We start from the raw sequence: 57,671 nt of genomic DNA on the forward strand, positions 1-57,671 counted from the left end.
GATCTCACGGCCACCAGAGGTGGCCGGGTTTCCAGCTCCTGGACTGTTTCCAACTCCTAGACTGAAAGGACACCACATGCTCAAGAATATATCTGCTCCGGTTCTTGTTGCATCGCTCCTCGCTGGATCTGCAGCAATTGCTGCCGGTAGCGCCGTAGCTCACGATATCAAGTCTTCTGTGGACGCAAAGGCGCAGGCGACAGTAGACCAGCCGGTCGCGCTGAGTAACTCCGAGATGTCGGCCGCCAAGAAGGCCGCGAAGACGAAGAAGACCAAGAAGACAAAGAAAGAGATGTAGGTCCTCGCTTTGCGGGAGGTGCGCGATGACGCGGCTGAAGCGGCATCGCGCCACCGCGGCGGCGGAATTTGGCTGCGTGCCTAGCCCGGCATGAAGGCGTCGAATGCGGCCCAGAGCTGCGCGCGATAGCGGTCGTCTTCCTGCAGGATTTCGTGCCTCGCACCCGGAATCACGCGATGCGATGCCGCCGGAAGATGTTGGGCAAACTCCGCATTGGCTGGGGCCGATACGATGCGGTCGTTGCCTGCCGCGAGCATCAGCACCGGCTGGCGAATCCGGCCGGCAAACTCTGGCGGACGAAACTCGCCCATCGCCGCAAAGGCCGCGTCGAACCACGCCACGGTCGGCGACGCAATCCCGAGCGTTGGATCGGCCTCCAGGATAGCCGCGCCGCACCGTTTCGAAATATTTTTCGATGCATTCGCCGCGCCCGGCGAAGACGAACAGGGCGCCGGGTCACCAAGCGCCATGTCATCGGCCGCCGCATCTAGATGATCCCGCCTCCGCGCAGCGCGGCGATCGCATCCGAATCATAGCCGATATCGGCGAGCACGTGATCGGTGTGCTCGCCGAGCGTCGGCGGCCGCGACACGATTTCGCCCGGGGTCTCCGACAGCCGCACCGCGGCGCGCGCCGTCGGTGCAGGGTTCGGCAAGCCCGGATAGTCGACATCCTGCATGAAGCCGGTGGCGCGGATGTGCGGATGTTCCAGCGCCTGTTGCGGGCTCAGGACAGGCCCTGCCGGAATCATCGCTTGGCCCAGCGTATCGACCGCTTCCTGTGTGGTGCGCTCGGCGCACCAGCGCGCCATTCGCTGGCTGATGATCGGGCCGTTGTCGCCGCGCTTGAGATCGTCGGCGAAACGCGGGTCGTTCAGCCAGTGGTCCGCCTCGCCCATCAATCTGGCCCAGCGGATGAACAGCGGCTGGCCGGTGACCTGGCACAGCACCCAGCCGTCCTTGGTGCGATAGATATCGGCGGGTGCCGCGGTCTGGCCGAGATTGCCGGTCGGGACACGGTTGGCTGATATCACCGCCTGCTCGATCAGCGTTGCGTTGGTGAAGGAGAGCGCGGTCGCCAGCAGCGCGCCCTCGACGATCTGCCCGCGCCCGGATTTGCCGCGCTCGATCAGGGCGGCGAGCGTGCCGAACGCGCAATGCAGCGCGGTGCCGAAATCGACCCAGTTCACCGCGGCCCGGTACGGCGGATCGCCCTTGCCCGTCATATACACCGCACCCGACATCACTTGGCCAACGCCATCGAAGCCGACGCGGTCCGACCACGGTCCCGGCCCGCCGAAAGCGGTTGCCGTGGTCAGGATGATGTCCGGCTTGATCGCTTTCAACGATTCATAGTCGAGCTTCATCGCCCGCAGCGTCTGCGGCGGCAGATTGGCGACGACGACATCGGCGGTCGCGACCAGCCGGCGCATCACCTCCTGCCCTTCCGGCTTCATCGGATCGAGCGTGATGCATTTCTTGTTGCGGTTGACCTGCAGGAACAGCGCGCCCTCGCCGCCTTCGCCCACGGGTGCGACAAAGCGATCCTCGCTGCCGTCGCGTTTCTCGACGCGAATGACTTCCGCACCGAATTCGGCCAGCAAGGTCGCGCAATATGGCCCCGCGATATAACGCCCGAAATCGAGGACGCGGACGCCCTCCAGAACTCCCCCCATCGATCTTTCCCTTGTTCTTGCCGCTCGATTGTGCCGAGTTGATGAATGAATTGGACGGCCATACAATCACTGATCCCCTTCGAATGGAACATCCAGAATGACCCCGACTGCACAACGGCCCTATCGCGGTGTTTTCCCCGTCGCTCCGACCATTTTCGACGACCGCGGCGAGCTCGATCTCGCCGGGCAACGCCGCTGTATCGACTTCATGATCGACGCCGGCTCCAATGGCCTCTGCATCCTGGCCAATTTCTCCGAGCAGTTCGTGCTGACCGATGCCGAGCGTGAACAGGTGATGCACGCAGTGCTGGAGCATGTCGCCGGCCGGGTGCCCGTGATCGTGACGACGACGCATTTCGGCTCGCGCATCTGCGCCGAGCGCAGCCGCCAGGCCCAGGACGCGGGGGCGGCCATGGTGATGATCATGCCACCGTATCACGGCGCCACGTTCCGCGTGCCGGAAAAGGCCATTTTCGACTTCTATCGCACCGTGTCTGACGCCATCGATATCCCGGTCATGATCCAGGATGCGCCGGTTGCCGGGACGCCGCTTTCGGTCGACTTGCTGGCGCGCATGGCGCGGGAAATTCCGAACATCCGCTATTTCAAGATCGAGGTGCCGATGGCGGCAGCGAAGCTGCGCGACCTCATCGCCGCCGGCGGCGACAACATCGAAGGGCCCTGGGACGGCGAGGAAGCCATTACGCTGATGGCCGATCTCGATGCCGGCGCGACCGGCGCGATGACGGGCGGCGGCTATCCCGATGGCATAAGGCAAATCGTCGATCCGTATCTGGCGGGGCGCCGGGAAGAAGCGATGGCGTCCTATGCGCGCTGGCTGCCGCTGATCAATTACGAAAACCGCCAGTGCGGCTTGCAGGCTGCGAAGATCCTGATGAAGGAAGGCGGCGTGATCGGCTCGGACGCGGTTCGTCACCCCCTGCAAAGGGTTCACCCGGCGGCGCGCGCGGGCCTCATTGAAATCGCCCGCCAGTTCGATCCCGTGGTGTTGCGCTGGGGACGGTGATATCGCCATGACGGCTAGACGCAAAAGCTCTCGGTAACGGAACCTTCGTTTCGGTCAAACGTAAAAGTCAGGGAGGACTGACATGACCGAACAACAGACCTTTGCCTTGCTGCTCGGCGAGGCGGCGATGGCCGTTTGGGGCGATATGCCGCGCGACATTCAAGAAGCGCTATTCGAGACCGCGATGCGCGAGCGGGAAGACCTGCGCCACGGCCTCGCCTGTCTGCTGCATGAGCGGCACCCCAGAACGCAGCATCCGGCCAGGCCTTAACTGGCCAAGCCCGCCTGATGCCGGCGCTCTATTCCGGAAACCCGACATCCGCGATTACAGGGAGGTGGTCCGAATAGGCACGGGCCTTGCGATCGGTCCAGGCGGCACGGATCGTCAGATCGCGCGAGGCATAGATGCGATCGAGCCGCATCATCGGCAACCGGGCGGGGAACGTCCGCAACCGGGTTCGGACCGGGCAAATCCGCGCCAGCACGCCCCTCACCGACTTCACCCAGAACCAGTCATTGAAATCGCCGAGCACGAGCGTCCGCGTTGGCTGCACCAGGTCCGCCAGGGCATGCGCCTGGGCGTGCCTTTCATGGATGCTCAGGCCGAGGTGGGTGGCAATGACCGTTACCTCGCCGTGATCAGACAAGATGCGTGCGGTAATGGCCCTGCGCGGCTCGCGCTCCTGATACGAGACGTCGGAAATTTTCGGCGCCTCGGCGAACGGCCAGCGGCTCAACAGCACCTGTCCGTAATCGCCGTCCTCGGTGACGATCGATCTTGCATCGACGCTGTGGTCGCCGACGGCTTTCGCCAGCAGGGCAAAGGGATCATCGGTTCTTCCGCGCGAATCGACCTCCTGCAGCGCCACGACGTCGGGCGACCAGTGGCGGATCACGGAGCAAACGCCGTCCAGATCGAAACCCGGATTGAGGTGGAAGATGCCATGAACATTCCACGTCATGATGCGAAGCGCAGCCGTCACGTTCTTCGTCCCGCCATCCACGTCACCAAAAACTGCACGCCGAGGCAGAGCGCGATCCAGGCCAGGATCGCCAGCGCCAGCAGCACCGCATTCGTCCACGAGGCGTTTCTGGCGAGATCGGCGATCTGCGCGCCGAGCGCGGCCATGACCGCGATGCCCGGCGCCATGCCCAGCACGGTGCCGAGCAGAAAGTCGCGCAGGCTCAGCTTGCTGGCGCCCGCCACCACGTTCACGATCGAGAACGGCGCGATCGGCACCATCCGGATCATCGCGACTGCAACAATCCCCTGGCCGATGATGCGGCCCTGAACCCGCGCGGCCCGCCGCCCGAGCAGCCGCTGCAGCCGAGCCTGGCCCAGCACGCGGCCGATCGAAAACAGCGTGAGTGCGCTGAGCAGCACGCCGGCACCGGCGCTGAAGAAACCTATCCACGGCCCCAGTGCCGCCGACGTCGCCGCGATCAATACCAGCACCGGAAACACCACCAGCCCGCCGACGACGAAGGCGGCAATCGCGAATAGCGGCGCGAATTGCGAGCGCGCGGGTTGCGAAATGACCGAGGAGACGAAGCCGACATCAGCGAAATCGCGCAGCGACGTGTACTGCCAGGCCAGCGCGAGGCCGGCGAGCGCCGCGGCGAGGCCGGATACCGCCAGAATGGTTCTTGCCGTCCACATGCGATTGGCGGCGCGGTCGAGGTGAAGCGGCTCTCGGGGATCGGCGACCGGTTGCACCATGGTTGCCATGCTGCCGGCCGTCGCGGCCGGGTCGATCGGCTGCAACGATTTCGCGCCGCCGGCGTCCGGCAGGCGGTCGAGAAATCCAAACAGATCGGCTTCGTTGCTTTCGATCTCCCGCTCATCGATGCCGCAGAAATGCCCGATCAGGCTGCGGCGAAGCCGGGCGATATAGTCCCGATGCGTACCGCACGTCGCCTCGAAAGCGAGATCGCATTCAGCGTCGGCGCCCATCGAGCGATTGTTGAGGTTGGCCGAACCCACGCGCAGGATGCGATCGTCGACGATCATCACTTTGCTATGCACCATGACCGCGGCGGCCTGGTGCGCATCCCGCGTCGATGGATAGAGAAAGCGAATCCGGTCCATGACGCCTGCCGCCACGAATTGGGCGATGAATCCGCCGCGGCCGCTCTGCATGGCCTGCGATTCGAACCAGGACGAATGCATCTTCGGCGTGACGATCAGCACGCGAAGCTGTGGCACGTCCAGCATCCGCTGCGCCAACAGGCGCGCGATGTCGGTGGCGCTGGTGAACTGGTTCTCGATATAGATGAGGCGATCGGCCGCATTGATGGAGGCCTCGAACAGACGCGCGACCTCGTTCACGCCGGCTTCGCTCGCGGTGGCGATCTCGGTCCGCGCGATGCCCACCGTCATTCCCCGGCATTGCACCGGCACCGAGGCCGGCCAGCGCTCGTCCCCGACGGACACGGCTGTTTCCACCGTGCAGCCGGCGGCGCGCCACCTGTTCTCGGCCAATTCCGTCAGGCTGACCGCGGCTTCACCATCCACCATGCATTGCACGTCGTGAAACGGCAGATAGGGCTTGCCGTCGGGATCGGTGCGGAGCGGATGATGGGCTTCGTGGGCGCTGGTGTCCCAGCGCCGTATCGTGAGGTCGAGGCCGCCGACGAACGCAAGCGCGCCGTCAATGACGACGATCTTCTGGTGCTGCGCCGACCCCAGAGGAAGGCTGGAGTCGAAACAGAAACGAAGCCGGTCCGGCGCTTCCGACCTGAATTTGGCGACCGAATTCCACTCCCGCTCCGCCGCGTAGAGCGCCGGAAAATTCCAGCTCAGGATGTTGATCCGCAGCTCGGACTTCTCCTTCAGCAGGGCTTTCAGAAACGCGCCGAGCTCTGGCGGATAACCATCGTCGGCCTGCCCCGAGGGCCCGACGAACCGGGTCTGGCTGTGGATGTCCCAGCCGATGATGTACACCTGGCCCGTCGCGAGCAGCAGCGCTTCCCGCAAAGCGGCGAAATACGCGGCTGCGTCATTGAGGATTGCCAGCCGCCCTGCCTTGCACCTTCTCCAGACGGTTTTGCCCGGGATGAGGATGGATGAGCTTTGCAGCAGGCGGCACCTCGGCAAGACATGAAAGATCAAGACTTGAAAGATCAAGGCTTGGATACGCGATCGCGAAACGCACGTTCGCCCGACGAGAGATCAACGTCTTGCGGCCAAGACGGTTCCGGCGAGCCCGGGTGGGAGAATTCCTATTCCTCGCCCACGGGCTCGATGTAGGTGCTGTGCAGCGATGTCGGCGACTTGAAGCCGTCGAACATGACGCGGACGGTGCTGCGATAGCGGCCTGAACCGATGATGACCCCCTCCCGGCCGGCGAGATTCGGGCATCGCGTCGCCCCGAGCGCGCTCATCCTGACGCGCGTCCGTTCAGGCAGCGGAGGCTGTTGATCAGGCGGCTCTTTATGAGATCGCCTCCTCGGACCAAGCGCCTTTGCGGGGTTCATCTAGGCGCCCGGCAAGGACGTGAGCATGGCGCCCTCCTTCCCACCGCGTGCCTGCCAACGGGACAATTCCGGCACATCAGCCCTACGCCGAGGCCGAGTGTAGGCTGGCGGTCGGCCGGTCCGGCGTGGGCCGCCAATCGCGCCACTTCCGGACCGACGGGGCGCTCGCCGGCTCGATCGCGGCCAACAGCGCGGCGTTGACTTCCGCCATCCGCCCGAGCTTGGCCATGCACCTGGCAGCCGCGACGAATCCGTCCGCCTGATCCGGTTGCAGCCGCATGTATTCGAGGTGCTGGCGCAATGCTTCCTCGTGTTGACCGAGGCTCTCGCAAACCTGGCCCAGACACTGCCACGCCTTGGCGGCGTCGGGCCGAACCGTCGTCAGGATCCGGAACAGCCGCTTGGCCGCGGCGAAGTCACTCTTCGCCGCCAGCAACTGGCCGAGCCGGTGCAACGTGTCGGCGTGCTTCGGATCGACCTCCAAAATGCGGCGGTAGCCGATCTCCGCATCGGCGGTCCGTCCCTTGCGGTGAAGTTCGGTCGCCTGTTGCAGCAGATCAGGGATGCACCTGGCATCGATCCGGCCGCCCAGATTCCTGCCGTTCCTGGTTTCCAGAACGATGGAGTGGATCCTGCGCTCCTTGCAACCGAACGAATATTTGTACGGCTCGTTGCCGCGCAGGAAATCGTACTCGACAAAACCGCGCTCGATGGCGTCGCGAATGCTGTAGGCATGCAGGATCATGCCCGCGGGCGGTCCCTCGAACGTCTCGTCGCGTCCGGTCATGTAAAACGAGAAAGTCCGCTTGCGCGGCTCCACCAGCGTCGCCAGCGCCGCAACCGGCCGGTCGCCATGCCAGAAAGTCGGCAGGTACAGCAGACCGGACTGGAAACTGCGCGTCAGCATGGTGCCGTTGGAGCGGATCAGGCTGTCCATCCGGTCAGCTTTACGGGCACGCCATTTCGTATCCCAGAATCCCAGCAGGGTCTTGAGGTCCCGGTCGAACGTCTCTGATGTGGCGACGGTTATGCGATATTCACTGGGCGCTTCGACCTGCTTCAGCAGCCGCCGGATCTTCTGCCGCGTATTGGTGCTGAGCGCGTCGAGATAGCTGTTCCAGTCGTTCGGCAGCGCGGCGTAGGGGCAGAGGCTGTTGTCGATCCCGTCGACCTTGATAACCTTGTCGACTGTGGTCGAGGTGAAACTTGCCTTCGGGAAGCAGGCGGTCAGCAGCCGCCAGCGCCGCTCGGATATTCTGACATTGTCGAGATGGAGACGCGCCCAGTTCATCTGCCTGACGGTGCGGGCAAAGGCGGGAATGACCTTGTGCTCCGCCTCTGGCCTGCAGACGATGCCGGTGTAGTCGGCGCCGAAATTGCCCGCCATCCTGACGTCGCCGTAAACCTCGGATTTCTCGATCGTGGTCTGCAGCCGCAACGGAAGGAATGCGACGTACGGCAGGTCGGCGGCGTCCCGCTCTTTCGCCGCCAGGATGAACCAGGGTCCGGGGATGCAGGACAGCCAGCCGTTGAGCCATTTCCATGACAGGAAAATCTGCGCCTCGTCGTCCGCATCGTAGACGGCGTTCCAATTGTCCTCGAGCTTGGCCAGCGACGGCAAGGTTTCGATGATGTCGATATGCACGGCGGACACCTTTCCTCGTGTTGACTGCTGCTAGCGTTCGCGGAATGCGCGCATCATGCTGTCGTGGATCGGCCTGACGATGTACTGGAAGAACGTCCGTTCCGCCGTCTTGATATAGACCTCGGCCGGCATGCCGGGGGTGGGACTGAAGCCCGGAATATTCCTGCTCTCCTCGCTGTTGAGCTTGACGCGCACGATATAGATGTCGGTCGGCCCGACCTGCTGGGACTTCTTCTCGTCCGCTAGCGTGTCGGCCGACAGGTAAATGACGTCGCCGGTGACCATCGGCGTGATGCGCTGGTTCAGCGCCGTCAGCCGCACCATTGCCGTCTGTCCCTGTTTGACGCTGTCAATGTCCTGCGGCCGCAATCGCGCCTCGATGATCAGCTCGTCCTTTAGCGGCAGAAGCTCCATGATGTTCTTGCCGGCCTCGACCACGCCGCCGCGCGTATGATAGCGGAGCTTCACCACCACGCCGCTCACCGGCGCGGTGATGCGGACGCGATCGAGGATGCCCTTGGCGCTCAGCATCCGCTCGCGGACGTCAGCCAGTTCGCCGCGGATTTCGTGCATCTGCTCGACCGCGGTCTTGATCGCGGTCTTGCGCACGCCATTGATCTGCTCGAGCGCGCGGGCGATACGTTCCTTGGCATCGCCGATGTCGCCCATGATACGGCCGACCTCGCCTTCCAGATTGGCCTTCGACCGCTGCAGCACCATCAGTTCCGGCTTGCGCACCAGCCCTTGCTGCACCAGCTTGTCCTTGGTCACGATTTCCTCGTCGAGCAGGACGATCTGACGGTGGGCGGCGTCGAGTTGCACCCGGGATCCCCGGATTCGCTCCTCCAGCGCGTTGATGCTCTCCTGGATGCTCTTGACGTCGCTGTTGAGGTTGTTGCGGCGCGCCGTGAACGTCATCTGCTGGCTGTCCACGATTTCCTTCACCTCGGGCGAGCTGGCCAGCCATTGGAGGATCTCGGGCGGCAGGGTGATCTCTTTGTCCTCCCTCATCTCGGCCTGCAGCCTCGCGTCGATGGCCGTCAGGCGGATGCGCCGCAGGAACAGCCGCTGCAGCTCCGCGCGCGCTGCGGTGTCGTCAAGCTCGAGCAGCGCTTGCCCGGCTTCCACCGTGTCGCCTTCGCGGACGTAGATTTCGCGGATCATTCCGCCTTCGAGATGCTGGATGATCTTGTTCTGTCCGGTAACCACGAACACACCGGAGGCGACCACGGCGCCGGCGATCGGCGCCATGTTGCCCCAGACACCGAACCCCATCGTTACCACCGCCATGATCAGCGCACCGGCAACGGTTGGCAGTTTGGTCGATCGCGGCAGCGTGTCGTACCAGGTACCTTCTGATTCCGCGGAGCGGTCCGCAATCTTCCTGTTGGCCATCGCGTAACCTCGTTGCTGTCAAACCCCGGCCGACGCCCTCGATCAATTCAACGAAGGCGGATCGCCCGGCCCGGTCGGGATGTTGTTCGGCTTGCGTCCCGTGATCATCGGAATGATCTCGTCGCGGCTGCCGAAAGCCTGCACCGCGCCCTGATGCAGGATCATGATCTTGTCGACGCTCATCAGCAGCGCCGCGCGCTGGGTGATCGTCACCACCGTGATCTGCTTTTCCTTGGCGCGAACCAGCGCCTTGGCCAGCGCCCGCTCGCCATTGGCGTCCAGATTCGAATTCGGCTCGTCGAGCACGATCAGGCGCGGGTTGCCGTAGAACGCGCGCGCCAGCCCGATGCGCTGCCGCTGGCCGCCCGACAGCGGACTGCCGTCCATGCCGACGATGGTCTCGTAGCCCTGGGCGAAGCTCGAGATCATCTCATGCACATCGGCGGTCTCGGCGGCGTCGAACACATCCTCGTCGCGCGCATCGTCACGCATCCGGCCGATGTTGGCCTTGATCGATGCCGGGAACAATTGCACGTCCTGCGGCAGGTAGCCGACGCTCTCGCCGAACTGGCGTGGATCCCAGTTGCGCAGATCCATCATGTCGAGCCTGACGCTGCCGGCGGTCGGGATGATGGATCCGACCAGCATGCGCGCCAGCATGGTTTTCCCGGTGCCGGAATCTCCCACGATGGCAAGCGATTCCCCGGGTTTCAGTTGAAAACTGATTCCGTTCAGGATCACCTTCTTGTTCGGCGGCGGCACGTAGAGAATGCGCTCGACGTTGAGGTAGCCGGCGGGACGGGGCAGACGGAGCCGCTCCAGGTTGAGCGGTGAATTCAGCAGCAGCGCCCTGATGCGGGCGTAGGCCGAACGCGCCTGCACGAAGCTGCGCCAGCCTTCGATGGTGCCCTCCAGCGGCGCCAATGCGCGGCTCGCCACGATCGAGGCGGCGATGACCATACCGCTGGTGATATGGGCTTCCAGCGCCAGCCATGCGCCCCAGCCCAGGATGGCGATCTGGGTGCACAGCCGCAGGAACTTCGACAACCCCGTCATCAGGATGTTGAGATCCTGTCCGATCACCTGCGCCTTCAGCGACTCCACGGTTTCGCGGCCCCATACCTGGACGCCTTCCGGAATCATGCCCATCGCATTGATGACCTGGGCATTGCGGGCCATCGATTCCGCCTGCAGGTTTGCCCTGGCGCCATAATTGTTGGCCTGGTTGAACGGGACTGCAGTGACCCGCTGGTTCAGCAGTGCCACGATGACCAGCCCGACGCCCGATCCCAGCACGATGAATCCGAGATGCGGATGGATCAAAAACACCACGGCAAAATAGACCGGCGCGACCGGCGTATCGAACATCGTCAGCAATACCGGACCGGTAATGAACGCGCGGAGGTGCTGCAGGTCGGCCAGCGTCTGGAATTCGCGGCTCGATCCGCCCTGCGCGGCCTTGGCGGCAGCGCTGAGGACGGGTCCGCCCAGTCGGGCCTCGGTTTCGACCGCAACCCGCATCAGGATGATGCGGCGCATCATGTCCATCAGCACATGCGCCCCGATCGCGATGATCACGATGATGGTCAGCATCACCAGCGTATCCGTGCTGCGGCTGGTCAGCACGCGATCGGACATGTTGAACAGGTAGATCGGAATGGCGAGTACCAGCAGGTTGACCGCCACCGAGAACATCCCCACGGTCACCAGGTTGCGGCGGGCATTCGCAAGACCGGCACCGAGCACGTCCCTGAATTCATTGTCGCTGGAACGCTTATGCAGCGGCGGCGAGTTACCACCACCGCCACCTCCACCACCGCCGCGGCCGCCTGAAGAGCCGCCACCGTCCTTGCGGCCTCCCGTGCGCAACGGGGGAGCCGGGACCGCCTGCTCGATCACGACGGTGGATCCCGGCGGCGGGGTTTTGGCTTCCGTTCTTGCTTCCGTTTTGGCTTCAGTCTTCGTTTCAGTCTTTGTTTCAGTCTTCGCTTCGGTCTTGGCTTCCGTTTTGACCTCAGTCCTGGCCGCCTCCGGCCGGGATGGCCCGACCGATGGCAACTCCGCGGTCCTGGCTTCCGCCAGACGATCCTTCTCATCGGCAAATTTGACGTGCGGATCTTCGGTGCGCGAATGCGGCGGATCAAACCACGGGCGGAGTGGAATTATCTTGGCTGTGCTCGCCGTTGCTTCGTCATGCTGACTTAGGCGCCCACTCGCGGCGCCGCCTGGACGATCATCCCAGCCCCACATTTGAAAACTCTCCTGCAACTATAATGAACAAAACACCTGCTCTTGCCGCTAATGCAGCACGCTTGCCATCGGGTCTGACTGCACCGAATTGGCAATCACTGCCGGCGGCGGGCTCGCCGTCTCCTGAGGGTGGTCGTCGACGAAAGCAATGAGTTCGGTCACCAGGGTGTTGGTATCGGCGTTGACGGCATTGGACTCCGCCGGCACCAGATCGGCCTGCACCAGAATGGAATCGGTGTAGATCTCGCCCCTGACGTAGGTCGCATCAGGGTTGACGTCGACGATCGCAGCATCGTTGGTAAGTTCGTTGCCCCCGGTGGTGACCGACTGCGTCACCGCGCCGTCGGGATCAAGCGCCATCAGGTCGGCCAGGGGCTGGTTCTGAAGCTGATACATCACGTCGACGTCGGAGGTGATGTTGGTCTGCCAGATCGCATTGATGTCATAATGGTCGCCGGTGATGTAGAGGACCTTCAGGGGACCGCCATGGCCGATGAGGGCGCCGGCCAGTTCGGGATCGAGTGACGTCAAGCCGGCGGCCAGCAGGCTTTCGATCAGCTCGAGGTTTGCGGGCAGTTCGTCAAAGGTATCGCCGCCATAGTTTGCAACCGCGGCTTCGTTCAACAGGCTGTTGTCACCCGAATTCGCGGACTGAGACGGATCGGCGCCGTCGGCCGCCATCTTGATCTTGTCGTTGTCCAGCAAGATGTTGTTTTGAAAGATGACGTTCAGGCCGTGATAGCCGCCCTTGATGATGATCAGGTCGTATTCAATGCTGCCGTCAAGGATCTGAGCCAGATTGCCCTGGGTATTGTAGCCGCCGACGAGGTTGTAGTGGGAACTGCTGCTGACCTGCGTTGCCACGTCGTTGTCGGAAAGATAATTGACCTGAGCCACCGCGTGAACGCTGTAGAAGTCGCCGTCGACCACATCGACGGTCCAGTTCGTGCCAGCAAATTGGGCCTGGAAGCCGGCGTAGATGCTGGGGTTCTGGAGAAAATCCGCGATGTTGGTCGCGACGTTCTGATCGCTGGTTGATGTTGACTCGTGGTCCCCGCCCGATACGCGGACCCGGTCATCGTCCATAATGGTATTGGTCTGGAAGATGGCATTGGTCTTGAAGTAGTCTCCCATCACCACCATGGCGCGGGCGGACTCGCCGAGATCGACGAGCAGCGCTGCGTTGATGCTGAAGTTGCCGCCCAACGAGGCCCACTGGCCGATCCCGTCTCCGGTGTCCGGCAATTCCGGCGGCTCGGCCGGCGGCGTCGTTTCAGACGGCCGCTCCTGCAGCTCGCCGTTGACATAGTAGCCAGGGGTTACCGAGTGCGCATCCGGCTCGCCGCCGCCGTCGGCCCAGGCCGCATCGTGGGCGACCAGGAAATCTGTAGTGCCGGCATCGGTCTGCGGCATCTGCCAGTCGACGGGAATCGCCGCGTTCGCATCTGCCGCCAACTCCTCGATAGTGGCCATCGCATCGCTGTGGAGGCGCTCGATCAGAGGCTCAACCACGGCCAGGGCATTCGCCGGCAGATTGACGTCGTCATCAAGCATGAAGTTGTATTGATGAACCGTCAGTTGGGTCTCAGGGCCACCATCCTCGTATTTCACCTTGACGTGGTGGTCGGCGCTGCCTCCGCCGCCGCCGCCCGGCGGTTTCGGCAGCGGGATGCTCGGCGCCGACGAACGCGGAAAGAAATCGAAATCGTCGTCCTGTGGACCATGGAGCAGCTTCAGCGGGCGTCCGCGAATGAAATGGATCGGATCGTCCGGCAGCAGCTCCGGCACCGGGCCTGCCGCGGTTTCCATATCGTCAGGCACGAAGCGATAATCGTAATTCGGCCGCAGCGTTGTGTAGTCGCCCGACGGACGAGGCGCGAGACTCTCATCGTACTCCATGCGGTCGCGGGCGATGTCATGGAAGATCTGCAAATATCCTGCGAAGTGGGAAATGATTTCGACGAAGCTCGCCGACGCCATGGGAACCTCCCGTCGCCGAAGGCCGTGAAGGCCGCGGTACGGCCCTCAGTCCTTGTCGGCAACTGCAGCGACTGAAATGAAATGACCGGGAAAAAAATCCGCGCGGCTGCCGCCGCGCGGATCGAACGCAAAGCTAGCCTATGTCGTTATCGGTCAGACCGTCACCGGCAGCCTGAATGGTGATGCTGTTGAACTGGATGTTCGCACCCTGCGTGATGTTCTGGTCGAATGCAGACTGGTTGAGGACTGCATCGGCGCTGGAAGACACATCGGCGCGCGTACCAATATCTCCGGCGTCGATCCTGGACGTCCCGCCCTCGATCTTGGCATCCATGTCGAAGCTGGCGCCCGGCTCACACCACGATCCACCGTTGCCGCCATGGTAGGTGGCAGACGAGCTGTTGGTGTCTTGATCGACCAGGTTGTTGACCTGATCAATATTGAACTGGTTGCCGTCGTTCATCTTCTGGTCGACCACGTCGGGCATGACCACAGACCCGGCCGTGGTGAAGTTGTAGAGATCGATGACCGGGCTGCTCAGCCCGCTTGTGTCCACATCGACATCCACGTCGACATCAACGTCTACCTTGCTCTCGACGGTGTTTTCGATCTTGTTTTCGATGTTGTTGTCGATCTTGTTGTCGACCTTGTTATCGACATCGTTGTCGAGATCGTTGTCTACCTTGTTGTCGAGCTTGTTGTCGACGGTATTCTCGTTCTTGTTCTCGTTCTCATTCTTGTTGTCATTGTCGTTGTCGTTGTCATTCTCGTTCTCGCTCTTGGAGTCCAGCGACTGAACGGCGAACTGCAATTGGCCCTGACCCTGGCCCTGGCCCTGACCTTGGCCCTGCAACTGAGCCTGGAGATTGGCTTGCGCCTGCAACTGGTCTTGCTTCTGGTCCTGGTCTTGATCCTGGTCGTTCTTGGGATCCCACTTCGGCTTTGGCTTACTCATGACGTGCTCCTGAGGTTGGAGCATCGCGGGCGGAACGAGATCGCTGATCTTCTAAGTCTGCGGTCTTCGAAGCGCGGCGGTGCTCTTTACGTCGGTTCTTCCGACTGCCGGCACTTCGCCTTATTGCGGATGCCGGCGTGGTCAGAATGCCGCCATACGTTCGCCAACAACATGCACGCATTAGATGCATCGCTGTATCTTGCGATATCAACCATCGAAACGGTTGCTGCTTCGACAGAGTCAGTTTGTGAATGAACAGAAGCGGGACGAGGCAGGATTGCTCGTCATGCGCGGCCTGGTTCAAGCCGCATCAACGGACACGCTTTGTGGCTGCAGATTGCCGCAGACATGCGCTTCAAGGCGCGGCAGCAGATCCCATATCTCCCGATTGATCTTCGTCATTTCATGGGTTGTCCGCACCATCTCCTGCAGACGGCCTTCGTCCAGCGCCTTTATCTCTCCGAACCTCAGGCTCGACCTTGTTTCCATCAATCGCATCGACTGGGTGTGGGTGATGGCGCCTGTGGAATCGAAGATGAACATGCAATGGTTCAGTTCATTGCGAACCTTGGTGGACTCGGAAAACCGTTCGATAAGGGCGGTCAGATTTTTCGACAGAGCCTTGTCGATAACCCTGATCTTCGCCAGTCGCTGTATCAGATCGAGTCTCGCGCGGGTGGTGTTCAGCGTCGCGAACACGACTGCGGCGGAAGCCTCGTCGGTGCGCAGAAGAATCATCAGCACGTAGATGAAAAGGCTTTCGTTGTTCGACCAACTGCAGATCAGGTTCCCCATCAGAGCGAGAACGAATGTGCGGCGATCCGCCGAGGCGGGAGCCGCGGCGGCGAGCATGTCGAAGTCCGGCTTTGGGGGTAACTTGCTGGCAAACATTGCAATGTGTCCGCAGGTACAGGCCGACAATATTTATTTTGATCGTACCGGCTTCGTCGCAAAAGACGTACATATCGAAAGATATACTAGCGAAGGTCGGGGCGCTTTTCTGCAACCACCACAAGAAAATGTCGCTTTCTTGCTGCTATCTTGCTGCGGTTCCCTTGTTCCCGCCGACTTCTTGTCACACTCACGTTTCTTTACATGCCATTTGAAGCTCCTTGGCATTCCGTATGAACAAGAGTAAACTTTTATGCACAATTAAGATGCTAAGTGATCTATTTCACAACGACCCAGAAGAGTCGGAAGCAATCTATCGATAGTCATACGACGTAATGTAAGGGGCGCGTTATGTCAGTCCCATTTAAGAAGACGGTTTTCCTTGTCGACGCGATGGCCTTCAGACGAGCTCGCGCAGAGAGCTTCCTGAATCCGTGGGCCCGGAACGAAAGCGTCGAACTGATTTCGCTCGATCCCGACGAAGCCCATACAAAGCTCGTCGAGCGCGCTGTATGCGACATGCTGATTTACAGTGTCGGCGCTCCATCTCCCCACGAGGTGTTCACCGAGATACAGGTGTTACATACCCTTCGCCGGGACGCGGCGCTCGCCATCGTCTCCGACGATGAAAATCCCGCGACCGTTCTCGCCGCGATCCGTTGCGGGGCCCAAGGCTATTTCAGCAATTCCATGGCACCCGAGCTTGCGTTGCAGGCCCTTTCGTTCGTGCTTCACGGCGGCACTTATTTTCCGCCAACCGCCATCCTGGCCAGCCAGGCCTTCAGCGCGCCGGCGCCCATCGAATTCAGACAACCCGACCTTTCCCCGGAGCTGCCGCTTCCGAGACCTGAACAACAGACGCAAGCGCCGCCCCTCGGACCGGAGGACGGCCCTTACGAGCAGCAAGGCCTCCTTTTCGACGACAAGATGCCTAGCCTGCAGCGCGACCATGGCTTCAACGGCGCGCGGAACGCACCCGAGTTTACCGAGCGGCAGTACGCCGTTCTCGTTTGTCTCTGCCAAGGCGACCCCAACAAGATAATCGGTCGCAAGCTCGGCATGACCGAAACGACCGTGAAAGTCCATGTCCGCGAAATCATGCGCAAGCTGGGCGTAAGCAACCGGACCCAGGTCGCGATCGCCGCGGCGCACGTCTGCCTGGACAATCCCATTGCACTGGTTCCCGCGGATTCACCCATGGCGATCAAGCCGTCGATATCTCATTAGCGATGAATTTTCGGCACTGCGTCCCAAGCGCCATGGCGCCATCCTTGCGGAAATGAATCAGCACCCGGTCGGTTCCACAATGAGCACGTTCGAGTAGGCCCCAGATCATTGGTACTAATCCTTCCGACATAGCTCCACGAAACAACGAGTGCCGAAGCGGCTTTCGAATTCCCTTCGTTCTTGCGTCAGCGCTCCTGCCAGAATTTGCGGTAAGGACGTAGCTCAGAAGGAAAGGGGGCCGGCCTCCCCGACGCGCAGCCGACGGCGCGCCTGCGGCAATCGATCGGCACAAGCAGGCCAGCGCGAAGGGTCTCAGTCGACGTCGCACCCGATCGACTACGCGAAGGCGCCAGCCGGTTCTATTTTTCTCCCTCCGGCGGTTCCGTCAGGCAGCGCCCGTTTGCGGAATGCGGCAGCATCCCATTGCAACCCCAACATATATGATTATCGTCATATAATAAACCCGCGACCGAACAGGAGATCCCGTGATGTCCGCAAACCCCGATCCCGTCGTCATCCTTTCCGCCGTCCGCACGCCGCTTGGCCGGTTCATGGGCGACTTGTCGCCCTTCAGTGCACACAAGCTCGGGGCGCATGTGATCGGCGCCGCGCTGGAGAGCGGGCGAAACTCGCGCCGGAACGCATTGACGAGGTCTTCATGGGCAATGTGCTGCCGGCCAGACAGGGCCAGGCGCCGGCGCGACAGGCCGCGCGCGGCGCCGGGCTGCCGGATGCCACCGGCGCCACCACCGTCAACAAGGTCTGCGGCTCCGGAATGAAAGCCACCATGCTGGCGCACGACACCATCAACGCCGGCTCCGCCGCCATCGTGCTGTCCGGCGGCATGGAGAGCATGAGCAATGCGCCCTATCTGCTGGCCAAGGCCCGGAGTGGCTATCGCGCCGGCCATGACCGGATCATCGATCACATGATGATGGACGGGCTGGAAGACGCCTACGAGACCGGCCGCTCGATGGGCGACTTTGGCGAGGCCACCGCGGAGGCCTATCAGTTCACGCGCAAGGACCAGGATACTTATGCCATGGAGACGCTGACCCGCGCCCGCAAGGCGGTCGGGGATGGCGCGTTCAACGCCGAGATCGCGCCGATCACGCTGGCCGAGAAGGCCGGTCCGCGCGTCGTCGCCAATGATGAGCATCCGCTCAAGGTGGACCCTAGCAAGATTCCCGGATTGAAACCCGCGTTCCGCGCCAACGGCACCATCACGCCGGCCGCCTCCTCCGCGAATGCCGATGGCGCCGCGGCGCTCATTCTGGCCAAGCGCTCGCTCGCCGATCGCGGCGGGCTGCCGGTGCTCGCCGAAATCAAGGGCCACGCTACCCATAGCCAGGAACCGCAATGGTTCACCACCGCGCCAATCCCGGCGATCCGCAAGCTGCTCGACAAGGTCGGCTGGAGTGTCAGCGACGTTGACCTGTTTGAGATCAACGAAGCGTTCGCGGTGGTGGCGATGGCGGCGCAGAAAGATCTTGGCATCGCGCGCGAAAAACTCAACGTCAATGGCGGCGCCTGCGCGCTCGGGCATCCGATCGGCGCCACCGGCGCGCGATTGATCGTGACGCTGCTGCATGCGCTGGAAGCGCGCAACCTGAAACGCGGCGTCGCCGCGCTCTGCATCGGCGGCGGCGAAGCGACCGCCATCGCGGTCGAGCGCGTCACTCGCTGACAACTGGAATGACATGCGGGCGGCATGAACGGTATCGCTCGGCGCGAGCGCCAGAGAAAAGTGGCCGCGGCCTCGCGAGCTAGGCTCGCTTCGGGTGCAACGTCAAAACCGAGCGCATATTGGCCTGTACGCGCATTGCCTCCTCGATGGCGGCCACCAGCGCCGTCTGATCGAGCGGCTTGGAAATGCGCGGCAGATGAGGCTGCGTGGAGCCTGGAAGCTCGGCATATCCTGTGCAGAGCAGCACGGGCGTGCCGGGACGCTCGGCGGCCACTACCTCGGCAAGCTGAAGTCCGTTCATTCCCGGCATGGCGTAATCGGTCACCACGATGTCGATCTTCGGCATTCGGGGCAGCAGCCGGACTGCCTCCTCGCCAGAGCGCGCCTCGATTACGGCGTGGCCGAGATCATCGAGCATCGCAGCGATGCTGTCGAGAACAAGCAGGTCATCATCGACGACCAACACGGAGATCGGTCGACCGCTGCGGGATGCGGAGCGCGACGGCTCAGCAGCCGGATGGGGCACCGGCACCTTTTCGTCCTGACAGGCGGGCAGCCAGATCTCGGCCGTGGTCCCTTCGCCGATGCGGCTCTTCAGCCGCAGCACGCCTCCGGACTGTTCGGCTAGCCCTTTCACCATCGAGAGGCCGAGACCGGTTCCCTTGCCAACCCCCTTGGTCGTAAAGAACGGCTCCTGCGCATGCTTCAGCGTCTCCTCGTCCATGCCGCATCCGGTGTCGCTCACCGAGAGCGCGACGTATCGTCCCTCCGCAAGGCCGTCGATGGCAGGCTCTTCGCGTGCAGCGATGCTGATCACCCCGCCGCCCACCGCTATCGCATCCCGCGCATTGACGGCGAGATTGAGGATCGCGAGCTCCAGCTGGTTGGCATCGACCTTCACATTTGCGAGTTCGATCGGAAAACCGGTTTCGACCCGGATGCCCGGATCAAGCTTCAAGAGAGTTGCCATTCCGCGCACCAGCTCCGGGACATTCACGACGACGGGCTTGAGGTCCTGCTTGCGAGCGAACGCAAGCATGCGCTGGGTCAGCGAAGCACCCCGGAGGGCACCCTGGATCGCGTTGTCGAGGAGCCGGTGAATCCTGGGATCTTCCGGCTGGAGGCGCTTCTTCGCGAGTTCGAGGCTGCCCAGGATCACGGCGAGTATGTTGTTGAAGTCGTGGGCTACCCCGCCGGTAAGCTGTCCGACAGTCTCCATCTTCTGCGATACTGCGAGCGCGTCGCGCGTGCGCTCCAGCGCTTCCTGGGCTCGGCGGCGTTCCGTCACGTCCCGAACGATCTTGGCGAAGCCTATGGTCTCGCCCTGCTCGTTCCGCACCACCCGTATCGTCGTCTCGGCCCAGAAGCGGTTGCCGTCCTTGCGCACGCGCCAGCCTTCGCCTGTCGACTTGCCGTCCCGCTTTGCGTCCAGAAGCACGGCATCGGGAACTCCGGCGTCGCGCTCCTCGTCGGTGTGAAGGATGGCGTAGTGCATTCCAACGATCTCGTCGCCGTAGCCGATCAGCCGGCGCGCGCCGAGATTCCAGTTCGCCACCCGTCCCTCGGGGTCGAGCATGAAGATGGCATGATCGGCCACACCCTCCACCAGCAGCCGGAATCTCTCCTCGCTTCGCCTCAGCGCCTCGGCTTCGCGACCGGCTCGTTCCGCCGAGAACCGGTCGTACACGGCCGCAGCAAGTCCCATGATAAGGACGACAATCGTGGTACCAGCGATCAGAAACGCCAGCGGCGCTTGTCCCACCACGCCGTGTGCCGCGCGGCCAAGGACGGCACCCGCGGGAACGAAGGAGGAGCCCTGCATGGCGGCGTAGTGCATCCCGGAAATCGCCACGCCCATGACGGCTCCCGCCGATATGCGCTCGAGCACGCTCGTCATGTGAAAAGCGAGGCGCAGCGCTATGATGGACGCTCCGATCGCAATGGCGATGGAAAGCACGACCCAGACGGGATCGTAATGGATGGATGCCGCCATCCGCATGGCGCTCATGCCGGTGTAGTGCATGCCGGAAATCGCGAGCCCCATTCCAATGCCGGAAACGACGAGCGCGTTCGACCGCCGACTTACGACGACGAACGCGGCTGCCGCGACCAGGATGGGAATCGCAAGCGAGAGGAGCGTGAGGAGCGGATCGTAGGAGATATCAACGCCGGGCAGGCTAAAGGCCAGCATGGCCACGAAATGCATGGACCAGATGCCGCCGCCCATGGCGACTGCCGCAGCCCCGAGCCAGCCCAGGCTGGCGGAACCCGAAGCGGCCCGCATGCGAGTCGCGAGATCCAGCGCCGTATAGGAGGAAAGCGCGGCGATCAGGACCGACAGCGCGACAAGAACGGGGTCATGGGAGCCTGGGTGGTGATGCATTCCATTCGACGACGCGCTGAAAACATCTGAATAGCACCGTTTTTCCAACAGTGCATTGTTCCGGTGCCGAATAGTTGAAGAGGCCAGGTTCGGCGAAAAGCCTGGCCGGGCCAGGAGGGATCGCGCCCCGAATGGCGGAATCAAAATCCGCTTGGTTATTCAATGGCTTCAATGGGCATTTGAAAAAATGCCAAAAATGCCCCTGGTATCAAAAATGCCCCTGGTATTTTGATAGCTTGGCAGTCGTTTCCAAATAGAGAAGCAGCCCTCAGGATCAGTCTCGCAAGACCTGAGGCAACGGGCTGCGCGCGTGCCGATTCCGTTGACGGTCCGAACGCGAGGCTGGTCAACAACGCCGGCAGTCGGCCGCTTCGAGCCAGTGCCCGCTTTGATTGAGAACCGATAAGCGCATGCACGTCTCTTCGTACTCTCAATAAAACCGACAATCCTTTTGAGCAGATCTCTCACCGAGCATTCGCCGTGCGCACCGGCACGCGAATGCTTGCTTTGAAAGCGACGAGGCAACGCGATGAAGCCAGAATTGGGAAAGTCCGTCACAGCGCTGGCCACGCTCACTCTTAGCCCCGCCGTCATTGTCGCCGCCGTTTGCATCGCGCTGGCGTGGGCAACAAGCCAAAACCAGTCTTATCGGCAGCATCGCCGCGGCGGCACGCGTGATGGCGCAATCGGGCTGGGACGAGCCGCTCAATCCGCTGTTCAGCCTCCCCGCCGGTCCGGCGCGCGCGGCAAACGCGATCGTGAGCCCCTTGCCCCAGGTCTGTTCGGCGGCGCGGACGGCCGAGGCCCCGGTCTGCAGCGCTTCAGATCAGCGAACCGGGAACCTGGACGGACTGCTTCGCTGCGAGCGCGACGAGGCGGGACAATGTGCCGGCGGCGACTGGAATCCCTTCTCGTGTTCGCTTCTCCAATTCTGCAAGGCCGCGCTCGCCCGGCAGCAAGACCTGTTCAGCCTCCGATGCAGGAGGAAGGCCTTTGATCGCCTGGCACAGTTGATCGACGGCGCGCGTGAAGCCTTCCCTTGAGCCGAATGCCCCCGGATCGATCGCCATGACGAGACCATTGAGGCCGGCATCCGCTCCGCCATTCAAGGACGCGCTGATGATGGGATTGGCAACAAGGACGCTGGACAGGATCTCGATCATCAGCGAGAGGCCCGAACCTTTGGGGCCGGCCATCGGCAACACCGCCTTGACCGCCTTGGGGTCGGTGGTGTCGGCACCATTCTCGTCGACGCCCCAACCTGGCGGGATAGCCTTGCCTGCATCTTTTGCCGCCATGATCTTGCCGAGGGCAACTGCGGCAGTGGACATGTCCAGCAAGACAGGGCGGCCGGGGCTTCCGGTCGGCGCGGCGATCGCAATCGGATTCGTTGAAACGCCCTCCGCCCTGGATCCGAAATAAATCATGAGCGGCTTCGATGCCGTCATGACAATGCCAATCATTCCGGCCTGGGCGACCTTGTCCGCGTAATAGCCGATGGCGCCGGCATGCGTGATGTTCTTCGCAGAGCACCAGCCGATGCCGCTCCTCGAAGCCAACGCGATTGCCTTTTCCGCCGCCAGCATCATGCCTACGGCACCCGGCGCACGGTCGGCGTCGAGGACGGCAACGACGCCGAGATCGGTGACGAACTGCGGCTCGGCCCTGGGATTGACGATTCCGAGCTCGACCATCTCCACGTAGCGGGGAATGCGCAGCACGCCGTGAGAATCCGCGCCACGCAGGTTGGCCCAAACCAAAAGATCAGCCGTCTGTGCGGCGTGGTCGGGCGCAAATCCGCCCGCCTGCAGCAGATCCGCGGCAAAGGCGCGAAGCGTGTCGCTGTCGACGATCCGCCTGCCGGTCGGTTTCATGGTCACCACGCCCCGAGCGGCGAAGGAAAGAATTTGTCGAGCCACCCCTTGATCATGGCCTTGGTGCGCGGTGCGTCCTGTTCGGAGAGCGGAAAGTGCGACGTTCCGGTAATCAGCATCAGTTCGGCCGGCATGCCGGCCTTCTCGAACATGCGGATCGATTGCTCCGTCGGGGTGATGCTGTCGTTCGCCGTGTGGAAGAACAGCACCGGCCGTGGCGCGATATTGGCGACGACGTCGTCCGCGCGGAAATTGTACATGCTCCATGCCGTTTCCACGGGGATCTCCATGATCGCCCTGGGCGAGAGATTTTTGCGCAAAGGCTTCGGAATCGGCACCGCGTCGAAGCGCGAGATCCACATGCTTTCGCCGGTTTCCTTCTTGTGCTTGCGGCCTTTCTCCAGAAGGCCCGTGAACTTTTCCCAGGCCTCCGGTGTCGGGTGCTGTCCGCGAAACTTCCGTTCCCCGTCGCCCCAGCCGCAGGAAGAGATCACGCAGGCAAAACGTTCGTCGATGCCGGCGGAGTAGACCGCAACCGCGGCCCCGAAGCTGTGCCCGACAACTCCAATTCTGGCAGGGTCGATCTCTTCCCGGCCGGCAAGAAAGGTCAGCGCATTCTTCGCGTCAGCGACCTGGTCGAAGCAGCGCACTTGCGCCCGCTCGCCCTCGCTTTCGCCGCAGCAACGAAAATCGAACCGAAGGGCCGCGTAGCCCATACTCTCGAGCATTCTCGCCTGTATCTCGGCGTGGGACTCATCCTTCGACCCGACAAACCCGTGCAGGACGACGAAGGCGGGCAAGCGTTGACCCGGCTTGCGCCCTTCGGGCACGTGCAGCACCGCCGACAGCTTCAAGCCGTCGGAAAAAAACGATAACTTCTCTTGCATCGATGATCTCCGGAAAACTTGGTCAGGCGCGCATTGGCGGAACCGCCCCTAAGGAGCGGAACGAGAGCCGCGACATTCAGGCAATCTTCGCGAACGGGAAGCGGTATTCCCTCCATTCCAGCGGGGCCGGCGTACCCCACACATTCAAGCAGCGGACGTTGTCGGGACGCGCCAGATTGGTAATGACGTTCGGGACGAAGCCATCGTCGTCTGCAATCAGCGCCATCTGCGCCGAGCACTCGATCATCGCGCCGCTGACATCGGTGTAGTAGGCGTAAGTGTTGTCGCCGGGGCGGTGTCGACCGGGGCCCCACAACATCTGCCTGTCGAAGCGATCGAGCAGATCGCCAAGCTTCAGATAGTCGTTGAACTCGAACAGTTCGAAGGAATAGTGATGGAGCCCGACCTCACCCTTCACGATGCCCAGGATGTGATGCTGGCGGTTGCCGCCATACATCCAGCTAAGGCTGTCGTTCACCATCCGCTCCGAAAGCTTCATTCCACCAATGGCGCTCAACTGCCTGCGCGTGGCCTCGGGGTCGGGCGAGATCAGGTTCGCGTGGTCCATCCGGCTCGGGCCGACGCCATGCGTGGGATGACGCCGGTCGTAAATCCCGTTGCGGATCGGCGTATGAATTTCGAAGCGGAGGCCTTCGGGGGTAGCGAAGGTCACGCCGGCCTTGATGCACGCCAGGCTCGGCTGGCGTGAAAGGATCCGGCAGCCCGCGGCCTCGATGCGCGTCTCCGCTTCGCGCACGGCGTCAGCCGTCAGGGCCTCGAGGCCGATCGTGTGGGCGGAATTTTCGTCGGACTTCACAAGAACCAGTTCGGCGGCCCGCCCGTTCGAACTAAGCCACACCTGTTGATCGTCCCTGTGCTTGACATGCAGCCCCAGGATTTCGGTGGCGTCGCGGACGACTCCATCAGTATCCGTGGCGTTGATTTTGATGTGCCCTAGGGCGTGAACGAGGTGCGACATCACCATCTCCCAGCAAAGCCGTTTCTGTTATCTACACCGCCTATCGCATTTGCCGCCCGGACTCAACGATTTTCGAAAATTTTTCGTAGGCCTTGAATTGACGAATCCCAGCGCTGTGGCGCATTAGCCGAGGCTAGGGCTTTGCAGCGCGCCCATCGCCGCGGCCTCGAATATCGCCTATTTACGGAAAATTACTATTATTTCGAAAATTATATGCCAGACGTAGGGCCGTGGGCGAAGGCGAGCGCGCACCTCTCCTCCCCCAAAAATGCCACTTGGAGGAAACCCTGTAAAAGCCTGACACGTGACGTCGCCCACGATTTTGAGCCCGCGCCGACGCGGGGTATTACCCGACGGAGCATGCCGCGGATCAGACGTTGATTGAATGGGCGCGGAGCTGCGAAGGCGTTTACCGCCGGCCCACCTGCCGCCGGCAGGGCGAGCGATGGCTCGTCGCCAGGAAGTAGCTACTTGACGGGACCGAGAACGTCTTTCGCATATTTGACGACATTGTCCGTCGTGCTGCGGATGTGCCTCTCGATCAGCGCGACGGCCTGATCCGCATCGCGGTTTCTTGCCGCGAGCATCAGCGCGCGATGTTCTCCCGCCTTGTTTCGACTGACGGGCCGATACGCGGCCGACAGGCTGCGATAGCGCTCCGACCGGTCATACAGGGAGCTTCGAATCGACAGCAATGTCGGCGAACCGCACGCGGACACAAGGGCATGATGAAACTCCTTGTGTGCAGTTCTCCACTTGGGATCATCGGCCGGCGAACCGGACAGGCGCTCTTCTATCTTGTTCAGCCGGTGCAAGGCCGACATCATCTCAATTTCCCATTCGTCATCGCCTTTGTCGATTGACTGGCGCAGCACGTTAATCTCGATCAAGACTCTCGCATTGGTGACATCCAGGAGATCATCGATCGTCGCCGGCGCAACGTGGAAGCCGCGCTGCCCCTCCATGACGACAAGCCCATCCGCAACGAGCGACATCAGGGCCTCTCGCAAAGTCGTGAAACTGGCGCCGAAGCTGGCGCGCAGGGGCTCGAATTTCAGCGGTTCGCCAGGCTTGAGCCGGCAGCTAATGATCTCTTCGCGCAGCCGATGAGTGACGTCGGCGGCAACCGTATTGCCGAACTCTTTGCGCGGTTTGACGATTTGAATATTCACTCGGCGTTCCCTGCATCGCGCAGGCCAATGGAATCGGCAGAAATGTTACCATGGTCGAAAGTCGACCGCAATCATTTTCGTAATCTATATTATTTTCGAAAATTGTGGCGTAGCCCGCCGACTGAAACTGCCTCACGGCCGCCGCGTCCAAAGATCCGCGTCTAAAGATCATTGTCCCCCGTTCGCAGGGGGAATATCCAAAGAATAGCCGCAGGCTCATCATAACCGACAGACCTTTATCCCGTCTGAGAGCGTACTGCATGACCGATCGAGTGACGCTGATTACCGGTGCATCGGCGGGAATAGGTATCGAACTGGCGCGCCTTTTCGCATCGAAGGGCCATCGACTGGCCTTGGTTGACCGATGCGGGGATAGCCTCACGAGGTTGGCGAACGAAATCGTCGCCGGCGGCGGCACGGTGCCTGTTTTGATCCCTTGCGATCTCGAACACCCCGATGCCTGCGACAAAATTGCCGACGCGTTGGCCGCCAAAGATGTGGAGGTTGAGTTCGTCGTCAACAATGCGGGATTCGGTCTGTTCGGCCATGCGATCGAACTCGACCGGGCGGAGCAACTCGGCATCATCGCCGTCAACATCCTCGCCTTGACCGATTTGTCGTTACGGTTCTCCGACAGTCTGATCCGGCATCGCGGCGGTATCCTAAATCTCGGTTCGCTTGCGGGCTTTCTGCCGGGCCCCGGGATGGCTGTGTATTATGCGTCGAAGGCTTATGTCCTGTCGTTCAGCGAAGCGCTGCGCCAGGAGCTCGCTCCGCACGGAGTGCGCGTGACGACGCTTTGTCCCGGATCGGTGTCGACGGAATTTCAGGCGCGGGCCGGAATTAAGCCCGGAATTGAGCATGAAATCCTGAACGTCTCCGCATCGGATGTCGCCCGGGCAGGGTATCGCGGGCTGATGGCCAACAAGCGCGCCGTGCTGCCCGGTTTCGGCATGAAGATTGTTCCGTTTCTGCTCCGGCTGTTTCCGCGCGGGTTTATCCTGGCGGCGATCGGTCGTGTTCAACTGCGAAAACGCAGATAAGGTTGAAAGCCTCAACAAGGCCGCGAGCTGACATTTTAACCGCTTTTCAGCTCGAAGCTTCGCCGCCGGAGCTATTTGGAGTCTCACCTAATGCCCTTTCGCTGGCGCGCTCAAGTCGATGGGCTTGATGACAAGTGCGAGTGGAATCATCAAAGCACCGATTATTGTCAGCGTCCAAAACACATCGATATAGGCGAGGAAATCGACCTGCCGCTGCAACGTTTGTCCCACCCAGGCAATCGCCTGTGACGCAGCCTCGGAGGCGTTCGAGCCTTGCGAACTGAAATAGCGCGTCACCGCATCGATGGTCTGCTGGTAGCCGATGTCGGACGGCGCAATGTGTTCGATCAGGTGGCTCTGATGGAATTGCTGACGCTGCGCCAGAACGGTCTGCGCCAACGCGACTCCCATCGATCCCCCGATGTTGCGGGCGACGTTGATCAGGGCCGACGCCTGGTTGGTCTTGTCCGGCGGCAAGCCGTCATAGGACGCCGTCGTGACCGGCAGGAACAGGAACGGCAGCCCCAGCGCGAGGAAGATGCGCGACCACGTAGCGTAGGCATAGGTGATATCGCCGTTCAGGCCGGTAAGGTGCCACATCGCAAACGCCACGATACAGGCGCCGGTCATGATCAGGTATTTTGGCTGCACGACGCCGACCAGCTTTCCGACGATCGGCATCAACGTCAGCGTAAATATCGCACCGGGCGAGAGTGCCAATCCAGCCAGCATCGCAGTGTATCCGAGTTCGGTTTGCAGCAGTTGCGGCAATAGCTGCGTCGTCGAAATCAGCACGGCTCCGGTGCCGAGCATCACCAGGAAGCAGGCACCAAACTGGCGGCGTCCCAACAGGCGGATGTCGACAATGGGATCCTTTCGAGTCAATTCCCACGGAATCAGCGCCAGTAGACAGAACGCCGAGGCAAGTGCGAACCCAAGGATCATGTTGGACCCGAACCAATCCTTGCGCTGGCCCTGGTCAAGGACGAATTCGAGCGAACCCAGCCCGATCGCAACCAGCACGAAGCCGATATAATCGACCCGCAAGCCATTCCTCAGGAGCTCTTGCCGCTCCTCCTCGGCGCCGGAGGGCTCGCTAACCAGCGTCCCCACCAGCAACAGCGACAACAGTCCCATCGGAACGTTGATCAGGAAAACCCAATGCCAGGAATAGGTGTCGGTGATCCAGCCGCCAAGCGTCGGACCTATGACCGGGGCGACCACGACCGCCACGCCATAGATGGCGAATGCCTGGCCGCGCTTGGCCGGTGGGAAGGAATCGGCAAGGATCGCCTGCTCACTGGTCGCCATCCCTCCCCCGCCAAGTCCCTGCAGGATACGGAATAGAACCAGGGATTCCAGGCTCCAGGCAAATCCGCACAGCAACGACGCGAAGGCGAACGTTGCGACGCAAATCATGTAAAAGCGCTTGCGGCCGATAACCGTGGACAGCCAGCCTGAGATCGACAACACGATCGCGTTGGCGACGAGGTAACTCGTAATGACGTAGGTGCTCTCGTCGATGCCAACGGCCAATCCGCCGGCGATATGACGCAACGCAACATTGGCAATTGTAGTGTCCAGAACCTCCATGAAGGTTGCGATCGAGACCACGAAGGCGATGAGGTAGGGATTATGTCCGCCGGCCGCGGAACGTTCTGGCGACCAGGAGGAGCTCGTTCCATCCGCGACGTCTGTCATCGCACCCTGGTCCAGGGCACGACCGACATGCCCGGGCCGACCGGAATATCGGACGGCCAGTCGTCGACCACGATCTTGACCGGAACACGCTGCACGACCTTCACGAAATTGCCGGTGGCATTTTCCGCAGGCAACAGGCTGAAGGCCGTGCCCGAACCAGGCTGCACCGAATCCACGTGCCCCTTAAGTTTGCGACCAGGATAGGCATCGATCCTGATCTCAACCGACTGACCGGGGCGCATATCGGCGAGCTGTGTCTCCTTGTAATTGGCCGTGATCCAGACTTCATCCGGCACGAACATCATCAAGCTTTGTCCCGCGGTCGCGAAGGTGCCCTTCGCTCCGCTCAGCTTGACGACACGGCCGGATTGAGCCGCCTGGACATTGGTGTATTGCAAATTGAGCTTGGCCTGATCGAGCTGGGCGTCCGCTTGCTGTTTTGATGCTTCCGCGCTCTTGTGCTGGGTTTGCAGCACTTTCAATCCCAGCTCCGCGCCAATCACGGCCGCCTTGGCGCGGCTGGCGTTGGCCTGCTGGGCTTCGAGATCTGACTTTGTCTGTTGGGCGCGCTGAACCGTGCCGGCGCCTTTCTGAACGAGATCCCCGGCGCGATCGGCCTCCTCTCGCGCAAATTGAAGCTGCGCCTCGGCCTGTTTGAGCTGCGCCCTGGCCTGATCGATTTGTGCCTGTTGGCTGTCGATCTGCGCGTCGATATTGGCGACGTTGGCTTGCGCGACTGCGACCTGCGCTTGCGCCTGGTCGACGGCGATCCGGTAGTCGCGATCGTCAATGCGAGCCAGCAGATCGCCTGCATTGACATGCTGGTTATCGGTGACGGGCACTGCGGCAACATAGCCGCTCACCTTCGGCGCGACCGAAAAGCTGCGCGCAGCTACAAACGCATCGTCGGTCGATTCGAAATGGCGGGCCTGCAGCCAGTACGCAACGCCGCCGATCAGCGCGATCAACAGCAGGCATGCCGCCAGGCTTGCCGGGATCCAATGCTCGCGCAGCCGTTCCCGCCACGACGGCTTGCCGGGAGATGACTCCGCTTGCTCGGCTTCAGCGCCGCGCGCGAGTTCAGGCGTCTGTTGCGGCCGGCGTTCAGGCTGTCGCGTCGTGTCCGCGGACGGCCCACGCTCCTGGGTTTGTGCATCCAACGCAGCACCTCAAGCGATCGGGCATGCGGTCCAGTCAGGCCTAACCACGCGGGCCGGAAACCGGTTCCCCGAACGAAGGCTCGAGGCACCGCGCGCGGCCATCAAAACAAGACCCCGCCAGTTAATGAATAACTGACGGGGCACTTAGAGCGTTCGCTTCTTCGGGATTTTCTCCTTCCAAAGTTACTGGCTCCATCCCACCAACGAGCTGCCATCCATGTCGTTCCTGAACCCCGTGCCGGGACGCAAATCTTTCCGTGGCAGCGATAGTCGGGAACCAAGTCCTGGAGTCACCGCTGGTACGTCCCAACGAGTTCGGCTTGACCAAGCATATGCTTTTCAGCCGCTTTCCAAATGTCGGCGATAGGCATCGTTGGCGCGCGCGAAAGCTCCTCGACATCCAGTGCCGCGAGCTTGAAGTGATAGTGATGGGTTCCGTGGCCCTTCGGCGGGGCGGGTCCGCCATAGCGCGGCTCGCCGAAGTCGTTCATGCCCTTGCCAAGCTTTTCGGTTTTCGGACCACGACCGACGCCCTCCGGCAGCAACGTCCTTTCACCCATGATGTTATAAAGCCCCCAATGCCGGAACATGCCGGATGGGGCATCGGGATCCTCGACAATCAAGGCGAAGCTCTTGGTGCCCGCGGGCGGGTCCGACCATTCGAGCGGCGGCGAGAGATTTTCGCCATCAGCCGTGTATTTTTTCGGAATCAGTTCGCCATCGCTGAATGCGGAGCTTTTCAGGCCAAATGTCATATCCAGACTCCTGCAGATTAGTTCGGAGATTGGTTCGGAACGGTTGCACGCTTTCGCGAACTTGCATCAAAGCCCTCGCCACGGCCGGCTTCGAGGGCAAACATGACCCGGTATTCCATCAGAGCCCTCCAGCAATCCGAATGCCCAGGGCCAGAAGAACGCAGCCCGCAAGGCCGGCTATGAAAACCGCACGCATCCACGGCTTGCGCAGGATGATCTCGCCCTGCCGTGCCTTCTCGCCGGGATAGGTTCGGGGACCATCCGAATGTCGACCTGTTGGATTTTGCTTTTCAGGCATTTGAGCACCCTCCCGGCAAGATGCCCCGCGCGTATGAGGGAGTTCCTGATGGAACGCCGTCCGCGCCCATCGCGTTGCCGATAATGTCAATGGAATAACTATCGATGCCACGATTTGATCCGTTGACGGGGCGAAGCTCATTGGTTGGACGAGAGGTCACGGTTGGACCTTTCGGGCTGAGCGGCTATCTGGCTGCACCGCAAGCGGACCATGGGATGGTGTTGTTTGCGCATGGCAGCGGCAGCGGGCGGGACAGTCCACGGAACCAGTTCGTAGCCCGCGTCCTGCAGAAATCCGGTTTCGGTACATTGCTGCTTGATCTGCTGACCGATGCGGAGGCGCAGGATCGCACCAACGTGTTCGATATCGGTCTGCTCGCGGACCGCCTGCGTGCGGCAACAGAGTGGCTTGGCCAGCGCGAAGACCTGCGCAAATCCCGCATCGGGTATTTCGGCGCCAGCACCGGCGCCGGCGCCGCCCTCGTCGCCGCGGCGGATTCGCCGCAGCCAATCTACGCTGTTGTCTCGCGCGGCGGCCGGCCAGATCTTGCTGGCGATCGGCTGCGCCGGGTCAACGCACCTACGCTTCTGATCGTGGGCGGTGCGGACACCGATGTACTGGCGCTTAACCGCTGCGCGCTTGAACTACTGCCTGCTGAAAAGCAGCTCAGCATTGTGCCGGGCGCGAGCCACCTTTTCGAGGAGCCGGGCGCGCTCGAGCAAGTCGTGGGCTTGGCGAGCCGCTGGTTCGAAATTCATTTGAGACAAGCGTAGCCATCATGTGTCACCGTCTGTTCCGCTGGGCCTCCGTCTCTCAGTCGTGTGCCCCCGCACGATGTGCAATCCGTCAACTGACGGGAATAGCAACAAATCGGGTTGTTTCGTTTGACTTTACCCGCGCCAATGCGATGCGCTTGCCTTTACTTTGAACTTCGGTCAACGCCTTGTAGAAGTCGACAGGAGTCTTCACGGCGTTGCCGCCTACGTCGACAATAACATCCCCGGTCGAAAGTCCGCTCTCAGCCGCAATACCTCCGGGATCAAGATCGGCGACGATGACACCTCGGACGCCGGGACCAATGTCGTCTGCAGGCATCAGCGTCAGTCCGACGTTTGGCTTATCGCCATCTGGCGTCGGTGATTCCGATTTTTCAGCAACCGAGCGGCTCTCACTGCGAGGAACCGGAAGTTCGCCCAGCGTTACGTTGATATTTTTTTGTTCGTTCTGACGGATCAGGCCAAGCTCGATCGATTTTCCGGGGGGCATATCGCTGACCCTCCTTATCAAGTCGCGATCATTGCCGGCTGGCTGGCCTGCAACCGAAGTGATGACGTCGCCCGGCGCGATGTCGGCGTTCGCAGCCGGGCTGTCCGGCTGGATTTCGGCGACCAAGACGCCGTGGACCGGTTTGTTGAGACCGAGACCCTCCACGAGGTCGGGACTCACCGACTGAACCTCGACGCCGATCCAGCCACGGGAGACCGTCCCGTTCTGTTTGAGCTTGTCCGCGATCGTCGTCACTGTTTCCGCTGGAATGGCAAAGCCGACACCGACCGAACCGCCTGTCGGCGAAAATATTGCGCTGTTGATGCCGATCACCTTGCCGCTGACATCGAAGGTCGGTCCACCGGAACTGCCCTGATTGACCGGCGCATCGATTTGGATGAAGTCGTTGTAGGGACCAAGGATGTTGCGTGCGCGGGCCGAGACAATTCCAGCCGTCACCGTCCCGCCGAGTCCAAACGGGTTGCCGACGGCAAGAACCCGCGCGCCGATCCGAGGCGCCTTGTCGGCGATCTGGGCAACCGGGAATTCCTTTTCGCCGTCGATCTTGAGCAGCGCGAGGTCCGTTTTCGGGTCGGCGCCAACCAGCTTCGCGGGGTAAATGTTGCCGTCGTCGGTGGTCACCTCAATTTTTTCGCCGCCCCTGACCAGGTGGCTGGTCGTCATGGCGTATCCATCCGATGATATGAAGAAGCCTGACCCCAGAGTGGTGGTGGTACGGGGCTGTGAGGTGCCTCGGCCGCCCGTCGGCGCATCGGAACGATTCGGGGGCGCGCCGCGACCGGAAGGCCGTTCCTGTTCGTCTTCGTCGGCGTCCTGCTCTACCTTCGCGCGCACCCCCACGACCGTCGGCTTGATGCGATCCACGAGGTCTTCAAAGCCCACTGGCAGGGCGGCAGATTGAAAGCCAACCGCGGGATTGTACCAGGAGTACAGTTCTCTCCACGTGGAGACATTCGATCCGTTCAGCCAGGCGGCCGTTCCGGCTCCGAGAATTCCGATTGCAAGAATAGAGGCAGCGAGAATGGCGCGGCGCATCTTGCCAGCGTTACGTTGTTCGGCCATGAGCCTTCTCCAATCGCCAAATCCAGACCCTGCCGAGCGGCCTCCAGCACCCGATGGCACCAAGCGGTCAGCGAACCCTTGAGGACGCAGCAGCGTAATCCGTTACGCGGACGAGACGTGAGAACCTCCCGGTTCAACTACGCCGCACATAGCGGCGCCGGTCGCCGCAGGGTCGTATTTCATCGCGGCGTCAGCCAGCGAGACGATACCTACGAGGCGCTTGTTTCGATTGACGACCGGCAATCGCCTGACCTGTGCATCACTCATGTTTTGAATTACGTCGTCGATGCTATCGTCTTCAAAGCAGTACTTGATGTCCCTGGTCATCGCGTCGCGGACACGCGATTGCCCGTCCCTGCCCTGCGCGATAGCCCGTGCCACGATATCGCGATCGGTGATCATTCCGACCAGACGATCGTTCTCTCCGACAGGCAACACGCCCACATCCTTGGCTGTCATCCGCTTGGCGACTTCTCCCAGCGTGTCGTTCGGACTTGCAAGTTGCACATTTCGACTCATCACGTCGGCAACTTTCATTGATCCGTCTCCATGCTTGACCTGGGGGATGCGAGCGTTTGGCTGCCAGAGCATCCTGATGTCCACTGGCAATGCGTGGCGCACTTTTGCCGTTTCGGCCTCGACGACGTGGCGCTGGATGGCGGAGAATACGGCCTTGATGGCTTTCTCCGGATTTATAGGCTTTCCTCCGCCTTCAAGGCCATCCGCAACGCGAGCTACGAATTCCTCGCGCGAACGCATCGGGTCTGGCTGAACACCGGGACGATACTGCTCGTAGAACGCCCCACGAATCAGCAACGGCAATTGGGCAGCAAGGTGCGCCGCGTCCTCGGCGCGGAGCCGATCGCGCAAGGCCCGAAGGACGACGCCAAGAACCCGCCAGGCCAATCGACGATCCGGTCCGATCTCCTTTGAAATCTCCTTGAGCCAGACATTGGTCGCGTGAATCGATCTGTCAAAAGTTTCAAGGCCATTCGCGCTCATGTGCCAACTCCGCCAATGGATATCACTGGCGAACGGACGCCTGCCGAACTGGTTCCATGCCAAATAGTGGCGATTGCGTGAGCAGGTCGAATTGCACACCCCTTCAGCCTTTCGCGGAATGCATGGCTGCTACCGATAGAGCGCAACTGATTCCCAATGAACGCCATCTTGATTGAGGCGTTTCCATTTCAGGGTTTGCACCCAGAGGAGATGGACATGAGAAAACTGACACTGACATTGCTCGCCGGCGCCGGTGCCCTCATAGCCTCGAATGCATATGCGGCCGACGAGATTAAAACCGGAGGCAGTTCCCCCCTCCTTCAGCAGGCTCGGGTAATCTGTGACGACGCCGGCCGCTGCTGGAATACCCGGAGTGATCGGCGCGTGATCAGAGATGGATACTATGCAGCTCCGCGATACTATGACGACTACGATCGCCACTACTATCGCAGGCCGGGCATAGGCGTTCATGGGCCGGGGTTCAGCTTCGGCATCGGCCCAGACTGGTAAAGGCCCGTTCAGCGGCGCTTTGGAGGCGCGCCAATTCTGGAGGCGCGCCTCGGAGGTATGACGGCCACGGCGGACAATTTGCAAGCACCTGCTGAAGCGATTCCATGTCCTTCGGCAGATGCGCGCCGCTATGGCGCGAGACGACCGTTTTCAACGCGCATCAAACGCGCTTGAACTCGGCTAAACGATCATTTCTCGCGTTTGCGCACCTAGGCGAGCTTCCTACGCCATCTTCCAAGTCAGGATCTGCGAGCGGAGTGGTGAAGATACTGCCCGGGCCGGCTTAATGGAGGCCTACTCCGGCTGGCCGGTCTGATTATGCGAGGAACTATTTTTCCCAAGGCGACGTTTGTTATCCGTCTTCCAGGGAGAATACGCGATGTGCGACTATAGTCTTCACGCTGTCAGATCTCGGGCCGCCAAGGCGGGCGACCGATTAATTTCAACCCGATTTCCAGGGACCGAAACGCGAGGCTTCGCGGCGGTCGGCGAGCCGGGAGTGGCGGTATGCCTTCTCCCGGGCACCGAACTCGTTTTCGAGCGCGAGATCGAGACCGTTCATGCCTTCGCTCCCCTCCTGCCGAGCTTCGGGTTTGGCATGCAAGGCGAACGGCTTGCCCGGTTTCGATGGGTCGACCCCCGCCAGCCGCACGTACATCATGACGCCCTCGAGCTTGCCAACGGCAGGATCATCCTCGTGACGAGGCTCAGAGAGGGTCAGCGCGCGAGCGTCCTGCAGCTACCGGCGAACTCGCAGACCGGCAAGGCGGACGAGGGTCACCATCAGTCGACAGATGAGATTGCTCGTGCGACCGATGGTCGCCAGCAAGCACATAGGGTACGCGATATCGGGGTGGCGTAGCCAACAACCGTCGGGTCGATGGAGAATGTGAACGGTCGCATCCAGACAGATAAACTTGTCGTCGTGTTTGGCGGGACCGGCTTTCTTGGACGCCGAGCAGTCTGGCATCTACGCAGGCGCGAGTTTTCCGTTCGTGTTGCGTCGAGACGTCCCGATCGAGGCCGGGAGCTGTTTGGGTCCAACGATTCCCGTATTGAATCGATCGAAGCGAACATACACAGCGAGCCGTCAATCGCTAGAGTTGTTGCCGGCGCTTATGGCGTGGTGAATGCAGTTAGTCTTTATGTCGAGCGTGGACGGGAGACGTTCCATTCCGTACATGTCGAAGCTGCTCGCCGCATAGCGGCGCAGGCGCAACAAGCTGGAGTCGAGCGGCTCATACACATTTCTGGAATCGGCTCCGACGCGACCTCGTCATCGCTCTATATCCGCAAACGCGGCGAGGGCGAGGCGGCAGTCCGCGCAGCATTTGCCGGCGCGATCGTCGTTCGTCCGGCGGTAATGTTCGGCCCGGATGATACGTTCATTACCACTATAATCGCGCTCCTCCGGCGCTTCCCCGTTTATCCAGTGTTCGGGCAAGGACTGACGAGATTGCAGCCGGCCTACGTAGAGGACGTGGGAGAAGCCATTGCGCAGGTAATGCAAGGGTCTGAAACGGGTGCCACCTTCGAGTGCGGCGGCCCGCGCGTCTATTCTTACAAGGAGCTCGTCAGCACCCTCGCGCGCGAAGCCGGAGTTAAACCTATGCTTCTTCCCGTTCCCTTCGCCGCATGGCATGCATTGTCGCGGATTTTGGCAATATTGCCGAGGCCGCCAATTACTCGTCATCAAGTAGCGCTTATGCAAGTCGACAATCTGCAGTCGCCGGAGATGCCGGGATTTGAACAGCTTGGAATTTCACCGCGTGCGGTCGAGGAAATCATCCAGACCATGCTGAGAGGCCAGTAAACGCGCCCGACCCCACATAACTTGCCGGGGCTAGATTCGGTCGCGTAGACCCTTAACGCCTTCGCCTTCGGCGCAATGCTCGCAACAATAAAATGTGCCCCCCTTCTCCAGGCCATGCCCGACGATGCGGATTCCGCAATGATCGCAGGTTGGCGCGAGCGCATGAATGGCGCATTCGAAGCTATCAAAGGTATGCGCCTTGCCGCTCATCGTGACCTGAAACGCCTTGTCGTAGTCGTTGCCGCAGGTTTCGCATGTAGCCATGATGGTCCACCTTTTGCCGTTGTGTCGCAGATGTATATTGAAGTCTGCAAACGGCATCCGGTTCCAACAGCGGGGACTGCCAAACTTCGGTCAGAGAACACAAAGACCATTTCAGCGTATCGGATGGTTATATCCTGGAGGGCGTCTCCATTTCCGTGATCGATTTGGTTGATATGGGTCAGTCGGCGGGAAAGCGAATGTCGATCGGCTGCCCTGCGCCGGTTGGCCGATCGGCGGATCGTGAGACATTTGTGAAGGGGGCTGACACAGCAATAAGCCGGCACCGGCCGCCGTGATGGAAGCCAAGAATTGAATATCCGGCCGTTGTGCAGGATCCTGCGCGACTGCTGCTGCCTCATATTGAAGTCTTGCATTGCAAGCGCAGCTCGGGAGAGCATTGAAGCGCCCGCACGCATCGTGACGCATACAGGCAGCGTCTAACGCATCAACAGGCCGAGTTCCTGGCCTACTACCCGGGCCACAATAATTCCCATGAAATAACAACCCGCCTTGATGGCCGTCGCCGGCAACCGATTGCCTGGCATGAAATTCCCCAGATCGAGCATCCGCCACTGAGATCAGAACCACGCAGGCGCAAAGGACAAAAACCACGCACGAGCGTTCCAGCCGGAAATACATGGAATTAGACCTTGTCATGCGAGCCAACCAAAGTTGTGACCCGCTGGAAAATTCATTGAAGGCATAATGTTCAGGACGTGCACCAGTTCCAAATGCAGTGGAGCCAGCGGCAAGGCCGCCGATGATCTTTCCGACAGGTCGAGCCGCAGCTCCGGCATCTGATCGTAAACCCTGCGCAAGGCCGGCGTCAGGGGACCTTTTGCGAGGTACGGCGTTACTCTTGAGGGCACTATGGAGGAATAGTCATGCCAGAGCGACGAACGGTGAAGAAAGCCCGGCAGGACAAGCGCGCGGGCAAATCAACCACCACTCAGGCGGGCGAATTCGTGCATGAGGAGATCCGCAAGGTTCGCCGCGGCGAACATGGGGCGAGGTCGCCGCAGCAGGCCATTGCCATTGGCCTATCCAAAGCGAGGCGCGCAGGCGTTGCTCTTCGCCCGCCACGGAAAGGGAAGGCCAAGGCGAGCACCCGCAAGAGCGCCGAATACGCCTATGAGGCAGGCCAGGGCAAGCGAAAGCCCCGACGCAGGCCGCGCGTCTCGCGCGCCGTGTCGCGGGTCCTTAAGGGCGAACCGCGCAGCACGGCATCGCGCGCGGCGCTGTCGAAACAAACGCGGCGTGCCGCCTCGCGCCGCACTGCCTCTGCTCGTTCTGCCGCAGCCAAGAAAGCCGTAAAGACAAAAGGCACTGCTGGCCGCTCTGCCGCAGCCAAGAAGGCAGCGCGAACCAGAGCGCGTCGCCGACGATAGCGTGAGCTGGCTTGGTCCTTGCCTGACCCTGTCGCGCGATACTCCCTGGTGCACCATAAACACGCATCTCGGACGCATGCAGTGACGGTTACAGGTCCTTTTCGGCGAGCTCGCGAAACGCGTCGGGAACGGAACGAGACATGCCCAGCGCCACCGAGCCGTATCCAATCGCATCCCATCCGAAGCGATCGCGGATCTTATCGACGGCACGGTCGGCGGCCGATCGTGCCATGCCTATCTTGGTGCCGGGACAGCGGCGTTCATCTTGAAGTCCAAGCGGAAGTTCAAGCTCCAGATCCCAGTGCTCTTCGAGATGCGATACAGAGATCGCCAGGAGCGAGATGGTCGTCTCATCCGGATGTTCTGCGAGGACCGCGCGCACAAGATCTTCAGCAATCTCGGCGAGGATCACGGTCGCGGAAATCGGCGCGCCGAGCGTTACCGACCGGGTGACCGAATTTAGATTGGCGAAGCGAACGCGGACCGTCACGGTTCGGCCAGGCCTGGATTTAGCGCGGAGCCGGCTGCCGATTCGGTCCGCGAGGTGGAACAGGGTTGGTCGAAAAACTTGCGCTTCTGCCGGCTTCCTGCCAATTGCCGATTGCGCTCCTGCCGATCGAGCCCGGCGGTGAGCCTTGATTTCTCGTCGATCGCGATTCCATGCCAGCGCTGCAAGTTTCTCTCCTGCCGCGGGACCGAGCAACCGCTCAAGCGACCATCCCGGTGTCTTTGCCAGTTGCCCGATAGTCAGCACGCCTATCTCGGCGAGCCGCGCCTTCGTGACCGGACCCACTCCCCACATCAGCTCGACGGGCAAGCGGTGAAGGAATTTCAGCTCGGTGTCGGGATCGACGACCACCAGCCCGTCGGGCTTGGCCACTTGCGAGGCAATTTTTGCCAGATGCTTGGTGCGCGCCACACCGACCGAGATCGGAAGGCCAAGCTCGGTGCGCACGCGCTGGCGGATTGCCCGCGCAATTTCGGCAGGCGCACCGAAGAGATGGGTGCAACCCGCAACGTCAGCAAAGGCCTCGTCAATGGAAATCCGTTCCACCAGCGGCGTGAAATCGCCGATCACTTTGATGGCGGCGTCGCCCAGCCGTTGGTATTCACTAAAATGCCCACCGACAAAGATGAGTTGCGGGCAGAGTTCGCACGCTTGCCGTCCCGGCATGCCGCCGCGGACCCCGAAGGCCTTGGCCTCGTAAGAAGCGGCAAGCACAACCCCACCACCGACGGCAATGGGTTTGCCGCGCAACGAAGGGTCAAGCAACTGCTCGACCGAGGCATAGAAAGCATCCAGGTCCGCATGGAGGATGGTGGCCGTCGTTGCCATCCCGACCGTTCGCCCGTGGTGTTTCGAAGAGGTCTCGCTGAGAGAACATAATGAGAACAAGAGCGGCGAGTGTCAAGAGATCGGGGAATGAATGCGCAGGTCGGCCATGGGCGCTCGACGGGCTGCGATCAGGTTGTTAAGCCCGCCTCCGCTAAGGAGACTTTGAGTCGAGACATGACCGTTGCGATCGAGATGGGACACACGACGGCAGGCGCTCCGGCTACTCTGGACCTTGAGGAACTGCTGGCGACGCGCCTGCTGGTGCAGGGCAATTCAGGCTCCGGCAAATCCCACCTGCTGCGCCGGCTGCTGGAACAAAGTGCCCCCTGGGTGCAGCAGACCATCATCGACCCCGAAGGCGACTTCGTGGCACTTGCGGACCGTTTCGGCCACCTGCTGATCGATGCCGAGGACCATACCGAGCGGGGCCTGCAGGTCGCCGGCGAGCGCGCGCGCATCCATCGCGTCTCCACGGTGCTCAACCTCGAGGGGCTCGACGCCGAGAACCAGATGCGGCGCGCCGCCGCCTTCCTCGCCGGGCTTTTCGAGGTCGCCCGCGACCACTGGTACCCGATGCTGGTGGTGGTGGATGAGGCGCAGCTCTTCGCGCCGGCAGTCGCCGGCGAGGTTTCGGACGAGGCGCGCAAACTCTCGCTCGGCGCCATGACGAACCTGATGTGCCGTGGCCGCAAGCGCGGGCTGGCCGGGATCATCGCCACCCAGCGACTGGCAAAGCTCGCCAAGAACGTCGCGGCCGAGGCGTCCAATTTCCTCATGGGCCGAACCTTTCTGGATATCGACATGGCGCGCGCCGCCGACCTTCTGGGCATGGAGCGGCGACAGGCAGAGGCCTTCCGGGATCTGGAGCGCGGGCAATTCATGGCGCTGGGACCAGCCCTCTCCCGCCGTCCGCTGGGCCTGCGCATTGGTCCAACGGAGACCACGCCGCGCAATGCGACCCCGCGCCTGATGCCTCTGCCGGAAGCGACACCGGACGCGCGCGCCATCATCCTGGCAGCGCCGCCGCCCGAGAATAATCGGCCCCAGCGCCGGTCGCCGCCAGACCTCCTCGGCCAGCTCATGGCGGCGAAGTCAGCGGCGCTGGAGGCCCGTCCCGAAACAGTCGAGCAGCCACTCAGCGCTGAGGAACTGGCAGAGCGGCGTGAGCGAGTGGACCGTATTCTGCGCGCCGTCATGGCGGAACCCGACGCGGGATTCCGCGCCATCGGCGTCCTCTATCAGGAGTTCGTGGTCCGCTGCCGAATTGAGGGCCTCGGTTCGGCCGTGCCGGACCTGGGTGACTTCCGTCGCATGCTGACACGCGCCCGCGCCGGGCTCGGCTCCGATATGGCAGAGAATGACGGGTGGCAGGATGTTTCGGTCCGCGCCTCACTTCTGCCGGAGGATATGCAGGGCGTCTTCATGATGATCGCTCGCGCCGCGAAGGAAGGTTGGCCCTGCCCGGGCGATGCAGCGATTGCGCGCGCCTATGGCTCACATTCGTTGCGCCGTGCACGGCGTCTGCTGACCTACATTGAGGAACAGGGCCTCATCGTTTGCCAGCTTGACGGTGCCGGTCGGCGGATCGTGACGCTCGTCGAACTGGCCTGGGCGACGGCACCGGGCGACCCCAATGCCGAGGAACTGCCGGCGGAGCAAGGCTGCAGCAGTTCGGCTCCGTGATATATGATACGCAAAAGTCGCTGAGCGCTGCGCTACATTTCCTTTTGACGAGTCCGCGCTCTTGTCGCCGACCGCTTTTTGCATATCTCGCTTAAGAGGAGTTCTCAGCTTGAGCGTTGCATTCACCAAGGAAGATAGTGCCGAAACTGCGTCGGAGACTTTGCTTCCCGACCGCCCGGTTTCACCGCATCCGAACCTTGTTACGGAAGCGGGATTAAAGGCTCTGGAATTTCAGCTCCAGCAGGCTCGCGAGGCATACGAGACCGCGCAGACGATCGAAGACGTGAATGAACGACGGCGGCAAGCGGCTACCCCCTTGCGTGATGCGCGCTACTTTGCGGCGAGAGTCCGGACGGCCCAGGTCATCCCCAATCCGACGTCGACTGACACTGTCGCCTTTGGCAACACGGTGACCTTCAGGCGCGACGATGGGCGCGTACAAAAATATCATATCGTTGGAGAAGACGAAGCGGACCCCAAGGCCGGTTCGATTTCCTTCGTATCACCGGTGGCAAGGCTTCTGATGGGCAAAGCTGTTGGGGACCTCGTTGGTACGTCCGGTCAGGAGCTTGAGATCATTGCGATCTCCTAGCACCCTTCCGCACCGGAATGGATCCGGGACCGGCTATTCGCCGAGCGGATTTACAAGACATTCCCTAAAATCGATTGGACGAACAGGCTGGGCGGCGCAAGCCAAATACAAGTCAAGTATCAGTTGCATCGGCGTCCCTTCCAGAAAGGTACAGGTTGCTGCAAGCTGCTTATGTTGCCCGCGATTCGTAGATCTCTTGAGGACCCATGAACGAGACTTTGATATCCGCCTGTATGCTGTTTCTCGTTCCAGCAACGCTGTTGTTCGGCGCTTTAGGCGTCGCGAACTCGTCCTTCCTCAAGATGCTGGTCTGCCTGCTTGGCGTGGCCACGACAGGAATATGGCTTTACCGGATATGGTGGTGGACAAACCTGTCTTTGATTGATCGCAGAACGGCGCTTGGTCTCGCAGGCATGTTTGCATGCGCCTGGCTGGTGACATTCCTGGTGCAGTTGAAGAATGTGTTCTCGCCGCGCTGACTGACTCCGTTTTGATGAAATCAGTCAGCTATCGGACTCTACTCCTGCTCAGCCACAAGGCGAATTCGCCCTGCCCCAAACAATTCAGCGGGACGGAGCACACCGTCCGAGATGTCGCCGGACTAATCTGACTTCGCGAGGCCCAGCGCTGCGCAGCGCAGAAGACCGCAACCTGCCGCAGGATTGGATGCTGCCGATTCCGGTCGGGCGCGCAAAGGCAATGAAGCCGACCGACCTGAGCGTCGCGAAACTCGACGCCCAGGTCTGTAAGCATCACTTCTTGGCGATGTTCCAATAGACCGGGACCGCCGCCTTCAAGATGCCGTCGACGTTGCTGCGCGCTGCCCGCACCAGGTAAAGCTGCGCCGCCGGCCAGTAGGGCACATACTCCACTGCCCGGAGTTGGAGTTCGGTCGCGATTTTCTTCTTCTGCTCGGGGTCGGTCGCCAGCGCGAAGTCGCTGCGCAGCTTCTCGATCTTCTCGTCGCAGGGCCAGCCGAACCATGCCTTCGCACAGTTGGCGCGAAGGCCGAGATGTCCCACCGGCTCGAACATGTCCGCGCCCGTCGGCCCCGACATGAAAAGCGACCAGCCTCCCTTGTCGACAGTCTCCTTCGAGGCGCGGCGTCCGACCAGAGTGCCCCAGTCCATCGCCTGCGGTTCGACCTTGAGACCGATCTGCCGCATCAGCTGCTCGGCGACGAGGCTGAACGTATTGGTCGGGCCGCTTTCAGTGGCATGCAGCACCACGACCGGCGTACCATCATATCCACTCTCGGCGATCAGCTTCTTGGCCTTCTCGATATCCGGCTTCACCCAGCCGTCTGCCGTGAAGTAGGGTGATGAGCACATGAAGAAGCTCGGGCAGTTCTTGTAGAGTTTTGGATCGCTGACATAGGCCCGCGCGAACTTCTCCTGATCGGTCATGTAGCTGATCGCCTGACGGACCTTCTGGTTGTTGAAGGGCGGCACCGCGGTATTCATGCGGAACACCATCTGCATGCCCAACGTATCCTGCGGCATGGTCTTGATGTCGGGGTTGCCCGCGAGCGTCGGCAAGAAGTCCGGCGGAACCTCCTCGAAGAGATCGATCTCACCCGCCTGCAGTGCGTTGAGCGCGGTCTGCGCATCCGGAATGTAGTGCCATTCGACGCGATCGACCTTGGCGATCTTGCCACCGGCCAGGCCGTTCGCCGGCTCCAGCCGCGGCTTGTAAGTCGGGTTCTTCACATAGACCACCTTGGAGCCCGGGGCCCACTCGTCCTTCTTCATGATGAAGGGACCCGACCCGGTCGCATCGGTGATCGCGGTATCGGCCGGCGCTGCGGCGATTGCCTTCGGCATGATGAACGGCACGTTGGAGCTCGGCTTGCTGAGCGCCTCGATCACCAGGCCCCACGGACGCTTGAGATTCAGCTCGAAAGTCTTGTCGTCCTTGGCGGTCAGGCTGTCGCTGACGGAGGCAAGCTGCTGGCCGAGGCCGTCGCGCTGCCACCAACGCTTCAACGAAGCGACCGCATCTTCCGAGGTCACCGGCTGACCGTCGCTGAAGGTCAGGCCACCGCGTAGCGTGAATATGTAGGTGAGCTGATCATTGCTGACTGACCACGCTTCAATCATCTGCGGCTGTGCGGCCAGTTGCTCGTCCAGCGAGAACAGCGTGTCGTAGACCATGTAGCCGTGGTTGCGCACCATATAGTCGGACGTGATGACGGGATCGATCTGCTTGAGATCACCGAACGGCCGGATCTTCAGAACCGTCTCGGCAAAGGCGGGCGACATGGCACCCAACAAGCCTGCCGCAACAACGACGGCAAACAGTCTATTCGGCGGTTTCATTTTGGTACTCCTCCCGTTTCACTGTTTTTGAACGACTGCGATGTCTTCGGCCGCGCTGGAGCGCGAGACGTTCGGTGGCGGCAGTGATTGCGAATGATGGCAGGCGACGAAGTGGCTGGGGCGCGATCTCGGTCATCGGCGGCGCCTGCTGCGCGCAGATGTCCGTGGCGAAGGGACAGCGCGTCCGGAAACGGCAGCCCGAAGGCAACGCAGCAGCGCTCGGTATCTCCCCTTCGAGTGGCGAACGGCGGCGGCGATTGCGCGGATGGGTCACAGGCACGGAGTCGATCAGTGCGCGCGTATAAGGATGCGCAGGCGCGCCGAACATCGCCTCTGCCGGCGCCTGCTCAACGATGGCGCCGAGATACATCACCGCGACGTCGTCGGCGAGATAACGTACCACGGACAGATCGTGCGAGATGAAGAGATAGGAAATTCCGATCTCCCGCTGCACCTCCTTCAACAGATTGAGGATCTGCGAGCGGATCGATACGTCGAGCGCGGCGACGGCCTCGTCGGCGACGATCAGCGACGGCTCTGCCGCCAGCGCCCGGGCGATGCCGAGGCGCTGGCGTTGCCCGCCCGATAGATGATGCGGCAGACGGGAATGGAAATGCTGCGGCAGACCGACCTGATCGAACAAGCGCAAGACCTTGCGCTGGCGCGAGGCGGCATTGCCGATGCTGAAGTTCAGGAGCGGCTCCTCGACGATCTCGGCGGCCGTCATGCGCGAATTGAGACAGGCGAACGGATCCTGGAATACCATCTGGATCTGCTGGCGCTTGCGCCGCAGCGTCTCGCCGGCCAGGTCAGCAAAATCCTCGCCGTTGACGCGGACAGAGCCGGCGGTCGGTTTCAAGAGACGCACGACCAGCCGGCCGATCGTCGTCTTGCCGCAGCCGCTCTCGCCGACGAGACAGAACGTGCGGCCGCGTTCGACCACGAAGCTGACGTCGTCGACAGCCCGCAGTTCGCGTCGGCCGAAGAGTCCGAACGGACCTTTCTGCGATGTGAAGACCTGCGTCAGGCGGGAGACTTCCAGCACCGCGCTCATGCCGTCATCTCCTCGTCAATCCTGCCAAGCCAGCAGGCCGCCTGATGCGGGCCTGCGCCAGCCAGCGGCGGTGTTTCAGAATGACAGACCGGCATGGCAGCGGCGCAGCGTTGACGGAAGGAGCAACCCGTTCCGAGCGACGCCGGACTCGGGACATTGCCCGGAATTTCCGCGAGACGATCCCGACTGCCGCTGTTGAGCTGCCGGATCGCGCCGAGCAGGCCGCGCGTATAGGGATGCGCCGCGCCGTCGAAGAGATCGTTGACGCTTGCCTGCTCCACGACGCTGCCGGCGTAGAGCACGACGACCCGATCGGCCATTTCAGCGACCACGCCCAGATCATGCGTAATGAGCAGCACCGACGTGCCGAACTCGCGTCGAAGATCGTCGATCAGCGTCAGGACCTGCGCCTGGATGGTGACGTCGAGCGCTGTCGTTGGTTCGTCGGCGATCAGCAAGGCCGGACGAAGCGCCAGCGCCATGGCGATCATCACCCGCTGCCGCATGCCGCCGGAGAGCTGGTGCGGAAACTCCTCCGCCCGCCGCCGCGCATCCGGAATGCGTACGAGGTCGAGGAGTTGCAGCGCCTGCCGCAGCCCGTGGGCTTCTGAGACGCCGCGGTGTTCGACGATCACCTCGGCGATCTGCTGACCTATCCGCTGCAGCGGATTGAGCGATGTCATCGGCTCCTGGAACACCATGGCGACGCGGTCACCGCGCAGCCGCCGCATTTCTTCGGCGCGAAGCGAGACAAGATCACGCCCCTCGAAAAGGATTCGGCCGGAGGAGACCTGCATGACCTTGCGGTTGAGCAGGCCGATGATGGACAGCGCCGTCAGACTCTTGCCGCAGCCGCTTTCACCGACCAGGCATAGCGTTTCGCCCGGATCGATTGAGAAGGAGACATTGCGGAGCAACGAAATTGGAACGGCTCCCGCATTGAGTGTGACCCCGAGATCCTCGACGGACAGAAGCGGAGCGCTCATCGCACTTCACCTGCCTGCAGGCTCGGGTCGAGCAGGTCGCGCAGCGCATCACCAAGGAGATTGGCGGCAAGCACAGTGACGGCAAGCATCAGTGCGGGAAAGCCGAGAATCCACGGCGCTATTTGCAGGAACTGCCGTCCCTCTGACATCATGTTGCCCCAGCTCGGCACATCAGGCGGCGTACCCGCACCGAGGAAGGACAGGATCGATTCCAGGATCATCGCCGACGCAAAGACATAGGTCGTCTGCACTATGATCGGCCCCGCCGCGCCGGGCAGGATGTGCCGGCGAAGGATTGTCGTTGCGCGCCCACCGCACGTGATCGCCGCCTCGACATAGACGCGCTCGCGCAATGTCAGCACGCTCGCGCGCACCACGCGCGCCATACGCGGAATTTCCGGCACGCTGATCGCGGTGACAATCACGAAGGGCGAGGCTCCGATCAATGCGACGAGCGCGATCGCGAGCAGGATCGCAGGGATCGCCATGACGGCATCCATGACCCGCATGGCTACCGTGTCGACCGCGTGGAAATAGCCGGCGATGACACCGATGGTCACGCCGACGAGGGTTGTGACAACGGCAACGGCAATCCCGACCCAAAGCGACACGCGCGTTCCCCACAGCGCGCGGGCGAAAACCGAACGACCGGCCTGATCGGTGCCGAACGGCTGATCGAGCGATGGTGAGCTCAGCCGACCAAGCGGATCGAGCGCAGCCGGATCCGAGGTGATCCAGGGGCTCACCAGAGCGAGCGCGCCGAAGGCGAGAAGCAGGCCGCAACTCGCGGTCAACATCGGCTGGCGCAGCGGGAATCTTGCGATGCGGCCGAGCCGGTCGCTGCCGATATCCGGCTTCTCGAGCCCGCCTGCCGTCGAGGTGATTGTCATCTGCCGCTGTTCCATCAGTACCGGATCCGCGGATCGACGACGGCATAGAGGATGTCGACCGCGAGATTCACAACGACATAGACCCCGGCGAAAAGCAGGATGAGCGCCTGCACCACAGGATAGTCGCGCCGAAGGATCGAGTCGGCGGTGAGCCGGCCGAGACCCGGAATGCTGAACACTGTTTCGGTGACGACGACGCCGCCGAGCAACGCCGCGAACCCAATGCCGACGACCGTGATGATCGGCACGGCGGCGTTGCTGAGCACGTATCGCGAAATGATCTTGCGCCCGGCGAGCCCCTTAGCGTGTGCGGTGCGAACATAGTCCTCGCGCAGGACTTCCAGCACCGCCGCGCGCGTAACCCGCGCGATCAATGCGATATAGAGGAAGGACAGGGAGATCGCCGGCAGCACGAGCGAGTGGAACGAGCCCAAGACGCCCTGGGACAGCGGCCTGTAACCCTGCACCGGAAACCAGTGCAGGCCGAGCGCCAGTGTGTAGACGAGAACAAACGCGACAACAAAGACAGGCACCGAGAAGCCGAGCACGGCGCCAGCCATTGTCAAGCGTGCAACGAACCCCTTAGGACGATAGGCAGCCACCAGACCGAGCGGGACCGCGACGAAAACCGCGATCGTAATCGTCATTAGCGAGAGGATCAGCGTCGGCTCGATGCGCTGCGCGACGAGCTGCGAAACCGGGATACGGCTGAACAGCGACAGGCCGAAATCACCGCTCAGCATGCGCCCCACCCAGGTAAGGAACCGCGGCAGCATCGGCAAATTAAGCCCGAGCGCCTGGCGCACCGCCTCCACCTGCTGCGGCGAAGCAAAGTCACCGGCAATGAGCACCGCCGGGTCGCCGGGTGCCAGACTCAGCAACAGGAAGACGAACACCGCGACCGCGAGCAGCACGGGAACGGCTGCGAGCAACCGGCCCAGGACATAACCCGTCACGCCGCACCCTCAGGCCCGCAAATAGAGCCGAGCCGTCTCAAGCAAAGCCCGCTCCTCACCATTTCCTCCGTTGTTAAACGTTTTTTCAAGTAAGAAAGCCCTCATATCATTCGCGATGCCCTCCAGGCAAGCGGCAAAATCGGACTTGTCGGCTGCAAATTGAGCCGATAAGAAAACGTTTAACAGGAAAAGAGGAGCCGATGTCCGCAGGGCCTTTGCCCACCATCCACGAGGTCGCGCGGCTGGCCGGCGTTTCAGTCGCCACAGTATCGAAGACGCTTAACCGCTCGGGCAAAGTGAGCGAGGTTCTGCAGGAACGCGTCAACGCCGCGGTGCAGAAGCTCGGTTATGCACCGCATGCCAGTGCGCGCAGCTTGCGGAGCGGCGCTACGCGCATCCTCGGCCTGCTCGTTGCGGACCTCGCCAATCCCTATTTCTTGAGGCTGGTCGAGAACATCGAACGGCTTTCGAGCGCCGCCGGTTATTCGGTCATTCTCTGCAACAGCGCCGAAGATCCGGGACGGGAGGAGCGGCACTTGGCGATGCTGCTGTCGCAGCGTGCCGACGGCGCCATCGTCATTCCGACGCGCCGCGGCTGGAGCGGGCGCCTCGCTGCGCTATCGAGCCTGCCGATGCCCGGCATCCTCGTCGACCGGCGGATCGAGGGGCTCGATCTTGATTCAGTCACCACGGACAACGTTACGCTCGGGCGGCTGGCGGCGGAACATCTCCACGATTTCGGCCATCGGCGCGTCGCCGTGATCATGGGTTCACCCGAGCATCAGATCGCACGCCATCGGTTGGATGGCTTTCGGACAGGGTTCGCCGAACGCGGCGTGACGCTGGACGAGCGGCTGATCGAGAAGAACAACTTTTCGGAAATGGCCGGCCATGCGGCTGCTCTTCGGCTGCTGTCGCGCTCCAAGCGGCCGACCGCGATCTTCGCGACGAACAACCATCTGGCTCTCGGGCTGCTGCGCGCCGTCGGCGAACGCGGCCTGTCCATTCCAGACGAGATTTCCGTCATCGCCGTCGACGATCTGCCCTGGGCCGGCCTCGTGCGCCCTGGCATGACCGTCGTGACCCAGCCGTCCGAGGCAATCGCCGAGGCAACCGTTTCAACCCTCCTGAGACGGATTTCCGAAGGCCGGTCCGGCAAGGACGATAACGGGCGATCGATCCAATTGCAGCCGGCGCTCGTGGTGCGCGGCTCCACCGCCGCCATCCGGAAGCAGCCATGAACGATCTGTCCATTCCCGCGCCGTCCGTCGGCATTCTCGATCTGTCGGCCGTCGAGGCGATCGCGGAAATCCGCAAAGGCCATCTGTCGCCGCTCGACGTCGTCGACGCTGCTATCGACAGGATCGAGGCAACAGATGCTGCGATCAACGCGATACCCGTCCGCTGCTTCGATGCTGCCCGCTCCGCGGCGCGCCGCTTGATGGACAAGGCGGCTGGCGGTGAAGGCTGGCCTCTGCTTTGCGGACTGCCGCTTGCGGTAAAGGACAATGCGGATGTTGCCGGCGTGCCTACCAGTGGCGGCAGCCTACTGACCGCAGGTCGTGTCCCCGATGTCTCGGATCCGACCATCGACCGTCTGCAGCGCAACGGCGCGATCGTCATCGGCAAGAGCAATCTATCGGAACTCGGCGGCGCCAACACGACCAATGCCCTGTTCGGCGCGACCCGCAATCCGTTTTTCCCCGAGCTGACGTCGGGTGGTTCCTCCGGCGGCTCCGCGGCAGCCCTTGCGGCACATCAGGTCTATCTCGGCCACGGCAATGATGTCGGCGGCAGCCTGCGCACGCCGGCCGCCTTCTGTGGTGTGGCGGGTCTAAGGCCGACGCCTGGCCTCGTAGCGCGCAAGCCGCTGGCCGATCCCTTCGACACCATCTTCGTCGAGGGACCGATGGCCCGGACGATCGCCGATCTCGCATTGATGCTGGATGCGATGACCGGATTCCATGCCGCCGATCTCATATCGCGCGAGAAAAAGCATATGTCGTTCCAGAACGCGGCAGCACGACCTAACTGGGCGGCACGGGTCGCGGTTTCCGAGGACCTTGATCTTCTCCCGGTCGCCGGTGACATCCGATCGGGCTTCGGCCGCGCGATCGACCGGCTGCGACGCGCCGGTTGCGCGATGACCGAGGCTGCTCCCGACCTCTCCGGTGTGCCCGGTGTCATCCGCGCGCTCCGCGGCCTCGCCTACCTTGCGACCTGGGGCAAGCATTGGCCGCAATCGCGCGCGCGCTTCACGCCTGAGGTTGCCGGCGACATCGGCTATGGCGAAAACCTGTCCGCCGCTGACATTGCAGGCGCGATGGCGGACCGGGCGGCGCTGTATCGGCGCGCCATGAGCTTCTTTGCGGATTTCGATATCCTGATCTGTCCGACCACACAGGTCACGCCATTCCCCGTCGACGTCCGCTGGCCGACCGAGATCGATGGTCGGGCGTCCGAGACCTATATCGACTGGATCATGATCACTTACGTCTGGTCCATCCTTGGATGCCCCGCACTTGCAGTTCCGGCCGGCCGTGATCGAGATGGCATGCCGGTTTCGTTGCAGATCGTCGGATCTCCGCACAGCGAGGAGCGGCTTCTCTCCTTTGCCGCCCGCATCGAGCAGGAGTTCGACACTCGATCATGACGATGAGCCCCTCTGCAAGCCGCGCACGCTTGGTTCCAATATCCTTCCGAGGCCGAAAATAGCACTCCCTCCCCCGCAAGGCGACCGCAAGCGGGAGAGGGAGTGTAGCGCAGGAACGTTGGGGCTGAGAACGTTCCTACTTCAACAGTTGAGCGACGTTGTCCTTGGTCACGAGATCAAGGCCGGTGTAGATGACCTCGGGAACCTTCTGGCCCTTCTTGATTGCCAGCAGGGCGTCCATCGCCTTCTCGCCCATCTCGAACGGGCGCTGTCCCGTAAGCGCGTTGGAGTAGCCGTCGCGCAGCAGTTCAAGCTGCATCTTCAGCGTGTCGGCGACGACGAGCGTGAACTTGCCAGCGTCGATGTCCTTCTTGTTCTTGTTGACGAAGGCCTTGTAGCCTTCGGGCGCGAACATCGGCCAGCCGCCAACCGGCACGATCGCCCCCAAGTCCGGCGTCGCGGTGCGCAGATCCGCCATCTGCTGGACCGCGAGTGCAGGATCGTCATTACAGAAGGTCGGCGAGCCCGCGACCTCGACCCACTTCGAGCCCTTGAGCGCCTCGCGCACGCCATCGACGCGCTCGGCGAGGTTCTTGGCGCCGGGACCACCGGAGACGACGGCATACTTGCCGCCCTCGGGCTTGAGCTGCAGCAATTGCTTGCCGAGCGCGAGGCCGAAGTCCTTGTTGTTGGTGCCGATATAGGCGATGCGCTTGGAGCCCGGCGCATCCGCATCGAAGGTGATGACGGGAATGCCGGCTGCGGTTGCCGCCTCGATCGACTTGGTCATCGCCGCGACATCCGCAACCGAGATCGCAAGACCATCCACCTTCTGCGTGACAAAGTCCTGGATGATCTGCGCCTGCGAGGCCGGCTCATGCTCGACCGGACCCTTGTAAATGCATTCGACGTTGCCAAGCTCCTTGGCGCGCTTCAGGCAGCCGTCGCGCGCCACGTCGAAGAACGGATTGTTCATCGCCTTGGGCACGATCACGAACTTGTAGGTCTGGGCGAATGCCGGGGTCGCCATCATCGCGATGGCCATCCCGGCGAGAAGTATCTTCCTCATTGGTTCCCTCCACACTTTTGTGCCTATCCTTTTGAATTGAATGCTTCAGAAGGCGGATAGACGGCGCGTTCGTTGCCCTCCCGAAGTAACCTCAATTGATGCGTGAGCGTATGCGGTCGACCAGCACGGCCAGGATGATGATCACGCCCACGAGCGTCTGCTGCCAGTAGGAGCTGACCTGCGCGAGCACGAGGCCGTTGCGGATCACTTCGAGCAGCACGCAGCCGACGATGGCCCCAAGCGGGCCGCCGACGCCACCCGCGAGATTGGCGCCGCCGATGACCGCCGCTGCGATCACGTTGAGCTCGTAGGATGTCGCCATGTTCGCGGGCGCGGACCCCAGCCAGCCCGAGACGATGATGCCCTGTAGCCCTGCGGCCAGCGCGCAGATCACGTAGACTTCGATCTTGACCCGCACGACCGGGATGCCGGTCAACTCCGCCGCCTTCTCGTTGCCGCCGAGCGCGAAGACGTGACGGCCGAAGCTCGTGTGATGCAGCACGATCGCCATTACCGCCGCGAGGATTACGAGATAGATGAACGGCGCCGGTACGCCGAACAGATCGCCCGAGGTCAGCGCGTAGAAATAGTCGGCGTCCGGTCCGCCCGGAAAGCTGCCGCGCCCGTTGGAGACGACATAGCCGAGACCGCGGACGATCGAGAGCATGCCGAGCGTGGTGACGAAAGGCGACAGCCCGAGCACAGCGATGCAGAAGCCGTTGACTAGGCCGACGATCAGCGCGGTGACAAGTCCCGCCAAGATCGAGACAAGCAGAATCAGCCCCGGTAGGTTGGCGACCACAGTCTTGCCGTCCGCGGCCAGATGCACGAACAGTGACGCGCCGGGCATGCCCGGCGTCGACAGGCCCGACATCACCATGGACGTGATCATGGCGGAGAAGCACATCATCGATCCCACCGAGAGATCGATGCCGCCGGTGATGATCACGAAGGTGACGCCGAGGGTGGCGATGGCGATGAAGGAAAAGTTCTTCGCCACATTCTGCATGTTGCCCTGCGTGAAGAAGTAGGGGCTGGCAAAATGCATCGCGATCAGCAGCCCCATGAGCGCCAGCAGAACGTAACCGGTCTGGGACGCGAAGAGGCCGCGCTGCCACCATCTGATACGGCCGACATTGGTGAAGGAGATCGGGGATTCCAGGGGCATAGCCATCACGCAGCCTCCTTTGCGCCGGTGATCAGGGCGGTGACTTCCTCGGGACTGGTATCGCGGATCGACTTATCCGCCCGCTTCTCGCCGCGGCGCATGACGACGACGCGGTCGCAGACCGCGAAGACGTCGGGCATGCGGTGGGAGATCAGCATGACGGCCACGCCCTGCTCTTTCAGCCGATGGATCAGGCCCAGGACCTGCTCGACCTGGCGGACCGAGATCGCCGCAGTCGGCTCGTCCATCATCACGAGCTTGGCGTTCGACAGGCGGGTGCGTGCGATCGCAACCGCCTGGCGCTGACCGCCGGACATCTGCTTGACGAGATCATGCGGTCTCGTCTCGGAGCGCAACTCGCCGAACAGCTCCAGCGCGCGCGTCGCCATCGCATTGTGATCGAGGAAGGCGAACGGACCGAACTTGCGCTTGAGCTCGCGGCCGAGGAAGACGTTGTCCGCCGCCGTGAGATTGTCGGCAAGCGCGAGGTCCTGATAGACGACCTCGATCCCGACCGCGCGGGCATCGATGGGACGGTGGAAATGCACCGCGTTGCCGTCGAAGCGGACCTCGCCGTGGGTGGGGCGGAAATTGCCGGCGATGATCTTCACGAGCGTCGACTTGCCCGCGCCGTTGTCGCCCATCAGGCCGACTACCTCGCCGGGGAAGACCTGCATGTCGACGCCATGCAGCGCGCGGATCGCGCCGAACTCCTTGCCGATCCCTGTCAATTCCAGAACCGGTTGCCCGGCTACACCTGCGGTTTCCATGCTCGGCCTCGCTCAGACATACCGGTTGACTAGTGATTCCAGATATTCCTGACGGCCCGAACGTGGCTGCGGGTCGAACCCGGATGCCAGCGCGCGGTCGGCGAGATCGGCAAGCGAACGCTGGCCAGCGAGGATCGCGCGTCCCTCGGCATCAGCCCATCCGGCGTAACGTTCCGCAAGCGGCGTGGTCAGCGCCTCGTCATCGAGCATGTCGGCGGCGGCAAGAAACGCCCGCGCGCAGGTGTCCATCGAGCCGACATGGGCGTGGATCAGATCGTCCGGATCGATCGATTGCCGTCTGATCTTGGCGTCGAAATTGAGACCGCCCGTCGTGAAGCCGCCGGCCTTCAAGATGTCGTGGAACGCCAGCGCCAACTCCGGCACGTTCATCGCGAACTGGTCGGTGTCCCAGCCGAGCAGATCGTCGCCGCGGTTGATGTCGAGCGAGCCGAACACGCCGAGCGCCTGGGCCAGCGCGATCTCGTGCTGGAACGAATGGCCGGCAAGGATGGCGTGGTTCTGTTCGATGTTGAGCTTGACGTCTTTCAGAAGGTCATAGCGCTGGAGGAACCCGTAGCACGTGGCGACGTCGAAATCATATTGATGCTTGGTCGGCTCCTTCGGCTTCGGCTCGATCAGGATCGGTCCCCTGAAACCGATCTTGTGCTTGTGCTCGACGACCAGCGAGACGAAGCGGCCGAGCTGGTCGAGCTCGCGCTTGATGTCGGTGTTGAGCAGCGTCTCGTAGCCTTCGCGTCCGCCCCAGAGCACATAGTTCTGCCCGCCCAAACGGTGAGTCACCTCGAGCGCGGCCCGTACCTGGCCGGCGGCATAGGTGAAAATGTCCGGATCCGGATTGGTCGCGGCGCCGGCCATGTAGCGGCGATGCGTGAACAGATTGGCCGTACCCCAGAGTAGACGCACCTTGGAAGACGCTATCTTCTGTTCGAAGAGATCGGCAACGGCGTTGAGGTTGGCGACCGATTCGGCGAGCGAGGCGCCTTCCGGCGCCGCATCGACGTCGTGGAAGGTGAAGAAGGGCACATCGAGCAGGCGGAACAGTTCGAAGGCGATATCGGCCTTGGCGCGCGCCAGCGCCATCGCATCCGTCCCATGGTGCCAGGGCCGCAGGAATGTCTCGCCGCCGAACGGATCGCCGCCGGGCCAGCAGAACGAATGCCAATAGCAGACCGCGAAACGCAAATGATCCTCGAGCCGCCGTCCGCGCACGACGCGATCCTTGTCGTACCAACGGAAGGCGAGCGGGCTTTTGGCGTCCTTGCCGCCATAGGCGACCGGCGTGGCCGGCCCGAAGAATTTGGGTGACGCGTTCACAGGGAAAACTCCTTCAGCGCGGGATATAGCTTTCGCCACTGGTGATAGGCTTCATCGTAGGCGGCCGTGGCGGACGCACGCGGCGTGAAGCTCGCAAGCCGCCGCGGACGCGTGCAGACCTGCGCCGAATCTTCGCCTGTAACGGCGAGCCTGCCGAGCCGCGCGGCACCGAGCGCTGCGCCGACCTCGCCCTCCTCGACGCGGTGGACGGGAATGGCGAGAACGTCGGCGCAGATCTGGGCCCACAGTGCCGAGCGCGAGCCGCCGCCGACGAGATCGACCTCCGTGATCGCTGAACTCGCGCTGCCGAGCGCCACGAGATTGTCGCGCGCGGCGAAGGCCACGCCCTCGAGGACGGCCTGGACGATTTGATCGCGTCCTGTCGCACCGCGCAGGCCGACGAAGGCGCCGCTGGCGGCGGCGTCGTTGTGCGGCGTGCGCTCGCCATCGAGATAGGGAAGGAACTGGACCGGGCTCGGTCCGCGGACGGTCTCGCCGAGCGGCGCCAGCAGCGCGGCGGCAGGCGTCGCCATGAGGCCCGAAAGCCAGGCGAGCGAGGCGGCCGCCGCCAGCATCACGCCCATCTGGTGCCAGAGACCCGGAAGCGCATGACAGAAGGCGTGCACAGCCGCCGCTGGCGCCGGTACAAAACTATCAGTGACACGAAACACGACGCCTGAAGTTCCCAGCGACAGGAACGCATCGCCGGGCGTGATGGCGCCGAGCCCGATCGCGCTCGCGGCGCAATCTCCCGCACCGCCGGCAACCACGACATCTTTCGCCATGCCCCAGCGCTTCGAAAATTCGGGGGCAAGTGCTGCGCTGATCTCGCTGCCTTCGACCAGGCGCGGCATGTGGTGAAGATCGAGCCCGGTGGCATGTAGCAGCAACGCAGACCAGCGGCGCTGATCGACATCGAGCCAGAGCGTGCCGGCGGCGTCCGACATGTCCTCGACCATCTCGCCGGTCAGGCGGTAGCGCACGTAGGCCTTTGGCAGCAGCACTTTTGCCACCCGATCGAAAATCTCGGGCTCGTGGCGGGCCACCCAGAGCAGCTTTGGCGCGGTGAAGCCTGGCATCGCGAGATTGCCGGCGATGGCGTGGAGCGAGGGACAGCGCTCCTCGAGCCTCTCGCATTCGGCATGGGACCGGCCATCATTCCACAGGATGGCCGGACGCAGCGGACGACCGTCGTTGCCGAGCAAGGTAGCGCCGTGCATCTGGCCGGAGAGACCGATGCCATGCACCTGCGCGACGTCGCGCGGATGAGCGGACGCGAGGTCATCGACGGCGCCGATCGCCGCATCAACCCAGGCGTCCGGATCCTGCTCGGACCACAGCGGTGCGGGATGCGAGAGCGCAAGCTCGCGCGCCGCTGTCGCGACGATCGCGCCAGCCTCGTTCACGAGCACCGCCTTCACACCGGACGTGCCGATGTCCATCCCGAGATACACGTCGTCGTCCTCCCCTTCCGGCCCAGTTGGCGATCTTCGTCGCCTTTCCCATATCGGGCCGTCCTGCAATCAGCTCTGCGGGCTACGGCAGATTGTCCCGCATCACGATGTCGATCCGGATCTTCTCCTGTTCACTCAGGATCGGCTCGCCGCGGGCGAGCGCGAGCAGCACGCGCACGGCGGCGCGGGCCTCATGTCCCGGGTTCTGCGAGATCGCCGCGTCCATCACGCCCTGCAACAAGAGCTTGCGCGTCAGCACGGTGACGTCGTGCCCGACAAACACCACCTGCTGCTCGCGACCGGAACCGACGAGGGCCTTGGCGACGCCTTGCGTACCGGCGCCGACATTGTAGAGGCCGACGATGTCAGGATGCTTGCCGAGCAGCTGCGACATGAGCTGCTCCGAGCGCTCGTCCTCGTCGCGTCCTTCGAGCACGGGCAGCACGTTAAGCGCAGGAAACTCCGACGCCATCACCTGATTGAAGCCGAAGATGCGCTCGGCATGGTCGCGCAGGCCTTGCGAGCCGGCGACGATCGCGACCTTGCCGGATCGCGGGCCAACGAGGCGGCCGACCAGCGCGCCGGCGGTGCGCCCGGCGGCGATATTGTCGATGCCGACATAATGATGGCGGCGCGACGACGGCACATCAGAGACCAGCGTCACCACCTTGGCGCCGCCATCGACGAGATCGTTGATGGCGGCCCGCACGCTCGGATGATCGAGCGCGACGACCGCGACGCCGTCATACTCGCCGGCAAGCGCCTCCAGCGAGCTCGCGAGAACAGAGACGTCGAACACGTCGGTCGCGACCATCTCCACCGCGACGCGGCGGGCCGACAACCAGCCCGACATCTCGCCGAGATAAGACTGGATCTGCTGCATGAACAGGTTCGGCCCCGACGGCATCACGAAGGCGAAGCGCCGGGTACGGCCACGGGCGAGCTCGGCGCCGGCCACAAGCGGCTGGAAGGAGTTGCGCGCGATCGTCTCCTTGACGCGGCGGACCGTGTCCGGCCGCACGCCGGGGCGGTTGTGCAGGACGCGATCGACCGTCGCAAGGCTGACGCCAGCCTGGCGGGCGATGTCCCTGAGCGTGAGAGGGCTGTTGGCGTCCGGCTCCTTCATGGGCTGAAGGCTAGCAGAGGTTATTTGAGGTACGCAACTCATTTTGAGGAACACGACGGCGCGCCGAGCATTAGAGCTTCACTTCCAATCGCGCCCAAACAGCCGGGCGGGAATAGAGCCGCCAATATAACGAACTCAGCAGCTTAAGTGCTGGCTGGGGCGGGAGGGATCGAACCTCCATGCAGTGGGGCTGCAT

48 protein-coding genes and 3 pseudogenes are annotated in these 57,671 nt (G+C 62.3%); 14 read left to right on the plus strand and 37 right to left on the minus strand.

Going from position 1 to position 57,671, the window contains the following annotated elements:
- Window positions 1–76 precede the first annotated feature (76 nt).
- Window positions 77–298: a hypothetical protein gene (locus V1288_RS02020; protein WP_334355490.1), complete on the plus strand. Its 222-nt coding sequence runs from the start codon at window positions 77–79 to the stop codon at window positions 296–298.
- Between the two features lie 80 nt (window positions 299–378).
- Here V1288_RS02020 and V1288_RS02025 read toward each other — a convergent pair.
- A pseudogene (locus V1288_RS02025) lies at window positions 379–687 on the minus strand (alpha/beta hydrolase); the annotation flags it as partial.
- A gap of 98 nt (window positions 688–785) precedes the next feature.
- Window positions 786–1,973: a CaiB/BaiF CoA transferase family protein gene (locus tag V1288_RS02030; RefSeq protein WP_334355491.1), complete on the minus strand. Its 1,188-nt coding sequence runs from the start codon at window positions 1,971–1,973 to the stop codon at window positions 786–788.
- 97 nt (window positions 1,974–2,070) lie between these two features.
- On the opposite strand from V1288_RS02030, the gene V1288_RS02035 reads away from it, so the two are divergent.
- Window positions 2,071–3,000 (plus strand): dihydrodipicolinate synthase family protein, encoded by a 930-nt coding sequence (locus V1288_RS02035; protein WP_334355492.1) that lies wholly within the window; start codon window positions 2,071–2,073, stop codon window positions 2,998–3,000.
- A gap of 82 nt (window positions 3,001–3,082) precedes the next feature.
- Window positions 3,083–3,271: a hypothetical protein gene (locus tag V1288_RS02040; RefSeq protein ID WP_334355493.1), complete on the plus strand. Its 189-nt coding sequence runs from the start codon at window positions 3,083–3,085 to the stop codon at window positions 3,269–3,271.
- A 28-nt stretch (window positions 3,272–3,299) separates the two neighbouring features.
- Here V1288_RS02040 and V1288_RS02045 read toward each other — a convergent pair whose 3' ends face one another.
- From V1288_RS02045 to V1288_RS02085, 9 genes are all read right to left on the minus strand, one after another.
- A complete protein-coding gene (locus V1288_RS02045) occupies window positions 3,300–3,983 on the minus strand; it encodes an endonuclease/exonuclease/phosphatase family protein (RefSeq protein ID WP_334355494.1) in 684 nt (227 codons plus the stop codon).
- Window positions 3,980–6,112, minus strand: coding sequence for a VTT domain-containing protein (locus V1288_RS02050; protein WP_334355495.1), 2,133 nt, complete (start codon window positions 6,110–6,112; stop codon window positions 3,980–3,982). The genes V1288_RS02045 and V1288_RS02050 overlap by 4 nt, the downstream gene beginning before the upstream one ends.
- A gap of 110 nt (window positions 6,113–6,222) precedes the next feature.
- Complete coding sequence (locus V1288_RS02055; protein WP_334355496.1) at window positions 6,223–6,384, minus strand: hypothetical protein; 162 nt, start codon at window positions 6,382–6,384, stop codon at window positions 6,223–6,225.
- Window positions 6,385–6,559: 175 nt separating this feature from the next.
- Window positions 6,560–8,131: a GNAT family N-acetyltransferase gene (locus V1288_RS02060; RefSeq protein ID WP_334355497.1), complete on the minus strand. Its 1,572-nt coding sequence runs from the start codon at window positions 8,129–8,131 to the stop codon at window positions 6,560–6,562.
- A 21-nt stretch (window positions 8,132–8,152) separates the two neighbouring features.
- Window positions 8,153–9,517: an HlyD family type I secretion periplasmic adaptor subunit gene (locus V1288_RS02065; RefSeq protein WP_334355498.1), complete on the minus strand. Its 1,365-nt coding sequence runs from the start codon at window positions 9,515–9,517 to the stop codon at window positions 8,153–8,155.
- 42 nt (window positions 9,518–9,559) lie between these two features.
- A complete protein-coding gene (locus tag V1288_RS02070) occupies window positions 9,560–11,767 on the minus strand; it encodes a type I secretion system permease/ATPase (RefSeq protein WP_334355499.1) in 2,208 nt (735 codons plus the stop codon).
- A 48-nt stretch (window positions 11,768–11,815) separates the two neighbouring features.
- Entirely contained in the window at window positions 11,816–13,747 is a 1,932-nt protein-coding gene (locus V1288_RS02075; RefSeq protein WP_334355500.1) for a hypothetical protein, read from the minus strand.
- A 133-nt stretch (window positions 13,748–13,880) separates the two neighbouring features.
- Window positions 13,881–14,702 carry a hypothetical protein gene (locus V1288_RS02080; RefSeq protein WP_334355501.1) on the minus strand — a complete coding sequence of 274 codons (822 nt, stop codon included), beginning with the start codon at window positions 14,700–14,702 and terminating at the stop codon, window positions 13,881–13,883.
- 300 nt (window positions 14,703–15,002) lie between these two features.
- Window positions 15,003–15,593, minus strand: coding sequence for a hypothetical protein (locus tag V1288_RS02085; RefSeq protein ID WP_334355502.1), 591 nt, complete (start codon window positions 15,591–15,593; stop codon window positions 15,003–15,005).
- 351 nt (window positions 15,594–15,944) lie between these two features.
- Between V1288_RS02085 and V1288_RS02090 the strand changes: the two genes are divergently transcribed.
- Entirely contained in the window at window positions 15,945–16,820 is an 876-nt protein-coding gene (locus V1288_RS02090; RefSeq protein WP_334355503.1) for a response regulator transcription factor, read from the plus strand.
- A gap of 488 nt (window positions 16,821–17,308) precedes the next feature.
- Window positions 17,309–18,507 (plus strand): annotated as a pseudogene (locus V1288_RS02095) (acetyl-CoA C-acyltransferase).
- Window positions 18,508–18,586: 79 nt separating this feature from the next.
- Here V1288_RS02095 and V1288_RS02100 read toward each other — a convergent pair.
- The 5 genes from V1288_RS02100 to V1288_RS02120 form a co-directional block, all read right to left on the minus strand.
- The gene (locus V1288_RS02100; protein WP_334355504.1) at window positions 18,587–21,034 is read right to left on the minus strand and encodes an MHYT domain-containing protein; all 2,448 of its coding nucleotides are present in this window, start codon (window positions 21,032–21,034) and stop codon (window positions 18,587–18,589) included.
- Window positions 21,035–21,711: 677 nt separating this feature from the next.
- Window positions 21,712–22,764 (minus strand): Ldh family oxidoreductase, encoded by a 1,053-nt coding sequence (locus V1288_RS02105; RefSeq protein ID WP_334361167.1) that lies wholly within the window; start codon window positions 22,762–22,764, stop codon window positions 21,712–21,714.
- A gap of 2 nt (window positions 22,765–22,766) precedes the next feature.
- Window positions 22,767–23,651 carry an alpha/beta hydrolase gene (locus tag V1288_RS02110; RefSeq protein WP_334355505.1) on the minus strand — a complete coding sequence of 295 codons (885 nt, stop codon included), beginning with the start codon at window positions 23,649–23,651 and terminating at the stop codon, window positions 22,767–22,769.
- Between the two features lie 76 nt (window positions 23,652–23,727).
- Window positions 23,728–24,630: a VOC family protein gene (locus V1288_RS02115; protein WP_334355506.1), complete on the minus strand. Its 903-nt coding sequence runs from the start codon at window positions 24,628–24,630 to the stop codon at window positions 23,728–23,730.
- A 467-nt stretch (window positions 24,631–25,097) separates the two neighbouring features.
- Complete coding sequence (locus tag V1288_RS02120; protein ID WP_334355507.1) at window positions 25,098–25,802, minus strand: GntR family transcriptional regulator; 705 nt, start codon at window positions 25,800–25,802, stop codon at window positions 25,098–25,100.
- A gap of 260 nt (window positions 25,803–26,062) precedes the next feature.
- On the opposite strand from V1288_RS02120, the gene V1288_RS02125 reads away from it, so the two are divergent.
- Window positions 26,063–26,845 carry an SDR family NAD(P)-dependent oxidoreductase gene (locus V1288_RS02125; protein ID WP_334355508.1) on the plus strand — a complete coding sequence of 261 codons (783 nt, stop codon included), beginning with the start codon at window positions 26,063–26,065 and terminating at the stop codon, window positions 26,843–26,845.
- A gap of 87 nt (window positions 26,846–26,932) precedes the next feature.
- Here V1288_RS02125 and V1288_RS02130 read toward each other — a convergent pair whose 3' ends face one another.
- The 4 genes from V1288_RS02130 to V1288_RS02145 form a co-directional block, all read right to left on the minus strand.
- Window positions 26,933–28,546: a DHA2 family efflux MFS transporter permease subunit gene (locus V1288_RS02130; protein ID WP_334355509.1), complete on the minus strand. Its 1,614-nt coding sequence runs from the start codon at window positions 28,544–28,546 to the stop codon at window positions 26,933–26,935.
- On the minus strand, window positions 28,543–29,706 hold the full coding sequence (locus V1288_RS02135) for an HlyD family secretion protein (RefSeq protein ID WP_334355510.1): 1,164 nt from the start codon (window positions 29,704–29,706) through the stop codon (window positions 28,543–28,545). The genes V1288_RS02130 and V1288_RS02135 overlap by 4 nt, the downstream gene beginning before the upstream one ends.
- Window positions 29,707–29,996: 290 nt before the next feature.
- Window positions 29,997–30,461: a YbhB/YbcL family Raf kinase inhibitor-like protein gene (locus V1288_RS02140; protein ID WP_334355511.1), complete on the minus strand. Its 465-nt coding sequence runs from the start codon at window positions 30,459–30,461 to the stop codon at window positions 29,997–29,999.
- Between the two features lie 118 nt (window positions 30,462–30,579).
- On the minus strand, window positions 30,580–30,759 hold the full coding sequence (locus tag V1288_RS02145; protein ID WP_334355512.1) for a hypothetical protein: 180 nt from the start codon (window positions 30,757–30,759) through the stop codon (window positions 30,580–30,582).
- Between the two features lie 215 nt (window positions 30,760–30,974).
- On the opposite strand from V1288_RS02145, the gene V1288_RS02150 reads away from it, so the two are divergent.
- Entirely contained in the window at window positions 30,975–31,532 is a 558-nt protein-coding gene (locus tag V1288_RS02150; RefSeq protein ID WP_334355513.1) for a dienelactone hydrolase family protein, read from the plus strand.
- Window positions 31,533–31,605: 73 nt separating this feature from the next.
- Here the strand turns inward: V1288_RS02150 and V1288_RS02155 are convergent, their stop codons facing one another.
- The 4 genes and pseudogenes from V1288_RS02155 to V1288_RS02170 form a co-directional block, all read right to left on the minus strand.
- Window positions 31,606–33,108, minus strand: coding sequence for a trypsin-like peptidase domain-containing protein (locus tag V1288_RS02155; protein ID WP_334355514.1), 1,503 nt, complete (start codon window positions 33,106–33,108; stop codon window positions 31,606–31,608).
- A gap of 102 nt (window positions 33,109–33,210) precedes the next feature.
- A complete protein-coding gene (locus V1288_RS02160; protein WP_334361168.1) occupies window positions 33,211–33,645 on the minus strand; it encodes a CBS domain-containing protein in 435 nt (144 codons plus the stop codon).
- 63 nt (window positions 33,646–33,708) lie between these two features.
- A pseudogene (locus V1288_RS02165) lies at window positions 33,709–34,110 on the minus strand (DUF2267 domain-containing protein); the annotation flags it as partial.
- Between the two features lie 129 nt (window positions 34,111–34,239).
- The gene (locus V1288_RS02170) at window positions 34,240–34,581 is read right to left on the minus strand and encodes a hypothetical protein (protein WP_334355515.1); all 342 of its coding nucleotides are present in this window, start codon (window positions 34,579–34,581) and stop codon (window positions 34,240–34,242) included.
- A 418-nt stretch (window positions 34,582–34,999) separates the two neighbouring features.
- Between V1288_RS02170 and V1288_RS02175 the strand changes: the two genes are divergently transcribed.
- On the plus strand, window positions 35,000–35,482 hold the full coding sequence (locus V1288_RS02175; RefSeq protein ID WP_334355516.1) for a hypothetical protein: 483 nt from the start codon (window positions 35,000–35,002) through the stop codon (window positions 35,480–35,482).
- An 18-nt stretch (window positions 35,483–35,500) separates the two neighbouring features.
- Entirely contained in the window at window positions 35,501–36,433 is a 933-nt protein-coding gene (locus V1288_RS02180) for an NAD(P)H-binding protein (RefSeq protein ID WP_334355517.1), read from the plus strand.
- A 30-nt stretch (window positions 36,434–36,463) separates the two neighbouring features.
- Here V1288_RS02180 and V1288_RS02185 read toward each other — a convergent pair whose 3' ends face one another.
- Together V1288_RS02185 and dinB are read right to left on the minus strand one after the other, a co-directional pair.
- Entirely contained in the window at window positions 36,464–36,697 is a 234-nt protein-coding gene (locus tag V1288_RS02185; protein ID WP_334355518.1) for a hypothetical protein, read from the minus strand.
- Between the two features lie 1,476 nt (window positions 36,698–38,173).
- Window positions 38,174–39,421, minus strand: coding sequence for a DNA polymerase IV (dinB, locus tag V1288_RS02190; protein ID WP_334355519.1), 1,248 nt, complete (start codon window positions 39,419–39,421; stop codon window positions 38,174–38,176).
- Window positions 39,422–39,595: 174 nt separating this feature from the next.
- Between dinB and V1288_RS02195 the strand changes: the two genes are divergently transcribed.
- The 3 genes from V1288_RS02195 (at window position 39,596) to V1288_RS02205 (ending at window position 42,175) form a co-directional block, all read left to right on the plus strand.
- A complete protein-coding gene (locus V1288_RS02195; RefSeq protein ID WP_334361169.1) occupies window positions 39,596–41,104 on the plus strand; it encodes an ATP-binding protein in 1,509 nt (502 codons plus the stop codon).
- Window positions 41,105–41,213: 109 nt separating this feature from the next.
- Window positions 41,214–41,696 carry a transcription elongation factor GreA gene (gene greA, locus V1288_RS02200; RefSeq protein WP_334355520.1) on the plus strand — a complete coding sequence of 161 codons (483 nt, stop codon included), beginning with the start codon at window positions 41,214–41,216 and terminating at the stop codon, window positions 41,694–41,696.
- A 206-nt stretch (window positions 41,697–41,902) separates the two neighbouring features.
- Complete coding sequence (locus tag V1288_RS02205; RefSeq protein ID WP_334355521.1) at window positions 41,903–42,175, plus strand: hypothetical protein; 273 nt, start codon at window positions 41,903–41,905, stop codon at window positions 42,173–42,175.
- A 273-nt stretch (window positions 42,176–42,448) separates the two neighbouring features.
- Here V1288_RS02205 and V1288_RS02210 read toward each other — a convergent pair whose 3' ends face one another.
- The 5 genes from V1288_RS02210 to V1288_RS02230 are packed head-to-tail and all read right to left on the minus strand — an operon-like array spanning window position 42,449 to window position 47,900.
- On the minus strand, window positions 42,449–44,014 hold the full coding sequence (locus V1288_RS02210; protein WP_334355522.1) for an ABC transporter substrate-binding protein: 1,566 nt from the start codon (window positions 44,012–44,014) through the stop codon (window positions 42,449–42,451).
- Window positions 43,998–45,068: an ABC transporter ATP-binding protein gene (locus V1288_RS02215; RefSeq protein ID WP_334355523.1), complete on the minus strand. Its 1,071-nt coding sequence runs from the start codon at window positions 45,066–45,068 to the stop codon at window positions 43,998–44,000. Before V1288_RS02215 ends, V1288_RS02210 begins: the two co-directional genes overlap by 17 nt.
- Window positions 45,065–46,054, minus strand: a complete 990-nt coding sequence (locus V1288_RS02220; RefSeq protein WP_334355524.1) for an ABC transporter ATP-binding protein — start codon at window positions 46,052–46,054, stop codon at window positions 45,065–45,067. Before V1288_RS02220 ends, V1288_RS02215 begins: the two co-directional genes overlap by 4 nt.
- The gene (locus V1288_RS02225) at window positions 46,051–46,944 is read right to left on the minus strand and encodes an ABC transporter permease (RefSeq protein ID WP_334355525.1); all 894 of its coding nucleotides are present in this window, start codon (window positions 46,942–46,944) and stop codon (window positions 46,051–46,053) included. The genes V1288_RS02220 and V1288_RS02225 overlap by 4 nt, the downstream gene beginning before the upstream one ends.
- 14 nt (window positions 46,945–46,958) lie before the next feature.
- Window positions 46,959–47,900 carry an ABC transporter permease gene (locus V1288_RS02230; protein ID WP_334355526.1) on the minus strand — a complete coding sequence of 314 codons (942 nt, stop codon included), beginning with the start codon at window positions 47,898–47,900 and terminating at the stop codon, window positions 46,959–46,961.
- A 200-nt stretch (window positions 47,901–48,100) separates the two neighbouring features.
- Here V1288_RS02230 and V1288_RS02235 point away from each other — a divergent pair, with 200 nt between their 5' ends.
- Together V1288_RS02235 and V1288_RS02240 are read left to right on the plus strand one after the other, a co-directional pair.
- Complete coding sequence (locus tag V1288_RS02235) at window positions 48,101–49,141, plus strand: LacI family DNA-binding transcriptional regulator (protein WP_334355527.1); 1,041 nt, start codon at window positions 48,101–48,103, stop codon at window positions 49,139–49,141.
- Window positions 49,138–50,553 (plus strand): amidase, encoded by a 1,416-nt coding sequence (locus V1288_RS02240; RefSeq protein WP_334355528.1) that lies wholly within the window; start codon window positions 49,138–49,140, stop codon window positions 50,551–50,553. The genes V1288_RS02235 and V1288_RS02240 overlap by 4 nt, the downstream gene beginning before the upstream one ends.
- 136 nt (window positions 50,554–50,689) lie before the next feature.
- Here the strand turns inward: V1288_RS02240 and V1288_RS02245 are convergent, their stop codons facing one another.
- The 6 genes from V1288_RS02245 to V1288_RS02270 all read right to left on the minus strand — a co-directional run bounded on the left by V1288_RS02245 (window position 50,690) and on the right by V1288_RS02270 (window position 57,475).
- Entirely contained in the window at window positions 50,690–51,622 is a 933-nt protein-coding gene (locus V1288_RS02245) for a sugar-binding protein (protein ID WP_334355529.1), read from the minus strand.
- 91 nt (window positions 51,623–51,713) lie between these two features.
- Window positions 51,714–52,796, minus strand: coding sequence for an ABC transporter permease (locus V1288_RS02250; protein ID WP_334355530.1), 1,083 nt, complete (start codon window positions 52,794–52,796; stop codon window positions 51,714–51,716).
- Window positions 52,796–53,560 carry an ATP-binding cassette domain-containing protein gene (locus tag V1288_RS02255; protein ID WP_334355531.1) on the minus strand — a complete coding sequence of 255 codons (765 nt, stop codon included), beginning with the start codon at window positions 53,558–53,560 and terminating at the stop codon, window positions 52,796–52,798. Before V1288_RS02255 ends, V1288_RS02250 begins: the two co-directional genes overlap by 1 nt.
- 12 nt (window positions 53,561–53,572) lie before the next feature.
- Window positions 53,573–54,895: a xylose isomerase gene (xylA, locus tag V1288_RS02260; RefSeq protein WP_334355532.1), complete on the minus strand. Its 1,323-nt coding sequence runs from the start codon at window positions 54,893–54,895 to the stop codon at window positions 53,573–53,575.
- The gene (xylB, locus tag V1288_RS02265) at window positions 54,892–56,349 is read right to left on the minus strand and encodes a xylulokinase (protein ID WP_334355533.1); all 1,458 of its coding nucleotides are present in this window, start codon (window positions 56,347–56,349) and stop codon (window positions 54,892–54,894) included. The genes xylA and xylB overlap by 4 nt, the downstream gene beginning before the upstream one ends.
- An 82-nt stretch (window positions 56,350–56,431) precedes the next feature.
- On the minus strand, window positions 56,432–57,475 hold the full coding sequence (locus V1288_RS02270) for a LacI family DNA-binding transcriptional regulator (protein ID WP_334355534.1): 1,044 nt from the start codon (window positions 57,473–57,475) through the stop codon (window positions 56,432–56,434).
- Window positions 57,476–57,671 lie beyond the last annotated feature (196 nt).

This window comes from Bradyrhizobium sp. AZCC 2176 (assembly GCF_036924645.1).
Classification (GTDB): domain Bacteria; phylum Pseudomonadota; class Alphaproteobacteria; order Rhizobiales; family Xanthobacteraceae; genus Bradyrhizobium.

Coding starts and splice junctions, on each gene's coding strand:
- V1288_RS02020 (WP_334355490.1), top strand. CDS start 77: ATGCTCAAGAATATATCTGCTCCGGTTCTTGTTGCATCGCTCCTCGCT.
- V1288_RS02030 (WP_334355491.1), bottom strand. CDS start 1,973: ATGGGGGGAGTTCTGGAGGGCGTCCGCGTCCTCGATTTCGGGCGTTAT.
- V1288_RS02035 (WP_334355492.1), top strand. CDS start 2,071: ATGACCCCGACTGCACAACGGCCCTATCGCGGTGTTTTCCCCGTCGCT.
- V1288_RS02040 (WP_334355493.1), top strand. CDS start 3,083: ATGACCGAACAACAGACCTTTGCCTTGCTGCTCGGCGAGGCGGCGATG.
- V1288_RS02055 (WP_334355496.1), bottom strand. CDS start 6,384: ATGAGCGCGCTCGGGGCGACGCGATGCCCGAATCTCGCCGGCCGGGAG.
- V1288_RS02065 (WP_334355498.1), bottom strand. CDS start 9,517: ATGGCCAACAGGAAGATTGCGGACCGCTCCGCGGAATCAGAAGGTACC.
- V1288_RS02070 (WP_334355499.1), bottom strand. CDS start 11,767: ATGTGGGGCTGGGATGATCGTCCAGGCGGCGCCGCGAGTGGGCGCCTA.
- V1288_RS02075 (WP_334355500.1), bottom strand. CDS start 13,747: ATGGCGTCGGCGAGCTTCGTCGAAATCATTTCCCACTTCGCAGGATAT.
- V1288_RS02080 (WP_334355501.1), bottom strand. CDS start 14,702: ATGAGTAAGCCAAAGCCGAAGTGGGATCCCAAGAACGACCAGGATCAA.
- V1288_RS02085 (WP_334355502.1), bottom strand. CDS start 15,593: ATGTTTGCCAGCAAGTTACCCCCAAAGCCGGACTTCGACATGCTCGCC.
- V1288_RS02090 (WP_334355503.1), top strand. CDS start 15,945: ATGTCAGTCCCATTTAAGAAGACGGTTTTCCTTGTCGACGCGATGGCC.
- V1288_RS02105 (WP_334361167.1), bottom strand. CDS start 22,764: ATGAAACCGACCGGCAGGCGGATCGTCGACAGCGACACGCTTCGCGCC.
- V1288_RS02110 (WP_334355505.1), bottom strand. CDS start 23,651: ATGCAAGAGAAGTTATCGTTTTTTTCCGACGGCTTGAAGCTGTCGGCG.
- V1288_RS02115 (WP_334355506.1), bottom strand. CDS start 24,630: ATGTCGCACCTCGTTCACGCCCTAGGGCACATCAAAATCAACGCCACG.
- V1288_RS02125 (WP_334355508.1), top strand. CDS start 26,063: ATGACCGATCGAGTGACGCTGATTACCGGTGCATCGGCGGGAATAGGT.
- V1288_RS02130 (WP_334355509.1), bottom strand. CDS start 28,546: ATGACAGACGTCGCGGATGGAACGAGCTCCTCCTGGTCGCCAGAACGT.
- V1288_RS02140 (WP_334355511.1), bottom strand. CDS start 30,461: ATGACATTTGGCCTGAAAAGCTCCGCATTCAGCGATGGCGAACTGATT.
- V1288_RS02145 (WP_334355512.1), bottom strand. CDS start 30,759: ATGCCTGAAAAGCAAAATCCAACAGGTCGACATTCGGATGGTCCCCGA.
- V1288_RS02150 (WP_334355513.1), top strand. CDS start 30,975: ATGGTGTTGTTTGCGCATGGCAGCGGCAGCGGGCGGGACAGTCCACGG.
- V1288_RS02155 (WP_334355514.1), bottom strand. CDS start 33,108: ATGGCCGAACAACGTAACGCTGGCAAGATGCGCCGCGCCATTCTCGCT.
- V1288_RS02160 (WP_334361168.1), bottom strand. CDS start 33,645: ATGAAAGTTGCCGACGTGATGAGTCGAAATGTGCAACTTGCAAGTCCG.
- V1288_RS02170 (WP_334355515.1), bottom strand. CDS start 34,581: ATGAACGCCTATGCCCGGCCTGCGATAGTAGTGGCGATCGTAGTCGTC.
- V1288_RS02175 (WP_334355516.1), top strand. CDS start 35,000: ATGTGCGACTATAGTCTTCACGCTGTCAGATCTCGGGCCGCCAAGGCG.
- V1288_RS02180 (WP_334355517.1), top strand. CDS start 35,501: ATGGAGAATGTGAACGGTCGCATCCAGACAGATAAACTTGTCGTCGTG.
- V1288_RS02185 (WP_334355518.1), bottom strand. CDS start 36,697: ATGGCTACATGCGAAACCTGCGGCAACGACTACGACAAGGCGTTTCAG.
- dinB (WP_334355519.1), bottom strand. CDS start 39,421: ATGGCAACGACGGCCACCATCCTCCATGCGGACCTGGATGCTTTCTAT.
- V1288_RS02195 (WP_334361169.1), top strand. CDS start 39,596: ATGACCGTTGCGATCGAGATGGGACACACGACGGCAGGCGCTCCGGCT.
- V1288_RS02205 (WP_334355521.1), top strand. CDS start 41,903: ATGAACGAGACTTTGATATCCGCCTGTATGCTGTTTCTCGTTCCAGCA.
- V1288_RS02210 (WP_334355522.1), bottom strand. CDS start 44,014: ATGAAACCGCCGAATAGACTGTTTGCCGTCGTTGTTGCGGCAGGCTTG.
- V1288_RS02215 (WP_334355523.1), bottom strand. CDS start 45,068: ATGAGCGCGGTGCTGGAAGTCTCCCGCCTGACGCAGGTCTTCACATCG.
- V1288_RS02220 (WP_334355524.1), bottom strand. CDS start 46,054: ATGAGCGCTCCGCTTCTGTCCGTCGAGGATCTCGGGGTCACACTCAAT.
- V1288_RS02225 (WP_334355525.1), bottom strand. CDS start 46,944: ATGACAATCACCTCGACGGCAGGCGGGCTCGAGAAGCCGGATATCGGC.
- V1288_RS02235 (WP_334355527.1), top strand. CDS start 48,101: ATGTCCGCAGGGCCTTTGCCCACCATCCACGAGGTCGCGCGGCTGGCC.
- V1288_RS02240 (WP_334355528.1), top strand. CDS start 49,138: ATGAACGATCTGTCCATTCCCGCGCCGTCCGTCGGCATTCTCGATCTG.
- V1288_RS02245 (WP_334355529.1), bottom strand. CDS start 51,622: ATGAGGAAGATACTTCTCGCCGGGATGGCCATCGCGATGATGGCGACC.
- V1288_RS02250 (WP_334355530.1), bottom strand. CDS start 52,796: ATGGCTATGCCCCTGGAATCCCCGATCTCCTTCACCAATGTCGGCCGT.
- V1288_RS02255 (WP_334355531.1), bottom strand. CDS start 53,560: ATGGAAACCGCAGGTGTAGCCGGGCAACCGGTTCTGGAATTGACAGGG.
- V1288_RS02270 (WP_334355534.1), bottom strand. CDS start 57,475: ATGAAGGAGCCGGACGCCAACAGCCCTCTCACGCTCAGGGACATCGCC.